The 57671-nt window shown below is 65.9% G+C and carries 52 protein-coding genes (2 of these 52 only partly in view); 24 read left to right on the top strand and 28 right to left on the bottom strand.

From position 1 onward, the window contains the following. The 10 genes from WFK98_RS06520 to WFK98_RS06475 form a co-directional block, all read right to left on the bottom strand. Positions 1–332, bottom strand: the 5' portion of a protein-coding gene (locus WFK98_RS06520) for a TfoX/Sxy family protein (protein WP_336799685.1). Its footprint begins 19 nt before the window's first position; the window shows 332 of its 351 coding nt (coding positions 1–332); it begins with the start codon at positions 330–332; its stop codon lies off the left edge, out of view. Positions 333–342: 10 nt separating this feature from the next. Next, on the bottom strand, positions 343–1008 hold the full coding sequence (gene tenA / locus WFK98_RS06515) for a thiaminase II (RefSeq protein WP_336799684.1): 666 nt from the start codon (positions 1006–1008) through the stop codon (positions 343–345). Positions 1009–1228: 220 nt separating this feature from the next. Next, complete coding sequence (gene sufA, locus WFK98_RS06510; protein WP_266339973.1) at positions 1229–1621, bottom strand: Fe-S cluster assembly scaffold SufA; 393 nt, start codon at positions 1619–1621, stop codon at positions 1229–1231. A 54-nt stretch (positions 1622–1675) separates the two neighbouring features. Continuing rightward, positions 1676–2134: a VOC family protein gene (locus WFK98_RS06505; RefSeq protein ID WP_336799683.1), complete on the bottom strand. Its 459-nt coding sequence runs from the start codon at positions 2132–2134 to the stop codon at positions 1676–1678. An 8-nt stretch (positions 2135–2142) separates the two neighbouring features. Continuing rightward, positions 2143–2538 carry an SUF system Fe-S cluster assembly protein gene (locus WFK98_RS06500; protein WP_336799682.1) on the bottom strand — a complete coding sequence of 132 codons (396 nt, stop codon included), beginning with the start codon at positions 2536–2538 and terminating at the stop codon, positions 2143–2145. 9 nt (positions 2539–2547) lie between these two features. Then, positions 2548–3777: a cysteine desulfurase gene (locus WFK98_RS06495; RefSeq protein ID WP_336799681.1), complete on the bottom strand. Its 1230-nt coding sequence runs from the start codon at positions 3775–3777 to the stop codon at positions 2548–2550. After that, positions 3774–5087, bottom strand: coding sequence for a Fe-S cluster assembly protein SufD (gene sufD / locus WFK98_RS06490; RefSeq protein WP_336799680.1), 1314 nt, complete (start codon positions 5085–5087; stop codon positions 3774–3776). Before sufD ends, WFK98_RS06495 begins: the two co-directional genes overlap by 4 nt. Positions 5088–5103: 16 nt before the next feature. Further along, the gene (sufC, locus tag WFK98_RS06485; protein ID WP_266339968.1) at positions 5104–5853 is read right to left on the bottom strand and encodes a Fe-S cluster assembly ATPase SufC; all 750 of its coding nucleotides are present in this window, start codon (positions 5851–5853) and stop codon (positions 5104–5106) included. A gap of 157 nt (positions 5854–6010) precedes the next feature. Further along, a complete protein-coding gene (sufB, locus tag WFK98_RS06480) occupies positions 6011–7489 on the bottom strand; it encodes a Fe-S cluster assembly protein SufB (RefSeq protein WP_336799679.1) in 1479 nt (492 codons plus the stop codon). A 49-nt stretch (positions 7490–7538) separates the two neighbouring features. After that, positions 7539–8699 (bottom strand): cysteine desulfurase family protein, encoded by a 1161-nt coding sequence (locus WFK98_RS06475; protein WP_336799678.1) that lies wholly within the window; start codon positions 8697–8699, stop codon positions 7539–7541. A 222-nt stretch (positions 8700–8921) separates the two neighbouring features. On the opposite strand from WFK98_RS06475, the gene WFK98_RS06470 reads away from it, so the two are divergent. Beyond that, positions 8922–9575: an alpha/beta hydrolase gene (locus tag WFK98_RS06470; RefSeq protein WP_266339965.1), complete on the top strand. Its 654-nt coding sequence runs from the start codon at positions 8922–8924 to the stop codon at positions 9573–9575. Positions 9576–9930: 355 nt separating this feature from the next. Here WFK98_RS06470 and WFK98_RS06465 read toward each other — a convergent pair whose 3' ends face one another. The 4 genes from WFK98_RS06465 to WFK98_RS06450 form a co-directional block, all read right to left on the bottom strand. Next, positions 9931–10665 carry an outer membrane protein gene (locus tag WFK98_RS06465; protein WP_336799677.1) on the bottom strand — a complete coding sequence of 245 codons (735 nt, stop codon included), beginning with the start codon at positions 10663–10665 and terminating at the stop codon, positions 9931–9933. Between the two features lie 516 nt (positions 10666–11181). Beyond that, entirely contained in the window at positions 11182–11907 is a 726-nt protein-coding gene (locus WFK98_RS06460) for an outer membrane protein (RefSeq protein ID WP_266339676.1), read from the bottom strand. A gap of 1325 nt (positions 11908–13232) precedes the next feature. After that, on the bottom strand, positions 13233–14030 hold the full coding sequence (locus WFK98_RS06455) for a hypothetical protein (protein ID WP_336799676.1): 798 nt from the start codon (positions 14028–14030) through the stop codon (positions 13233–13235). A 61-nt stretch (positions 14031–14091) separates the two neighbouring features. Then, positions 14092–15207 carry an anhydro-N-acetylmuramic acid kinase gene (locus tag WFK98_RS06450; RefSeq protein WP_336799675.1) on the bottom strand — a complete coding sequence of 372 codons (1116 nt, stop codon included), beginning with the start codon at positions 15205–15207 and terminating at the stop codon, positions 14092–14094. Positions 15208–15522: 315 nt separating this feature from the next. Between WFK98_RS06450 and WFK98_RS06445 the strand changes: the two genes are divergently transcribed. After that, positions 15523–16584 (top strand): 3-deoxy-7-phosphoheptulonate synthase, encoded by a 1062-nt coding sequence (locus WFK98_RS06445; protein ID WP_336800307.1) that lies wholly within the window; start codon positions 15523–15525, stop codon positions 16582–16584. 93 nt (positions 16585–16677) lie between these two features. After that, positions 16678–17931 carry a tyrosine--tRNA ligase gene (gene tyrS, locus WFK98_RS06440; protein WP_336799674.1) on the top strand — a complete coding sequence of 418 codons (1254 nt, stop codon included), beginning with the start codon at positions 16678–16680 and terminating at the stop codon, positions 17929–17931. A 248-nt stretch (positions 17932–18179) separates the two neighbouring features. Here tyrS and WFK98_RS06435 read toward each other — a convergent pair whose 3' ends face one another. Further along, positions 18180–20936, bottom strand: coding sequence for an autotransporter family protein (locus WFK98_RS06435; RefSeq protein WP_336799673.1), 2757 nt, complete (start codon positions 20934–20936; stop codon positions 18180–18182). 542 nt (positions 20937–21478) lie between these two features. Next, positions 21479–24811, bottom strand: a complete 3333-nt coding sequence (locus WFK98_RS06430) for a YhdP family protein (RefSeq protein WP_336799672.1) — start codon at positions 24809–24811, stop codon at positions 21479–21481. A 314-nt stretch (positions 24812–25125) separates the two neighbouring features. On the opposite strand from WFK98_RS06430, the gene bcp reads away from it, so the two are divergent. The 4 genes from bcp to WFK98_RS06410 all read left to right on the top strand — a co-directional run bounded on the left by bcp (position 25126) and on the right by WFK98_RS06410 (position 28605). Beyond that, a complete protein-coding gene (bcp, locus tag WFK98_RS06425; protein ID WP_266339669.1) occupies positions 25126–25593 on the top strand; it encodes a thioredoxin-dependent thiol peroxidase in 468 nt (155 codons plus the stop codon). A gap of 7 nt (positions 25594–25600) precedes the next feature. Continuing rightward, positions 25601–26428: a ferritin-like domain-containing protein gene (locus WFK98_RS06420; protein WP_336799671.1), complete on the top strand. Its 828-nt coding sequence runs from the start codon at positions 25601–25603 to the stop codon at positions 26426–26428. Between the two features lie 106 nt (positions 26429–26534). Continuing rightward, complete coding sequence (locus tag WFK98_RS06415) at positions 26535–27974, top strand: peptidoglycan DD-metalloendopeptidase family protein (protein ID WP_336799670.1); 1440 nt, start codon at positions 26535–26537, stop codon at positions 27972–27974. A gap of 25 nt (positions 27975–27999) precedes the next feature. Next, a complete protein-coding gene (locus WFK98_RS06410) occupies positions 28000–28605 on the top strand; it encodes a nucleotidyltransferase domain-containing protein (RefSeq protein ID WP_336799669.1) in 606 nt (201 codons plus the stop codon). Between the two features lie 11 nt (positions 28606–28616). Here the strand turns inward: WFK98_RS06410 and WFK98_RS06405 are convergent, their stop codons facing one another. Continuing rightward, positions 28617–29588 carry a GlxA family transcriptional regulator gene (locus WFK98_RS06405; protein ID WP_336799668.1) on the bottom strand — a complete coding sequence of 324 codons (972 nt, stop codon included), beginning with the start codon at positions 29586–29588 and terminating at the stop codon, positions 28617–28619. A gap of 102 nt (positions 29589–29690) precedes the next feature. Here WFK98_RS06405 and WFK98_RS06400 point away from each other — a divergent pair, with 102 nt between their 5' ends. From WFK98_RS06400 to WFK98_RS06390, 3 genes are all read left to right on the top strand, one after another. Then, a complete protein-coding gene (locus WFK98_RS06400) occupies positions 29691–30239 on the top strand; it encodes a cysteine hydrolase family protein (protein ID WP_336799667.1) in 549 nt (182 codons plus the stop codon). Between the two features lie 91 nt (positions 30240–30330). Continuing rightward, entirely contained in the window at positions 30331–30804 is a 474-nt protein-coding gene (locus tag WFK98_RS06395; protein ID WP_336799666.1) for a cupin domain-containing protein, read from the top strand. 120 nt (positions 30805–30924) lie between these two features. Further along, entirely contained in the window at positions 30925–31521 is a 597-nt protein-coding gene (locus WFK98_RS06390; RefSeq protein ID WP_336799665.1) for a class I SAM-dependent methyltransferase, read from the top strand. Between the two features lie 21 nt (positions 31522–31542). Here the strand turns inward: WFK98_RS06390 and WFK98_RS06385 are convergent, their stop codons facing one another. Further along, positions 31543–32103, bottom strand: a complete 561-nt coding sequence (locus tag WFK98_RS06385) for a sugar O-acetyltransferase (RefSeq protein ID WP_336799664.1) — start codon at positions 32101–32103, stop codon at positions 31543–31545. A gap of 97 nt (positions 32104–32200) precedes the next feature. Next, positions 32201–33329, bottom strand: a protein-coding gene (gene prfB, locus WFK98_RS06380) for a peptide chain release factor 2 (RefSeq protein WP_266339662.1) whose coding sequence is annotated in 2 segments (ribosomal slippage) — positions 32201–33259 and positions 33261–33329 — 1128 coding nt in all. Because the reading frame shifts where the segments join, the coding sequence is not laid out codon by codon here. A gap of 107 nt (positions 33330–33436) precedes the next feature. Between prfB and WFK98_RS06375 the strand changes: the two genes are divergently transcribed. After that, positions 33437–34045: a DUF4893 domain-containing protein gene (locus WFK98_RS06375; RefSeq protein WP_336799663.1), complete on the top strand. Its 609-nt coding sequence runs from the start codon at positions 33437–33439 to the stop codon at positions 34043–34045. 8 nt (positions 34046–34053) lie between these two features. Here WFK98_RS06375 and WFK98_RS06370 read toward each other — a convergent pair whose 3' ends face one another. Continuing rightward, positions 34054–34494 carry a MarR family winged helix-turn-helix transcriptional regulator gene (locus WFK98_RS06370; RefSeq protein WP_336799662.1) on the bottom strand — a complete coding sequence of 147 codons (441 nt, stop codon included), beginning with the start codon at positions 34492–34494 and terminating at the stop codon, positions 34054–34056. Positions 34495–34572: 78 nt separating this feature from the next. Here WFK98_RS06370 and WFK98_RS06365 point away from each other — a divergent pair, with 78 nt between their 5' ends. Then, complete coding sequence (locus WFK98_RS06365; protein WP_336799661.1) at positions 34573–35058, top strand: hypothetical protein; 486 nt, start codon at positions 34573–34575, stop codon at positions 35056–35058. Positions 35059–35064: 6 nt separating this feature from the next. On the opposite strand, the gene mgtE is transcribed toward WFK98_RS06365, so the two are convergent. The 5 genes from mgtE to WFK98_RS06340 all read right to left on the bottom strand — a co-directional run bounded on the left by mgtE (position 35065) and on the right by WFK98_RS06340 (position 41886). After that, on the bottom strand, positions 35065–36432 hold the full coding sequence (gene mgtE, locus WFK98_RS06360) for a magnesium transporter (RefSeq protein ID WP_266339660.1): 1368 nt from the start codon (positions 36430–36432) through the stop codon (positions 35065–35067). A 314-nt stretch (positions 36433–36746) separates the two neighbouring features. Beyond that, positions 36747–37184 (bottom strand): EamA family transporter, encoded by a 438-nt coding sequence (locus tag WFK98_RS06355; RefSeq protein WP_266339659.1) that lies wholly within the window; start codon positions 37182–37184, stop codon positions 36747–36749. Between the two features lie 190 nt (positions 37185–37374). Then, complete coding sequence (locus WFK98_RS06350; protein WP_266339658.1) at positions 37375–37890, bottom strand: GNAT family N-acetyltransferase; 516 nt, start codon at positions 37888–37890, stop codon at positions 37375–37377. A 61-nt stretch (positions 37891–37951) separates the two neighbouring features. Then, a complete protein-coding gene (locus WFK98_RS06345) occupies positions 37952–40387 on the bottom strand; it encodes a penicillin-binding protein 1A (protein ID WP_336799660.1) in 2436 nt (811 codons plus the stop codon). Between the two features lie 323 nt (positions 40388–40710). Beyond that, a complete protein-coding gene (locus tag WFK98_RS06340) occupies positions 40711–41886 on the bottom strand; it encodes an N-acetylmuramoyl-L-alanine amidase (protein ID WP_336799659.1) in 1176 nt (391 codons plus the stop codon). Between the two features lie 971 nt (positions 41887–42857). On the opposite strand from WFK98_RS06340, the gene WFK98_RS06335 reads away from it, so the two are divergent. Continuing rightward, positions 42858–45728 (top strand): Rne/Rng family ribonuclease, encoded by a 2871-nt coding sequence (locus WFK98_RS06335; protein WP_336799658.1) that lies wholly within the window; start codon positions 42858–42860, stop codon positions 45726–45728. An 88-nt stretch (positions 45729–45816) separates the two neighbouring features. Here the strand turns inward: WFK98_RS06335 and WFK98_RS06330 are convergent, their stop codons facing one another. Next, positions 45817–46245, bottom strand: a complete 429-nt coding sequence (locus WFK98_RS06330) for an organic hydroperoxide resistance protein (protein WP_336799657.1) — start codon at positions 46243–46245, stop codon at positions 45817–45819. Between the two features lie 182 nt (positions 46246–46427). Between WFK98_RS06330 and WFK98_RS06325 the strand changes: the two genes are divergently transcribed. The 7 genes from WFK98_RS06325 to WFK98_RS06300 all read left to right on the top strand — a co-directional run bounded on the left by WFK98_RS06325 (position 46428) and on the right by WFK98_RS06300 (position 54460). Beyond that, the gene (locus WFK98_RS06325; protein ID WP_266339653.1) at positions 46428–46907 is read left to right on the top strand and encodes a MarR family winged helix-turn-helix transcriptional regulator; all 480 of its coding nucleotides are present in this window, start codon (positions 46428–46430) and stop codon (positions 46905–46907) included. 105 nt (positions 46908–47012) lie between these two features. Continuing rightward, the gene (locus WFK98_RS06320) at positions 47013–47417 is read left to right on the top strand and encodes an NADH:ubiquinone oxidoreductase subunit NDUFA12 (RefSeq protein WP_266339652.1); all 405 of its coding nucleotides are present in this window, start codon (positions 47013–47015) and stop codon (positions 47415–47417) included. A gap of 822 nt (positions 47418–48239) precedes the next feature. Beyond that, entirely contained in the window at positions 48240–51938 is a 3699-nt protein-coding gene (locus WFK98_RS06315) for a vitamin B12-dependent ribonucleotide reductase (protein ID WP_336799656.1), read from the top strand. A 447-nt stretch (positions 51939–52385) separates the two neighbouring features. Beyond that, on the top strand, positions 52386–52562 hold the full coding sequence (locus WFK98_RS27335) for a DUF2188 domain-containing protein (RefSeq protein WP_442907376.1): 177 nt from the start codon (positions 52386–52388) through the stop codon (positions 52560–52562). Positions 52563–52608: 46 nt separating this feature from the next. Further along, a complete protein-coding gene (locus WFK98_RS06310; protein WP_336799655.1) occupies positions 52609–53439 on the top strand; it encodes an HAD family hydrolase in 831 nt (276 codons plus the stop codon). 105 nt (positions 53440–53544) lie between these two features. Beyond that, the gene (gene parS, locus WFK98_RS06305; RefSeq protein WP_336799654.1) at positions 53545–53973 is read left to right on the top strand and encodes a type II RES/Xre toxin-antitoxin system antitoxin; all 429 of its coding nucleotides are present in this window, start codon (positions 53545–53547) and stop codon (positions 53971–53973) included. A gap of 49 nt (positions 53974–54022) precedes the next feature. Further along, entirely contained in the window at positions 54023–54460 is a 438-nt protein-coding gene (locus WFK98_RS06300) for an RES family NAD+ phosphorylase (protein WP_336799653.1), read from the top strand. 15 nt (positions 54461–54475) lie between these two features. On the opposite strand, the gene WFK98_RS06295 is transcribed toward WFK98_RS06300, so the two are convergent. Further along, complete coding sequence (locus WFK98_RS06295) at positions 54476–54883, bottom strand: VOC family protein (protein WP_336799652.1); 408 nt, start codon at positions 54881–54883, stop codon at positions 54476–54478. A gap of 145 nt (positions 54884–55028) precedes the next feature. Between WFK98_RS06295 and WFK98_RS06290 the strand changes: the two genes are divergently transcribed. The 3 genes from WFK98_RS06290 to WFK98_RS06280 all read left to right on the top strand — a co-directional run bounded on the left by WFK98_RS06290 (position 55029) and on the right by WFK98_RS06280 (position 56673). Continuing rightward, positions 55029–55634: a TetR/AcrR family transcriptional regulator gene (locus WFK98_RS06290; RefSeq protein ID WP_336799651.1), complete on the top strand. Its 606-nt coding sequence runs from the start codon at positions 55029–55031 to the stop codon at positions 55632–55634. Positions 55635–55703: 69 nt separating this feature from the next. Next, positions 55704–56402, top strand: coding sequence for a pentapeptide repeat-containing protein (locus tag WFK98_RS06285; protein WP_336799650.1), 699 nt, complete (start codon positions 55704–55706; stop codon positions 56400–56402). A 100-nt stretch (positions 56403–56502) separates the two neighbouring features. Next, on the top strand, positions 56503–56673 hold the full coding sequence (locus tag WFK98_RS06280) for a hypothetical protein (RefSeq protein ID WP_266339644.1): 171 nt from the start codon (positions 56503–56505) through the stop codon (positions 56671–56673). Positions 56674–56938: 265 nt separating this feature from the next. On the opposite strand, the gene WFK98_RS06275 is transcribed toward WFK98_RS06280, so the two are convergent. Beyond that, complete coding sequence (locus WFK98_RS06275; RefSeq protein WP_336799649.1) at positions 56939–57151, bottom strand: hypothetical protein; 213 nt, start codon at positions 57149–57151, stop codon at positions 56939–56941. A 140-nt stretch (positions 57152–57291) separates the two neighbouring features. On the opposite strand from WFK98_RS06275, the gene WFK98_RS06270 reads away from it, so the two are divergent. Next, positions 57292–57671, top strand: the start of a protein-coding gene (locus WFK98_RS06270) for a hypothetical protein (RefSeq protein ID WP_266339642.1). 763 nt of this gene lie beyond the right edge of the window; only the first 380 of its 1143 coding nucleotides appear in the window; it begins with the start codon at positions 57292–57294; the stop codon falls past the right edge of the window.

Raw genomic sequence — 57671 nt, 5'->3', positions numbered from 1 at the left:
GGCTTCCTGGCGTTGGCCCGGATGGCGACGTCGATCGCCTTCAGCGCCCAGTCCCGCAATTCGTCGGTATCGTCGAGCAGCCGCTCCGGCATGCGGAAATAGCTGAGCGACGTCTCGCGGCCGTTCTTCGAGCCATAGACGAACGGGCCGCAGCCCTCGGCCTCGAAGGCCGGGCGGGTGGCGTCGTCCGCCTTCAGGTAGATCGTGTCGTCCTGCCAGATGCCGAACATCAGCCCGTCGCGGAAGAAGCCGAGCCCGCCGAACAAGCGGCGGATGCGGACGCCGCCGACCGGCTCGAACAGTTCCGCGAGATAGTCGAGATCGGCCGTCATGCTGCGATCCTCAGTCCGCGAGATCGAGGCCCATCTGCCAGAAATCGGCCTCGAGGCGCACGGCCTGGCGGAAGATTTCGAGCAGGCGCGGATAGCGCGCCTCGGTCAGATAGAGTGCCGCAAGCCGGTCGATCTGGGCAAGGCTGGCTTCAGCCACGCCCTGATAGCCCTCGCCGGCATATTCGCGGATCCAGGCCGCATAGGGATTGGCGCCATCGAGGCCGGTGCCTGCAGCGGCGAGATCGGTGCCGATCTCGGCATAGCCGACGACGCAGGGCGACAGCGCCACCACGAGATCGAGCATGTCGCCGCGCAGACCGGCTTCCTGGACAAAGCGAGTGTAGGCGATCGTCGCGCGGGCTTCGGCCGTGCTCTCGACCGCTTCCTGCGACAGGCCCCACTCGGCGCAGAGCTTCAGGTGCAGGCTGGTCTCGTCGAGGATGGCGTGCATGCCGGCCGAGGCCTTGCGCATCTCCAGCGCGTTCGGCGCCTTGTAGACGCCGATGGCGTAGGCGCGGGCGAACTCGATCAGGAACAGATAGTCCTGCACGAGATAGTGCTGGAAGGACGGCCTGGACAGCGTGCCGTCGCCGAGGCCGAGCACGAAGGGGTGGCGGACATAGGCGTCCCAATCGGCGGCGGCATCGGACTTCAGGCGCTCGAACAGGCTGGTCAAGCCACTCTCCATGGATGGAACGGGATGGATCTGAAATACGGAACACCGTCTTCAACATCCTGAGGAGGCTTTCGAGGAAAGCCGTCGCGGAGGACGCGCAGCCGGCCTGTCGCCGGGATTGCGCACCCGCTCTACGTGCCTCGAGACGGCCCTTCGGGCCTCCCCGGCATGTCGAGGACGGGTAGCTGAAGTCTGGGAGGGAGCCCCTTTGCCGAAGAAACTACCGGTCGGCCGTCGCCGCGGCGGGTTCGGACAGGTCGGCCGGCTTCAGCATGACGGATTCGCCGCAGCCGCAGGCCGAAACCTCGTTCGGGTTCTTGAAGACGAAGCCGGAGCGCAGCTTGGTCGTCTCGAAATCCATGACGGTGCCGAGCAGGTAGAGCACGGCGGCCGGATCGACGAAAACCGTCGCGCCATGACCCTCGATGCGCTCGTCCTTCGGATCGGCCTCGCCGACCGCCTTCATGGTGTATTCCATGCCGGCGCAACCGCCCTTCTTGACGCCGATGCGCAGGCCGAGCACGGGCTCGTCGGAATCCTCGACGATCTCGCGGATCCGCTCGGCGGCGGCTTCGGTCAGGGACATCACGGCGAAGCGTGAACGGACGCCCATGGCAATTCTCCAATTCGCGGCGCACAGCGCCCTTGTCGATCCAAAGATCGGCGATCAGATCCCGTTCTGCAAGGCAGCGACGGGCAGATCGGTATCATTCGACCATATGCCCGGCGTCGCCAGTTCGACGACATGGCCGTCCGGGTCATTGAAATAGAGGCTCTCGCCTCCCTGCGGCCAAGCCATCTCGGCCGTGATCCGCACACCGCGGGCGACGAGATGATCCCGCCACGCCGAAATCGCCTCCGCCGGGATGCGGAGCGCGAAATGATACGGGCCGCTGCCGTCATGCGCGGGAATGGTGCCGCCCGGCAGGACGACGTCCTTCAGGGTCGCGCCGCGCAGGAAGATCAGCAGCACGCTGGACGGACCGGCATCGAACGCCACCAGCCGCGCATCCTCCAGCAAGGGACGAAGGCCGAGAATGTCGCGATAGAATCCCGCCGCCCGGCCGATGTCGTCGACGTAGATCGCCGTCTCCAGAACACCGGTGATCGGCGGCGCCGTGCCCACGGACGGCCTCAGTACCAGTCGAGCGCGACGCGGGCCTCGTCCGACATCCGGTCCTGCGACCAGGGCGGATCGAAGGTCATCGTCACGTCGACGCGGCCGACGCCGGCAACGGCGCCGACGGCGTTCTCGACCCAGCCGGGCATCTCGCCCGCCACCGGGCAACCGGGCGCCGTCAGCGTCATCTCGATCGCGACATTGCGGTCGTCGTCGATGTCGATCTTGTAGATCAGGCCGAGCTCGTAGATGTCGGCCGGGATCTCGGGGTCATAGACCGTCTTCAGCGCGGCGACGATGTCGCCCGACAGACGTTCCAGTTCCTCGGCCGGAATGGCGGAGCCGGGCGCTTCGACCGTCGTCGTCGCCGTCTCGTCCTTCGCTTCGCCGATCACCGCGATATCGTCCATTTCAGATCCTCATGCGAAGAAAGCATGCGCCTTGACCAGCGCATCGGCAAGGCGGTCGACCTCTTCGAACGTATTGTAGAGACCGAACGACGCCCGACATGTGGAGGTAACGCCGAACCGGTGCAAGAGCGGCTGGGCGCAATGGGTTCCGGCGCGGACGGCAACGCCCTCGCGATCGATGATCGTCGAGACGTCATGCGCGTGCGCGCCCGCCATCTCGAACGAAACGATCGCGCCCTTGTCGCGCGTGGTGCCGAAGATCCTCAGGCTGTTGATGGCGGAGAGCCGCTCGGTCGCGTAATCGCGCAGCGCCATCTCATGCGCGAGGATCCGGTCGCGGCCGATCTTCTCCATGTATTCCAGCGACGCGCCAAGGCCGATCGCCTGCACGATCGGCGGCGTGCCCGCCTCGAAGCGATGCGGCGGCTCGCCATAGGTGACGTTGTCTTCGGTCACGTCGCGGATCATCTCGCCGCCGCCGAGGAAGGGCGGCATCACCTCGAGCAGGGCCTTCTTGCCATAGAGCACGCCGATGCCGGTCGGGCCGTAGAGCTTGTGGCCGGTGACGCAATAGAAGTCGGCGTCGAGATCCTGCACGTCGACCGGCAGGTGAACGGCGCCCTGGCTGCCATCCACCAGCACCTTGATGCCATGGGCATGGGCGATGCGGATGACGTCCTTGATCGGGACGATCGTGCCGGTGACGTTCGACATGTGCGTCATCGCCACGATCTTGGTGCGCGGCGTGATCAGCTTCTCGAATTCGTCGAGCAGGAAGGTGCCGTCATCGGCGATCGGCGCCCACTTGATCACCGCGCCCTTGCGCTCGCGCAGGAAGTGCCAGGGCACGATGTTGGAGTGATGCTCGAGGATCGAGACGATGATCTCGTCGCCCTCGCCGATATCGGCGCCCAGCGAAGCAGCGACCAGGTTGATCGCCTCCGTCGAGGAACGGGTGAAGATGATCTCGTCGACCGAGCGCGCGTTCAGGAAGCGCCGCACCGTTTCGCGCGACCGCTCATAGGCGTCGGTCGCGACATTGGAGAGGTAGTGCAGGCCGCGATGGACGTTGGCGTATTCTTCCGTATACGCCTTCGTCACCGCGTCCAGCATCGCCTGCGGCTTCTGCGCGGAGGCGCCATTGTCGAGATAGACGAGCGGCTTGCCGTAAACCGTCCTCGACAGGATCGGAAAATCCCGCCTTATCGCCTGAACGTCATAGGCGCCCTGGTCGCTCATGCTGCCTCTTGCCCGCGCGTCGCGAGCCAGTTGCGGGAGATCTCCTCGAACGCGTCGCCGATGGCCTCGTCGCCGAGGCCTTCGATCGCTTCGGCGAGGAACGCCGTCACCAGCAGGGTCTCCGCCTCGGCGCGGGGAATGCCGCGCGACAGCAGGTAGAACAGGATGTCCTCGTCGATCTCGCCGCTGGTCGCGCCATGCGCGCACTGGACGTCATCGGCGAAGATCTCCAGCTCCGGCTTGACGAAGAAGGACGCGTCCTCGGAGAGGAGCAGGCCCTGCGTCATCATCCGGCCATCGGTCTTCTGGGCGTCGGGACGCACGATGATGCGGCCCTGGAACACGCCCTCGGAACGTCCGTCCATCACCGCCTTGAACAGTTCGCGGCTGGCGCCGTTCGGCACGGCGTGGTCGACGCTGAGCGCGATGTCGGCGTGCTGCTTGCCGCGCACCATCGTCGCGCCGAAAAGGCCGGCGCGGGCGTTCTCGCCCGAATAGGTGACGAAGGTCTGCGAGCGCGAGATGGAAGCGCCGATCATCAGGGTCAGGTGATCGAACTCGGTCTCCGTGCCGATGGTGACGGCGAGCGTGCCGAGATGGACGCTGGCGTCGCCTTCCGACTGCAGCTTGGCCCAGACGACCTTGGCGCGGTCGCCGGCAGTCGCCTCGGTGACGATGTTGGCCTGGTAGGCGCTGCCGGCCGGGCCGAGATGCGTCTCCAGCAGGCGAACGGAAGCATCCGCGCCGACCGTGACGAGGTTGCGCACATGCGAGGCGACGGCGGAGGTCGTCACATGGGCGATCTCGATGGCGCGCTCGATGCGCGCGCCGGCCGGAACCTCAATGGCGACGCCGCCGACCATCAGGGCCGAATTCAGCGAGACGACCGCGTCGTTGATGGAGGCGATCTGCTGGCCGACGCGGTTGTCGCCATCGCGCAGCAGGTCGACCAACGGACGGATGGTGACGCCGTCGAGGCCGGAAAGATCCGACAGCTCCGGACGGAAGATGCCGTCGACCACGACCAGGCGGGCGCGGTCGAGACCGGGCAGCAGGTCGGCGACGACGACATCATCGCCGCTCGCGCCGATCGCCAGCGGCGGCACCGTGCGCAGCAGCGCGCGCAGATCGGTATAGCGCCAGGGCTCGGTCCGGCGATGCGGCAGACCCAGCTTCTGGAAAGCGGCGAAGGCGGCCTCGCGCGCCGCGGCGATCGCGGGCGAACCCGGCAATTGCGTGCGGGCGGCGGCGAATTCCAGCGCCAGCGTCTCTTCGGCCTGTGTGCGCAGGATGCGCGGCTCGGCGTTCATCGATGCCACTCCCCGCTCAGGCCGGCTCGCCGGCGTAGTCGGCATAGCCCTTGGCTTCGAGCTCAAGCGCCAGTTCCGGACCGCCGGTGCGAACGATGCGGCCAGCCGACATCACATGCACCTTGTCGGGCACGATGTGGTCGAGCAGGCGCTGATAATGGGTGATGACGAGCATCGAGCGATCCGGCGAACGGAGCGCGTTGACGCCCTCCGAAACGATGCGCAGCGCGTCGATGTCGAGGCCGGAATCGGTCTCGTCGAGGATCGCCAGCTTCGGCTCCAGAAGCGCCATCTGCAGGATCTCGTTTCGCTTCTTCTCGCCGCCGGAGAAACCGACATTGAGCGGACGGCGGAGCATTTCCTGAGTCACGTTCAGCTTTTCCGCTGCGGTCTTCACGCGGCGCATGAAGTCCGGCGTGGAGAGCTCGTCCTCGCCGCGCGCCTTGCGCTGGGCGTTCAGCGCCGCCTTCAGGAAGGTCATGGTGGCGACGCCGGGGATCTCCAGCGGATACTGGAACGCAAGGAAGACGCCGGCGGCGGCGCGCTCTTCCGGCGCGTTCTCGACGATGTTCTCGCCGTCGAAGATGATCTCGCCCTCGGTGACTTCATAGTCCTCGCGGCCGGAGAGCACGTAGGACAGCGTCGACTTGCCGGAGCCGTTCGGCCCCATGATCGCGTGGACTTCGCCGGTCGGCACGACCAGGTCGACGCCGCGCAGGATCTCCTTGCCATCAATGGAGGCGTGGAGGTTCTTGATCTCGAGCATTTCGTTGTTCCGTTCAAAGCTTGTGGCTGAACCTCCGGGGGGAGGCCGAAACGCCGTGGCGGCCGGGGTCAGGGTTCAAGCGGAAAACCGCGCCCCTTCCCGACGCCTCAGGCAGTCCGGCCCTTCCCGCCTTGGGGAAGGGCTCAACGCGTGGGGACTAGCCGACCGACCCTTCGAGGCTGATCGAGATCAGCTTCTGGGCCTCGACCGCGAATTCCATCGGCAGCTGCTGGATGACATCCTTGACGAAGCCGTTGACGATCAGCGCCACGGCCTCCTCGGACGAAAGCCCGCGCTGGAGGCAATAGAACAACTGGTCGTCGGCGATCTTCGACGTCGTCGCCTCATGCTCGAAGACGGCGCTCGAATTCTTCGATTCGATGTAGGGCACCGTGTGCGCGCCGCACTTGTCGCCGATCAGGAGGCTGTCGCAATTGGTGAAATTGCGCGCGCCCGTCGCCTTGCGATGCGCCGAGACGAGACCGCGATAGGTGTTGTCCGAGCGGCCGGCGGCGATGCCCTTCGAGATGATCCGGCTCTTCGTGTTCTTGCCGAGATGGAGCATCTTGGTGCCGCTGTCGACCTGCTGGTAGCCGTTCGACACCGCGATCGAATAGAACTCGCCCTGGCTGTCGTCGCCGCGCAGGATGCAGGACGGGTACTTCCAGGTGATGGCCGAACCGGTCTCGACCTGCGTCCACGAGATCTTCGAGCGGTCGCCACGGCAATCGCCGCGCTTGGTCACGAAGTTGTAGATGCCGCCCTTGCCGTCCTTGTCGCCCGGATACCAGTTCTGGACCGTCGAGTACTTGATCTCGGCATCATCCAGCGCCACCAGCTCGACGACCGCCGCATGCAGCTGGTTCTCGTCGCGCATCGGCGCCGTGCAGCCCTCGAGATAGGAGACGTAGGCACCCTTCTCCGCGATGATCAGCGTGCGCTCGAACTGGCCGGTATTGCGCTCGTTGATGCGGAAATAGGTCGACAGCTCCATCGGGCAGCGGACGCCCTCGGGGATGTAGACGAAGGAACCATCCGAAAAGACAGCCGAATTCAGCGTCGCGTAGAAGTTGTCGGTAACCGGAACGACCGAGCCGAGATACTTCTTCACGATCTCCGGGTATTCGCGGATCGCCTCGGAGATCGAACAGAAGATGACGCCAGCCTTCTTCAGCTCGTCCTTGAAGGTGGTGACGACCGAGACGGAATCGAACACGGCATCGACCGCGACCTTACGATCGGACGCGCCCTCGACGCCGGCCAGTATCTCGCGCTCGCGCAGCGGGATGCCCAGCTTCTCGTACATGGCGAGCAGTTCGGGATCGACCTCGTCGAGCGACTTCGGACCCGAGGTGCTCTTCGGCGCCGAATAATAATAGAGATCCTCGAAATCGATCTTCGGATACTGGACGCGCGACCAGGTGGGCTCGGTCATGGTCAGCCAGCGCCGATAGGCGTCGAGGCGCCACTCGAGCATCCACTCGGGCTCGTTCTTCTTGGCCGAAATGAAGCGGACGATATCCTCCGAGAGGCCCTTGGGGGCGCGCTCGGATTCGATATCGGTCACGAAACCATATTTGTACTGATCGACGTCGATCTGGCGAACCTGATCGACCGTCTCCTGAATTGCAGGCATTGCCTACTCCATCCACAGCGGTTTCAAGGACCGCGGGTTGAGTGCGTTGTCATGCGGCGCGTGTCACGCCCGGCGCGAGCCGTCTCATGACACGTCCCCAGACCTCCGTAAATCTACGTATGTCGGATTCGGTGGTTTCCCATCCGAAACTGACGCGGATCGCGGATTTCGCATGCGCATCGGGCACGTTCATGGCCTTCATCACATGCGAAACACCGACTTTCCCCGAAGAACACGCCGATCCGGCCGAAACCGCGATCCCTTCGAGATCGAGCGCGATCACCAGCGTTTCCGCCGAGAGACCTTCGACGCCGAGAGACAGCGTCTGCGGGAGCCGCTCGGCGCCCCCGCTCAAGAGAATGGCCGGCAGGGCCGCCGTCGCGAGCTGATCGCGCCAGAGGCTCCATTCGGCAAGGCGTTCCAGATCGTCGCGGGCGGATTCCGCCGCGACGCCGAAGCCGACGATACCAGCCACATTCTGCGTGCCAGCGCGGCTGTATTTCTCCTGGCCGCCTCCGACGAGCAGCGGCGCCGGCGAGACGAGGTCGCCGCCCAGCACGATCGCGCCGGCGCCCTGCGGACCGCCGAGCTTGTGCGCCGACAGCGTCAGGAAATCGACGCCGAGCGCCGCGATGTCGATCGCGACCCGGCCGGCGGCCTGGATCGCGTCCGTGTGCACCAGCGCGCCGAATTCGTGAGCGATCGCGGCGATCTCAGCAACCGGCTGGATCGTGCCGGTCTCGTTGTTCGCCAGCATCACCGAAACCAGCGCGCGCTTGCCCTCTGCCTTCACGGCAACGAGCGCCGCGCGCAGGGCATCGAGATCGAGCCGCCCCTCGCCGTCGACGGCGATCACGTCTGTGTTCCCGGCGCCGAAGCGCCCGCCGGCCAGCACCGACGGATGTTCCGTCGCCCCGACCAGCAGCCGGTCGACCACGACCTCGGCGGCGCCGACCCGCATGCGCGGGCTCAGCACGGTGACGTTCGCCTCGGTGCCGCCCGAGGTAAAAATGACCCGGGCCGGATCGGCGCCGACAAGCGCGGCGACGCGGCGGCGCGCCGTCTCGACCCTGGCGCGGGCGGCGCGGCCCTCGCCATGCACGGAGGACGCGTTGCCGGTCGCATCCAGCGCCTCGATCATCGCCGCGCGCACTTCGGGTCGAAGCGGCGCGCCGGCGTTGTAATCGAGATAAATACGCGGCGCGGCCACGGCTTGCAGTCTCCAGTCGCGGGGCGGATGTCGCATTATGCTTGAAATCCGGACCCCGCCTCATGCTACAAGGCCCGCTACAAGGCAGGATCGACATCCAAAGCCGATTTCGAATAATTCTAAAGTGTTCTAGAAACCCTGACGCTCAGAGTCAAGTTAGGATTTGACACTGATATAGGTCGACCGGGGCGTTCTGAACAGATCGAAAGGTCCGAGGCTAAAATGCCCGAGGTTATTTTCACCGGCCCCGCCGGCCGCATCGAGGGACGATTCCAGCCGTCCAAGGAAAAGAACGGCCCGATCGCCATCATCCTTCATCCGCATCCGCAGTTTGGCGGCACGATGAACAACGCGATCACCTACCAGCTGTTCTACATGTTCGCGAAGCGCGGTTTCGCCGTGCTGCGCTTCAATTTCCGTGGCGTTGGCCGCAGCCAGGGCGAGTTCGACCATGGCGAGGGCGAGCTTTCCGACGCCGCCTCGGCGCTCGACTGGGCGCAGACCATCCATCCCGACGCGCGCGCCTGCTGGGTCGCCGGCTTCTCGTTCGGCTCGTGGATCGGCATGCAGCTTCTGATGCGCCGGCCGGAGATCGAGGGCTTCATCTCGATCGCGCCGCAGGCGAACCTCTACGACTTCTCGTTCCTGGCGCCCTGCCCCTCCTCCGGCCTGATCGTCCATGGCGACCAGGACAAGGTCGCGCCGCCGAAGGACGTACAGACGCTGGTCGACAAGCTGAAGACCCAGAAGGGCATCGTCGTCGAACAGCAGATCATGCCGGGCGCCAACCACTTCTTCGAGGGCCAGGTCGAGCCGCTGATCGATATCTGCGGCAACTATGTCGACAAGCGCCTCGCCATGCTGAGCGCCGCCTGAGGCTGCTTTTCCTCAGGAAGCCTCGTGGCTCCCGACATCTTCGACGGCCCGCAGCGACCTCGCCGCGGGCCATTTTGTTTTTTGCGCGATCGTCCGAGCCCGCGACAGATGCCCGCTGCACCCGCGAGGGATCCTGACGTGGTTTCAACAGCTTGCGAGGATCGATTGAGGAGTTGATTCCGGCTCGGGGCTAGTGGCAGCCCTGAGCCCTGAGCCCTGAGCCCTGAGCCCTGAGCCCTGAGCCCTGAGCCCTGAGCCCTGAGCCCTGAGCAAGGTGCGCCGGCACCTGAAAAACGACAAGCGCCAAAAGGCCCCGCCGAAGCGGAGCCTTTCAGAATGCGCCCGGTCCGTTCGATCAGAACTTGTAGCTGAGGCCGACCGTGACCGCCGTCTGCGTCCAGCTCGCGTCCACCGGGCCTTCGAGCAACTCGTAGGTCTTGCTGCCGAAGTCGGTGTAGCGGAGCTCGGCGCGGCCGATCCAGTTGGGCGTGAAGGCATATTCCGCGCCGGCGCCGATCGTCCAGCCGACATGGGTGTTGCTGTCGGACGAGCTGAAGTTGGCGTCGGCATTGTAGGCGTAGCCGTTCGACGAGAGCTTGCCGTCGGCAAAGGCGATACCGCCGGTGGCATAGATCAGGAAATTGTCGACGGCATAGCCGGCGCGCAGGCGGGCGGACGCCTGCCACTCGCTTTTGAGCTGGAGCGTGCCTTCGACATAGTCATTGCGGAAGTCCGGCACGTAGCCGGCATAGCCCTCGCTGCCCTTGATGTTGGTGTAGTCGACATCGCCCTCGACGCCGAAGACGAACTGGTTCGCCTGCCAGTTGTAACCGGCATGGACGCCGCCGACGAAGCCGTCCATGTCGAAGCTGTCGGCCGGGGTCGGCTCAGGACCAAACAGGTTGCTCTGATTGTCGTCCTCACTGCCCCAGGCATAGCCGGCATGAACGCCCGCGTAGAAGCCGGCCCAGGTAAAGGGAGGCGGCGGCGCCGGCGGCGGCTCATAGGTCAGGTCGGCCGCGAGCGCCCCGCCGACGCCCATGGCAAGAACGGATGCGGCTGCGGCGGCAGCCAGGAGCGAGTGTTTCATGCGTGCCCTCTTCAAGCTCAATGTTCACGAAGAATGCGATGAAAGTGCCACCCAGAGACTAGATGCTAGCACCGCATTGGCAAACAAACCATTGCCAGGCGATCACAGTGACCTCGGAATCTACGTCTGCACCGATCTTTTCTTGGCGGCCGGGCCTTATTCAAAGACAAGTTGAATCGAAAAGTCCCCGAAGACCTCCGGTCGACCTGATCTCGTGCGGTTAGCTAAGAAGAATGGCGCAAGCCATGCTGGCCAATTCGCCGCGCGCGGCCAGGCACCCCGCCGCCGTAGACGCTGGAACAGGCCTACGCAGAACCGGGAGGCCGGGGCGACGACGACCGGCGGATGGAGGAGGCCCGAGGTAGAACGCCGCGCCCCGCGGAACCGGGAGCGTCCGGCGCCGGCGCGCCGAGCCCTGCCTGAAGGGCGGCTGGCTGCAACGGATCGGTCGCATCGCCGCAAACGAAAGGGCCCCGCAATGCGGGGCCCTCGCTATCTGCCGGAGACTGCAGCCGATCAGAACTTGTAGTTCAGGCCGACCTTGAGCGTGTGGAAGGCGACGTCCGTGTCGAACCGGCCATCGAGGTCTTCGAGGGCATTGTAGCCATCCTGATGTATGCTGCCGAGGTCGACATACAGGTATTCGGTCTTGAGCGTGATGTTCTTGGTGATGCCGTATTCGATGCCGGCGCCGATCGTCCAGCCCCAGCGCGTATCCGAGAAGGACGTGCCGTCCGAGAAGCCGGGCTCGGAATAGTTGGTCTTCACCTCGACATCGCCATAAGCGGCGCCGCCCGTGCCGTAGAACAGCACGTTGTCCCACGCATAGCCGATGCGGCCGCGCAGCGTGCCGAACCAGTCGACGTCGGTCTTCAGATTGTAGCTGGAGTCGTTCACATAGCTCCAGGTCGAGTCGGCGTTGATACCGGAATAGGCAATATCGGCCTCGACGCCCGCGACCCAGTTGGTCGCGAACTGCCAGTTGTAGCCGATCTGGGCACCGCCAAAGGCGCCGAAGGCGTTGTTGCTGTAGTCGCTATAGGGGAAACCATCGACCGAGAACGCCGTGTCGATGTCCCCGCCGCCAATGCCGCCATGGACGCCAACGTAGAAGCCGGTCCAGTTGAAGACGACCGGAGCAGCGACAGGGGCCGGCTCGTAGGTGAGATCAGCAGCATGCGCGCCGACGACGCCGAGCGCCAGAACCGATGCCATTGTTGCACTGCGCAGAATGAACTTCATCGTGAGCCCCTTTGCTCGCAAACGTGGATCCAGACAACCTTGCTTCACGGGGGGAGGCTATCCAGGTTGCATCAAGCTAGCGCAACTCCATCCGTTTGACTGTTGCGGAAGAGCATCACCAAACCCGCAAGTGACGTAGCGTCGGCCTCACTTTTTCTCCATGATCAACTGATTGCCTTAGGTTTTGACGCCCAAGCATCTGATCGGACAGACATTTTGTAAGGCAACACGAAACACTCGACGGTGCGAAGCATCGTCGAGAAAAATAGCAGCCAGGCCTTTGAGAGGCTTCAGAAGGACGAAATGGCACCCAATTCAGGGTCCGGAGGGCGTTCGGCACGCCCCATTGGCCGGACTCAGGCCAACCTTCGCCGGATCCCGGCGGAGGCAGCCAGCGGCCAGGGCCCACACAGGTCCTCGCCGATTCCGCGGGGGATCGAGGTCGAAAGTCTCCCGTCCAGATGCTGCACCGCCGAAAGACCCCCGCTCGCGCGATGCACTTCCCAGATGCTCCTGATAGCCCGAGGCCGAGACGTCGTTCTGGCCGAAGGCGCCGCCATGGACATAGAAGCCGGTCCAACTGAATACTTATGGCGCGACGACCACCGGCTCCTGCGTCAGGTCCGAAGCCTGGGCGCCCGCAACGCCCAGCGCGAGCACCGACACCATCGTCATTCCACGCAAAACCGTCTTCTTGCCCAACCCCAGCTCAAGCCGTTAAGCTTTCCCCCGGACGGCTCCCAGCAAGGACACCCGCCCTGATATCTCAGGCTAGCGATTTCAGGCGTGATCCGCTGTGGCGGAATTGCACCAGATTCAACCAATTGACGTAGCGAATTGCTGGACTGGGGAGCCGATCCGCCGCCGGGAATCGGGGCATCCGCCCACAACCTATTGATGCGATTACGCTTCGCTCCGGCGATCGTTCTAAAATCGAACTATTTTCGTATGACTCAAAAAGCGCGGGTCACATCACCTTTATTTGGGTCACAGGATCGCCGCTCGCACGATTTCAACGCGCCCAGGATGCGACCACCCGGCGGCTGTAACCTGCACGGGAAATTTCCAGAATCCCCTGTCGAAGCAAAACACCCGGAAAGCGGCGCAACAAGGGATGCCAGCGCGGTCCGGGCGGCGCCCCCCCCAGCTGCAGCGGCGGCATTTTCCGGCCAGATCGAGGACCGGCGGCCCATCCGTGCCCGATTCAGGCACGATAGCGCGGCCAACGAAAAAGGGCTCCGCCACGACGGAGCCCCTCCCATTCATTCGGTCCATGCCGACCCGACCCGGTAACCCCTACGGGACGGGGCCCCAGACAGCATTCCCTACATCGTGCCGGTCTTGGGCTGCGCCTTCGGCTGCAGCTTGGGCTGCTTCGGCCTCGCACCGGTCAGGCGGACGATCTCCGCCACCACCTGCTGGTGCAGAACGCGGTTCTTGTCGATGTCGAAATGCGACAGCTGTGCCTTGATGTCGGTGCGCTTGCGCACGTCGGAATTAACGACGCGCTTGCCGGCGCCGGCCGGAACGTCGAGCGCCGAGCTCCAGCCATTGTTGGACTGGTAGAGGTTCAGGTAGCGGCGCACGCCGGGCGTGATCGGGCCGCTCGTCGTCGGATCGAAGGTGACGACCAGATCGACGGGAACGCCGTTGCGCACCAGTTGCTGGCTCATGACCAGCACCGCATTCGCGCCGAGCGAGTGGCCGATCAGGATGATCGGGCGGGTTCCCTTCGGATCGGCCTTGTACTTGGCGGTGATCTCGGCAGCGATGCGCGGCCAGTTGGCGTGGTTCAACACCTCGTTCTGCACGCCCTGGGCGCGCAGCTCCTTCGACATGTCGTCCATGCCGAGCGAGAAGACGTTGGCGAGGCCGCGGAAGAGATAGACCTGGGGATCGCGATTGACCTTCGGAGCCGACTTGGCGCGCCGAACGACCGGCTTCTGTTCCGGCCCCGCCACAGCGGCGGCACCGGCCGCGGGCGCAGTTGCCGCGGCAGGCGTCGCGGGCGCCTCGGCCGCCATCGCCTGCACCGTGGCGGCCTCGGCGGATGCCGCCAGCGGCAAGGCCAGCGCCGCGCCGACCATCGACAACAAGCCAAATTTCAGCAGGCGATTGAGCATCCGGATCACTCCCCAGGAAAACGTTGCAACGATGGTGGCCGACACGGGCGCGATTCGTCCATCACGGCGCCGGCGGTCGCGGCTCGGCGAGGACGCCGCCCGGCATCGGATAGGGCACGCCCGTGGTCTCGGGCAGGCTGAGCGGCAGTCCCGCGACGCTGCGGGCGGCGAGATAGGCGAAGGCCTGCGCCTCCATGAAATCGCCCGACCAGCCGAGCGCGTCGGCCGTGGTGACGGTCGCGCCGCTGGCTTCGGCCAGCAGGCGCAGGATGGCCGGATTATGCGCGCCGCCACCGCAGACGATGATCTCGCCGGCGCCGCCGGCGAGCGCCACGCCGCGCGCGATCGTCTCTGCCGTGAAGGCGGCGAGCGTCGCCGCGGCGTCGGCCGTCGACAGTCGCGCCACCGGCGCGCGCGAAAACGCGTCGCGATCGAGCGATTTCGGCGGCGGCAGGTCGAACCAGGGATCGTCCATCAATTCTGCCAGCGATTGCAGTTGCACCGTGCCGGAGGCGGACAGGACGCCACCGACATCCATGCTGGCGCCAGTCCGCTCGCGCACAAGGTCGTCGATCAGCGCATTGCCGGGCCCGGTGTCGAAGGCGACGATCGAACCGTCGGCGCCGATGCGCGTGACGTTTGCGACGCCGCCGATATTCACCACGGCGACATCGCCGGAAAGGCCGGCAGCGCGCACAAGCGCCGCATGGAAGACAGGCACCAGCGGTGCCCCCTGCCCGCCCGCCGCGACATCGGCGGCGCGGAAATCATAGACCACCGGAATTCCGAGCCGATGCGACAGCGCTGCTCCGTCGCCGATCTGGATCGTCAGCCGGCGGTCCGGCGCGTGGAAGACGGTCTGGCCGTGGAAGCCGACGAGGGTGACGCGGGGGGCGTCGACATCCTGCCGCGCCAGCAGCGCCTCGACGGCCTCGGCATGCGCCTCGGTGACGATCCGCTCCGCCTCGCTCAGGATGCCCGGCCGGGCGTCACGGCTGTCGAGATCGACGGCAGCCGTCAGCGCGGCGCGAAGCACCGCGCGCTCATCAGGCTCATAGGGCCGGAAATGGGTCGGGCCGAAGGCCTCGACTTCTTCGCCGTCGGTCGCGATCAGAGCCGCGTCGACGCCATCCATCGACGTTCCGCTCATGAGTCCGACAACGACAGTCCTGTGCATTGGTTCCCCCGGAAACGTTCTAATCCGGGATAGCGGCAACGGCCGCGTCGGCAAAGAGCAGATCGGCAACAGTCTCGCCGTTTCGTCGAAAGCCGCATTCTCCCCCGTGACAAACCCCGGCGGCTGATCTATATGCGCTTCCATGACTTTCGCCGCCACCACCTATGCTTGGTACTTTAGCTATCCGCTCGCAATGGCGGAGGTAGGGGTGCGCGCGGTCTAAAAACCGCAAAATGTCCCGAAGCCGCCAGACACCTGGCGGCTTTTTTTGTGCCGCCGGGTGGGTCAAAATCACAAGGAACCCACACCGTGCTGATCACCGACGACCTCCGCATCCGCCAGCTGAAAGAACTCTCGACACCGGAACAGGTGATCCGCGAGTTCCCGCGCACCGAGACCGCGACCGACACCGTCACCGCCGCGCGCCGTTCGATCCATGACATCCTGCACGGCACCGACGACCGCCTTACCGTGGTGATTGGTCCCTGCTCGATCCATGATCCCGTCGCCGCCATGGACTACGCCCGCCGCCTCTCCGAAATCCGCCCCTACCTCGCCGACCGGCTCGAGATCATCATGCGGGTGTACTTCGAGAAGCCGCGCACGACGGTCGGCTGGAAGGGCCTGATCAACGATCCCGGCCTCGACGGCAGCTTCGAGATCGACAAGGGCCTGCGAATCGCCCGCAACCTGCTCGTCGACATCAACGATCTCGGCGTGCCGGCCGGCTCGGAATTCCTCGACATGACGACGCCGCAATATTTCGCCGACCTGGTCAGCTGGGGCGCGATCGGTGCGCGCACGACCGAGAGCCAGGTGCATCGTGAACTGGCCTCCGGCCTTTCCTGCGCCGTCGGCTTCAAGAACGGCACGGACGGCAATGTGAAGATCGCGCTCGACGCGGTGCTCTCGGCCTCGCAGTCGCATCATTTCCTGGCCGTGACCAAGACCGGTCGCGCCGCGATCGCCGAGACGGCCGGCAACGACGACTGCCACATCATCCTGCGCGGCGGCAAGTCGACCAACTACGACGCCGCCAGCGTCGAGGAAGCGGCCAAGGCTTCGGAAAAGGCCGGCATCGCGCCGCGCATCATGATCGATGCCAGCCATGCCAACTCGTCGAAGAAGCCGGAGAACCAGCCGATCGTCGTCGAGGACATCGCCCGCCAGATCGAGGCCGGCGACGACCGCATCATGGGCGTGATGGTCGAGAGCAACCTGGTCGCCGGCCGGCAGGACCTCGTCGAAGGCCAGCCGCTGGTCTACGGCCAGAGCATCACCGATGGCTGCATCGACTGGGATACCTCGGTCGACGTTCTCGAGCGGCTCGCCGCCGCCGTCGAGGCCCGCCGCGCCAAGGCCCGCCGCGCCGCCTGATCCACGATCCGGGAAATTTCGCCCTTCAAGGTGAAATTTCCCGTTCCGGCTGCTAGAAAGCCGGCCAATCCCAACATTCTCCAAAGGTCCGTCATGAGCGCCTTCAAGTCCGAGTTGATGCAGATCCTGACCGAGCGTGGATTCGTCCACCAGTGCTCGGATGGCGAGGGGCTCGATCGCCGCTTCGCGACGGAGACGGTCACCGGCTATATCGGTTTCGACGCCACGGCGAAGAGCCTTCATGTCGGCTCGCTCATGCAGATCATGATGCTGCGCTGGATGCAGAAGACCGGCCACCGCCCGCTCGCGCTGATGGGCGGCGGCACCACGCGCATCGGCGACCCGTCCTTCAAGGACGAGGCGCGCAAGCTCCTGACCGACGAGATGATCGACGAGAACCTCGCCGGCATCCGCAAGGTGTTCGCCAACTACCTCGATTTCGACCGCGCCGAGCGCCCGGCGATCATGGCCAACAATGCCGAATGGCTGAACGGCCTGCAGTACATCGACTTCCTGCGCGATGTCGGCCGCCACTTCTCGGTCAACCGCATGCTGTCCTTCGACTCGGTCAAGCTGCGCCTCGACCGCGAGCAGTCGCTGTCCTTCCTCGAATTCAACTACATGATCCTGCAGGCCTACGACTTCGTCGAGCTGAACCAGCGCTACAACGTCACGCTGCAGATGGGCGGCTCCGACCAGTGGGGCAACATCGTCAACGGCATCGAGCTCGGCCACCGCATGCTCGACAAGCAGTTCTATGCGCTGACGACGCCGCTGCTCACCACCTCTTCCGGCGCCAAGATGGGCAAGACGGCGAACGGCGCCGTCTGGCTCAACGCCGACATGCTCGGCTCCTACGAGTTCTGGCAGTTCTGGCGCAACACCGAGGATGGCGACGTCGAGCGCTTTCTCAAGCTCTACACCGAGCTGCCTATGGGCGAGATAGCCCGCCTCGCGGCGTTGGGCGGTTCCGAGATCAACGACGCGAAGAAGATCCTCGCCACCGAGGTGACCGCGCTGGCGCATGGCCGCGCCGCCGCCGACGAGGCGGCAGAGACGGCCCGCCGCACCTTCGAGGAAGGCGCGCTGGCGGAAAACCTGCCGACCATCGAGGTAGCGGCTTCGGAATTCGCCAACGGCCTCGGCGTGCTATCGCTTTTCGTTCAGGCCGGCCTCGTCGCCTCGAACGGCGAAGCGCGCCGCCAGATCAAGGGCGGCGGCCTGCGGGTGAACGACCAGGCGGTCACCGACGAGAAGGTTCTGGTCGGCCCCGACGCGCTGACGTCGGAAGGCGTCGTCAAGCTGTCGCTCGGCCGCAAGAAGCATATCCTCGTCCGCCCGCTCTAAAGCTTCGGGCCGGACGAATTTCAGGGCGGCGCAGGTGACTGCGCCGCCCTTTTTCATCTGTGATGCGGCGCTGCCCAATGTATGCGGGCCGCCGGCCTCAACTTTCTGCAGAGGCCGCGGGGCCGTCACGAAGCACGCAATTTGGCCGTGCGATCCAGCCTCGCTCGCAGGCTGCGACATTCAAGCCGCCAACGAAAAAGGGCGGCGCAGTGACCTGCGCCGCCCATTTCCGTGTCCGGAGAGAAACCTCAGAAGGCGACGCTCAGGCGGCCCTGGATCGAATTGTCGGCGGCGTCGCTCGCGAGCTGGCCGGCATAGAACAGGCCGAGCTTGGCGCCCGCCGTCACGTCGACGTCGAAGCCGGCCTTGAGCAGCGCCGCGTCCTTGGCGATCGGCGCGCCAGTGACCTGGAAGGCGTCGCCGCCGGAGAACGCGAGCGTGCTGACCGAGGTCACATCGCCCCAGGCATGCTGCCAGGCGGCCGAGCCCTGCAGCGTCACGCCGACATTGCCGACCACGATCTTGTGCTCGGCGCGCAGGCCCAGCGTGCCATAGGTGACGCCCTGGTTGGCGCCGTCGACGGCGAGCGCGGCCGAACCGCCGGTCTCGTTGTAGCCATCCGTCGACAGATGGACATAGGCGAGGCCGGCGAAGGGCTCGATGGTGGTCGCGGCGCTGACGGCGACGTCGTAGCCGAGTTCGCCGAACACCTGCGCGGTGCCCGCGGAATAGTCCGCCTTTTCGGTTTCGAAGAAACCGGGGATCGAGACGTGCCGCGTCGTATCGACCTCGTTCCAGCTATAGCTGGCGCCGAGGCGGACATTGACGTCCGAGACCTTGCCGCCGGCATAGGCGAGCAGGTGGTAGTTGTTGCTGTCGCCGGACGAGGCGCGGTCGTCGAGGCTGAAGCTGGTGCGGCTGTAGCCTGCCGCGGCGCCGATCAGCCAGTCCTGGCCGAAGGTGTGATCGTAGCCCACCAGAACGCCGCCGGTCGAGCGGTTGAGCTTGGCGACATTGGCGTCGCCATCGCTGTGGCCCCAGGAGCCATAGGCCTGAGTCCAGAAGGTGTTGGGCTCGGCGGCAGGCGCGGCGGCCGTGCCCGGGAAGGGAGCGGCGCTGCGCTTGTCGGCCTCGGCATAGCCGGAGGCAAGGCTCGCGGCCGGCGCCGTCGCGCCCTTCGACGGATATTGCAGCCGGCCGAGCACCGCATCGCGCAGGAAATAGCTCTCGTTCAGGAGCGCACTGGCGGAAGCGGCATGGATCTCGCCGGAGATGGCGTTAAGCGCCGCAGGGGCGTCGGCCGTCGAAACGACCTCCATGGCCTCATACAGGGACCCGGAACCGACGGAATCGAGGCCGTTCGCGGCCGCCTTCTGGTTCGCGGTCTGCGCGGCGGAAGCAAACGCGCTCTCGCGGACGAGGCGCAGATAGAGCTCGGTGCCGCCGTTGCCATAGAGCAGTTCGGGCGACACGAAGGCGAAGTCGTGCGGCGCGATCTGGAACGTGTCGTCCGCGTTGCCCGACTGGTTGAACGAGGTAGCGGTGACGATCGTGTAGTTGTAGTTCGCCTTGTAGCCCGAGCTGGAGTCGATCTGCAGCGTCGCACCGTCCAGATCGGCGGCGCCTGACACCTCGATGCGACCGGCCTGACCGTTGGAATCGATGCCGACGACGAAGGTGTCCTCGTCGCCGAGCGAAAAGTCGCCATTGACCTTGAGGCGCGTCCCCACCGCCAGATCGAGCGTGGTCGAGGCGAGGGAACTCTTGAACTGAGCGCTCGATCCGAGCGCGACCGAGCCCTCGGCAATCTGGAGACCGCTGATCTCGCTGGAGAGGCTGCCAATCTTGAGTTCGCTAGCGCCGAGCTTCACCAGCCCGCCTTGGCCGAGCAAGTCGCCCCGCCAGTCGGCGCCGAAGGTAGAGGTGTCGAAGGTCGACGTCGTGCCGTCGACGAGTGTGGCATCGACGTCGGCAGCCGTCACCAGCTGCGAGCCGATCACCCGGATCGTGCCGCCGCCGAGGTTGAAGGCATAGGAGCCCTGGCCGTTGACGCGGTGGGCCCGCAGGCTCGACCCGCCGATCTCCAGCGCGCCGCCATTGAGGTCGTAGGTGCCGGCGCCCGTGCCCGCGAGGAACAGCGAAGACGTGCCGTCTACGCGCAGGACGCCACCGGTCTGGTTGATCGCGCCGGTCGCGTCGGCGGCCCCGTTGTTGGTCTCGCGGCCGAAGCCGATGGCGAGATAGCCGCTGTTCTGGATGGAGACCGTGCCGCCCTCGATGTTGAGGGTGCCGCTGGTGCCCGTCGTCTGGGTGGTGTTGCGGCCGATGGTCATGCGGGCCGCGTCGACAACGAGCTCGCCGCCGCTGATCGTGTAGGTGCCCTGGCCGCCCTGGTTGCCGATGTGGAGCGCGGCGCAGCGAGCCTCGTCGCCACAGGTCGGCGAAACCGTCACCGTGCCGCCGGTCTGATCGACCGTGCCCACGCCGCCATAATAGCCGACCGAGAGGCCGACGCCGAAGGAGACGCTCGCGCCGCTGCCGATGGTCATCGCGCCCAGATTGGAGCCACCCGAACCCACGGCCAGATAGTCGATCGTGCTGCTGCCAGTGAAATTGACCGTGCCGCCGGCGACATAGGCCTCGCCGCCCAGGATCGAGGCGCCGTTCAGCGTCAGGGTGCCCGCCCCCATCTTGGTGAAGGTGCCATAGGGATTCGCCCAGGCAACGCCATCCAGCAGGATCTGGTCGGAGAAGGTTACGGCGCCAGTATTGTTGAGGATGAGCTGATCGGTCGCCGCGACCTCGATCGTGCCGGGCGCGCTCGGCGCCGCGCCGACCAAGCCGTTCAGCTCGGATTCGGTTTCGACGACGATCTGAGCGGCCGATGCCGGAATGGCCAGGACGGCGGTCAGCGCAACCAGAGATGCACCCGCGGCCCAGCGCGTGCGTGCGAGAGAATGCGGCAGAGCGGATCGATCCGCGCTGCCTCGTTTGAACGATGCCATGATGCCCCCAAATGCCCTTGCTCGAAACCGGAACGCCGTGGAGAGCCACGCTCCAACCACGGCTCCTGTCTTCGAGCCCCCCCCGGAATTGACGGACCAAGGCTATCAACCCGTCCGCCTCACTTCAATACTGATTCATAAGTAATTCAAAATCGGCATGATTCAGAAATATGCGTATATGCGCAGCAAAATGACGATCTTCGGACTCCAAAAGGAATCCATTGTCCGGAAAAATCGAAAGTAATATTGTAGTTAATCTACTTATACTTAAGTGTATTGATAAATTTATCGGAATTATCTGGACCGCAACGCATAGTCAAACTAGCCCCAGACGGCCCAAATTGCCGCCTGCGGCTTAATGCATCGCGATCCTTATCAATTAGGATTGCTTGCAATACGAATGAATCAACCTCGCGTTGCTTCGCGGCGAGGTTGATTTCCGACTGCCTTGACCGGTACGCGCGCACAACCGAGCACAACACGGCGCGTGCAATACCGGCGACAGCCGCCCGCGGATCGCGACGCTAGGCCGCGATGCAGCGTCAGTTCACCGGGAATTCGAAGATCTTGCGGAAGATGCCGGGCGTGATCACCGAGAGCGGGTTGATCATGAGGCTCGGAGCGCTCAGCTTGCCGTCGACCTTGAAGGTCACGCCGATCAGGCCGCCCTTGCTGCCGCCGCCGAGCGCCAGGCCAATGATCGGGAGCCGGCCGAACAGGTTGTTGAAGGCATAGGCGGGCAGATAGGTGCCGGCCAGCGACACGGTCTGCTTGGCAAGATCGAGCGTGCCGTTGAAGGTAGCGCCGACCGAGGCACCGCGCAGCGTCGCGTCGTCGATCACGACGACCGAGCCGCGCTTGGTATAGTCGAGGCGCATGCGGTCGAACGGCACGTTGGCCGGATCGAGGCCGGTGCGGGTCGCTTCCGGCCCGTTGCCATTGGTCGCCGACACAAGCCGCCCCATCGACGGCTCGTCGACGATGCGGAAATTCAGGATGTCGAACACGCCGGAGAACGGGCCGGAGGGACCAGCGCGCTGGCCGGTCAGAGTCATGCGGCCGCCGTAGATGCGGCTGTAGATGTCGATGAAGCGGAACACGCTGCCGGCATCGCCGGAATTCAGCCGCAGTTCGGCCTGGTCGCCGCTGTCGACGAAGTTCATCGAGATGCCGCCCTTGTCGAGCATGCCCTCCAGCGACGCCTTCTGGACGACGCCGCCGCGCGCCTGCACGATGATCGCCGCGTCCGACAGGGTCGCCTGGTTGAAGCCGATCAGCGTCGCCACCTTGGCGTCGACCGAGATGTCGGCGGCGGCCTCGTTCGGCCCGGTCGCAGAGGCCTTGTACTGGGCGATCAGGCCGCGCACGTCGAAGGAGGAGCCACGGGCGACGATCGAATAGCCATTGCCCTTGCGGCTCAGATTGACCGAGATCTGGTCACCCTTGCGCAGCGCCAGCTTGTCGAGCTCGGCCGAGACGAGGCCGTATTTGGCGTCGAGCACCGCCTTGCCGCGAAAGCCGAAGCCGTCGCCGGTGGCGACCATGTTGTCGACGACGAAGCCGTTGCCGGTCGGGCGCAGGTCGAAGCTCAGCTTGGCCGGGACGCCGATCCCCTTCGACCAGCCGACCGCCTGCAGCACCAGGCGGGCCTGCTTCAGATCGAGCTCGTAGTGCTGGCCCTTGCCGTCGCCGAGGTCGGAGACGATGGCGCCGACGGTGCCGCCGAGCACGTTGTCCAGGCCGATTCCGAGCGCCTTGCGCGCCTTTTCGTCGAGGCTCAGCGTCACCTTGCGGCGCCCCGCCTCGGCCTGGCCGTCGCCATCGGTGTCGCCGAGTGGCTGGGAGACGTCGATCGCCGCGGGTACGCCGTTGATCGTCGCCTTGCCGTGGATGGCCACCTCTGCCGGCGTCGCGGTCATGGCGAGCGCGCCGTTCTGGATCAGCTTGCCCTCGATCGGCGCGCTGCTGGCAAAGCCCGTGGTCGTCAGCGCGACCCGCCAGTCGACCTCGGCCGGCGTCACGCCCGGCCGAAGCGGCAGCTTGATCGAGACGTTCGCGCGCGCCTTGCCGGAAAGCGTCGCCGGGTCGATCGACCGGCGCTCCATGGCGCGGATCGGCTCACTGTCGGCGATCTCGGCCAGCGCGCCGACGCTACCCTCCAGTTGCATCTCGATCTGGCCATCGGGGAAACGCTGCGCGGTGTTGGAGACGGCAAAGGCGCCGGCCGTCACATCGACCGTGCCACCGAGCGGCGTGACGACCTTCCCCTTCTCGACGTCGATGCCGAAGGTCGAGCCGGCCAGCACGGCATTGCCGGTCGCTCCGGTCACCGCCGGCACATTGCCGATGGTGGTGAAGGAGACGTCATCGAGGCGCATGTCGAGGCGCATGTATTCTTCTGGCAGGATCACCCGCTCGCCGGTCCAGAGCACGCCGGACGGCACGGACGCCTCGAACCGGCCCGCCTCGAGCGTGCCGCCCTTGATATGCTCATAGGCCCATTTACGCGCCGCACCGGCCAGGAAGGGCGGCCACATCTGCTTCAGCGTCGAGAGTGCCATCGGCGTGAAGGAGGCGGCCATCGCCAGAGAGGGCGTGGGCCCGTCGAGGCCGAGCGAACCGGCGGCGGCGACCGATCCGCCCTGGGTGGTTATCGAGGCGTCGGTGAAATCGATCCGCTTGGCCAGAACGTCGGCCGTGCCGACAAAGGCGATGCGGTCGGCGACGATCGGCGGCGCATTGGCGTCGTCCGCGAAGAGGACCGCATTGCGGCTTTCGAGCGTGAATCCGTACTGGCCGTCGGACTTGTCCGAGAGCGGCTTGACCTGGCCGACAACCACGGCGCGGGTATCGCCGAAGAAGAGCGAGGAAGGCTCGATGACGATGGCCCGCCCGGGGACATCCCAGCGCATGCGCACGGTCGCCTCGTCGAGCAGTACCGTATCCTTGCCAAGCCCGGAAACGATGTTGCCGGCGCCGAGATCGAGCCGGGCTGTCGCGGCCTGGATCTCGCCCTTGTCGTTCAGGCGAACGGTGAAACGCCCGAACATCGGCACGTCGGATTGCAGCAGGCTGTCGGGCTTGCCGAAGGCGGGGTTGATGTCGGCGAGCGAGAGCTGCGAGACGATCAGCGAGAGGTTGCGATCGTGGTTGTCGGCATCGACCAGGCGCTCGGCCTGCACGCCCCAGCGGCCGGCATAGCCCGACGTCTCGAAATTGGCTTTCACGGCGCCGCTGCCACCATCCACCGTCAGCGCGATGTCGGTATGACCGAAGGTGCGCAGCTGCATCTGGGACGCATCCCAGAGCTGGATGGTCGAGGCATCGACCGAGAGCCGCTCGAAACCGCGCGCGATGGCGAAATCCACGGCCGGATCGAGCGCGCCATTGACCGTGCGGAGCGCCCGGAGCAACTCCGGAAAGCCGCCATCGGCCAGCGCGGGGCTGTCCGGCGCGGCCGGCGCCACGCTGATGGCGGAAGGCGCCGGAATGTCCTGGCGGACGGTGTCGGCCGTGCCGAGATAGATCGCGCCCGAGGCGGAGCGCACCAGCGACACGTCGGCGTCGGAGATCTCGACCGTGCGGATATCGAGACGCAGTCGCAGCAGCGACAGCGGATCGATCGCCAGCCGCGCGGCGGGAACGGCGCCGACCACAGCATTGCCACGATCGCGTATCGAAATGTCGTCGATCTGCACCACGAGGCCGAGCACGGGATCGACGTCGATCATCGCCCGGCCGACCTTGACCGCATAATCGGGGCCGAGGCGCGAGGCGATGGAAACGCGGACGCGATCGCGCACGGCGCCAAGCTCGACAGGGCCGGCCGCGACGATCGCCGCGAGCGTGCCGAAAAGAACGACGACAAACAGCAACAACGCCCCGAGCAGGCGCGCCAGCAAGCGAGACCAGCCACGCCTTCTGGGCGGCGGACGCTCATAGAGAGGCCGATGAGCGCGCGCCGATGGATACTCGTCGAGGCGCATTGTCAGGCGTCAACACCCCTTGCCGGCCGTTCCCGTCCCGGGAGCAGCATGAAACCCATCGGTGACGTCGACCGATCCCGTGGAGCAGACCGACTGACTGATTCCGATCTCAACCGGAATCGCGGGACGATCCAAGCCCCACTTGCAAATTCCCCGTCAATTCTGCTTCTCACGCCAGACAAGTGCGACGAAAGGAAGGCAGCATGTCCACCCTGGCCCAAGGTTCCCTCGCTCCCGATTTCGACCTCCCGGCCGAAGGCGGCAGCAGAATCAAGCTGTCGGACCTCAGGGGACGCAAGGTTGTTCTCTATTTCTATCCGAAGGACAACACGTCCGGCTGCACTCTGGAAGCGATCGATTTCTCGGCCCGCAAGGCCGACTTCGAAGCCGTCGAAACGATTGTCGTCGGCGTGTCGCCCGACAGCGTGAAATCGCACGATTCCTTTCGCAGGAAGCACGATCTTTCGATCCGGCTCGCCTCCGACGAAAACCACGCCATGCTGGAGAGCTATGGCGTCTGGGCCGAGAAATCGATGTTCGGTCACAAATATATGGGCGTGGTGCGCACGACCTACCTGATCGACCGCGACGGCCGCATCGTCCAGGTTTGGGACAAGGTGAAGGTCAAGGGCCATGTCGACGAGGTTCTCGCCGCGGCGCGGAGCGCCTGAAGCCGACATGCAGTCCACCGATCTCCGCAGCCTCGCCGCCGCCTCCGCTCGCATCGTCGCCACCGCCGACCTCGACGAGAAGGTCGAGCTCGCCTTCGCCACCGCCAAGGCGTGGTTCGGCCGCCGCCTGTCGCTCTCCGCCGGCGCGCTCGACGGCGCCATGCCGGCCCGGCCCGGCCGCCCCGCCAACCTCGTGCTGGTGCCGCCGCGCGAATTGCCGAAGCGGTCGGTCCATTCCGAGCATGGCCGGATCTCGATGATCCACTCGCTCGCCCATATCGAGCTGAATGCCGTCGACCTGACCTGGGACCTGGTCGGCCGATTCGTCCGCGTGCCCCTGCCCCGCTCCTTCTTCGACAACTGGGTGCAGGTCGGCCTGGAGGAAGCCAAGCACTATTCGCTGCTCGCCGACCGGCTGAAGGATCTCGGCGCCGCCTATGGCGACCTGCCGGCGCATGATGGGCTTTGGCAAGCGACGCAGGAGACCGGACACGACCTGACCGCGCGGCTGGCCATCCTGCCCCTCGTGCTGGAGGCGCGCGGGCTCGACGTGACGCCGCCGCTGATCGACAAGATGATCGAGGTCGGCGACACAAAGAGCGCCGACATCATGTCGATCATCTACCGCGACGAAAAGCGCCATGTCGCCTTCGGCGCCAAGTGGTTCCGCTTCATGTGCGACCGCCAGCGCCTGGCGCCGGAACCGACCTTCCGGCAGCTCGTGATCAAGCATTTCCGCGGTCCGCTGAAGCCGCCGTTCAACGAGGCGGCGCGCTCCGAGGCAGGTATGACGCCCGGCTTCTACCGCCCGCTGGCGCCCTCGCGCGACCGCTGAAGCAAAGGCCATCAACCAAGCTTTAACCTTAACCGCCTCTAATCGTTGCGATCGGTCGTTCTCCTCGGCCAAAGGTCCGAGTACCGACGTCACGGTTGGAACGCAGATGCCGAGTCACTATCCAGAATATCATCCCGCCCCCCGCCAGAGCCTGGTCTCCCACCTCCCCGCGCCGCCCTTGCCGGAACCCGAGCCGCAGGCGGAAGCGCGCGGCGGCAAGGGCAAGACCAAGCTCGTCGTCTCGCATGGCGAGGGCGTGCGCGCGATCCATATCCGCCCTCGGACCGTGGCGATCGGCGGCGTCTGCCTGCTTCTGCTCTCCTCGCTCTATTTCGGCGCCACCGCCTATCTGTTCTTCCGTGACGGCCTGCTGAACGCGGCTGCCGAGAGACAGAACGCGATCATCGCCTCGCAGAATGTGCGCGAGGCGCGCGAGGTCGAGGCCGCGGCCATCCACGAGGGCCAGATCTCGGCCTATGAGGGCCAGGTGGCCGCGCTGCGCGACAAGGTCGGCAAGCTCAATTCCGAAATCGAGAACCTGAACAAGACGCGTTCGAAAGAGAACGCCGGCGTCGACGAGAAAGTGCGCAGCCTGCTCGACCGCCAGAAGGAACTCGAGGCCCGCCAGAAGGCGCTGGCCAAGGTCGCCGAAGCGGCGAAGCGCGCCGGACTCGACGTCACCATTCCACCGCCTTCCGCCGCGCCTGCCAAGCCGAAACCCGCCAAAGGCCGCAAGGCCGCGCTCGATCCGGAAGTGACCGGCTCGATCTCGCCGGCCGTCGCCAAGCCGAGCGTGCAATTTGCCGACATGGGCCTGCGCTCGCCGCAGCCGATGCCACCGGTCGTGGCCCCGCGCCTCGATCCGCTCGAGGACAAGATCGCCTCGATGGCCGCCGACCAGGACGCGCTCGTCGGGGCCCTCATGGCGGGCGTCAGCCAGCGCAACCAGAAGATCGACAGCGCGTTGCGCAAGCTCGGCCGCCGCGTTCCTCCCGCCCCTTCGGGCATCGGCGGACCGTTCGTGCCGGCACCGAAGGGCGCCGTCTCCACGCCTGCCGAATTCAAGGCCGACGTCGCGACGCTTTCCAACCAGTTCGACCGCCTCGCCAAGCTCCGCCAGATCGCACTCGCCCTGCCGCTGAAGCGGCCTCTCGAGGACGCCGACATCAGTTCGGGCTTCGGCACCCGCCGCGACCCGTTCCTCGGCCGCCTCGCGACCCATACCGGCATCGACTTCCGCGCCCTCTCCGGCCTGCCGGCCCGCACCGTCAACGCCGGCACCGTCATCGCCGCCGCCTATAATGGCGGCTATGGCAATTGCGTCGATGTCGACCATGGCAATGGCGTCGTGACGCGCTACGGCCACCTGCGCAGCATCAGCGTCAAGGTCGGCGAACGCGTCGTCGCCGGCCAGAAGATCGGCACCGTCGGATCGACCGGCCGCTCGACCGGCCCGCACCTCCACTACGAGATCCGCGTTGACGGCGAGGCGATCGACCCGATGATCTATCTGCGCGCCGGCCAGGAAATCAATCGCCTGCTCTAGCCCTGAACCGGCAGGGCAAGGCGCGATGTCCGAAACCGAAATTCCCGACGACGACGCCTGGAGCGCCTGGGGCCCGGAGGAACTTGGCCGCCGCCTGCATGGCGTCCCGAGTCCCTGGTGCATCGTCGGCGGCTGGGCGCTCGACCTCTGGCACGGGCGGAAGACCCGGGCGCACGAAGATCTCGAATTCACCGTGCTTCGCGAAGACGTCGCCGCTTTCCGCGCTGCGCTCGGCGGCATGGCGTTTTTCACCGCCGGCGACGGCATCGTCGCGCCGCTCGTCGACGGACGGGATCCAGCCGCCGGGATCTTCCAGATCTGGGCGCTCGACCGCGCGACGCGGCGCTGGCGTGTCGACATGATGATCGAGCCGGGAACGCCCACCGAGTGGGTCTGCAAGCGCGACAGCCGCATCCGGCAGCCTCGTGCGGAAATGGTGGCGGTCACGGCCGACGGACTGCCCTATCTGAAGCCGGCCGCGATCCTGCTGTTCAAGGCCAAGCACCGGCGCACCAAGGACGAGGCCGAATTCGCCCGCGCCTTGCCGAAGCTTCCGGCCGACGAGCGCGTCTGGCTGCGCGACAGCCTGTGCCTGCTCCACCCCGGCCATGACTGGATCGCCGCGCTCTAGGAACTGGCGGCTCACGCGTGAAAGCGGCGGCGGTACTCGACCGGCGACAGGCCGACGATGCGCGCAAACACCTTCCGGAACGCACCGGGATCGCCATAACCGACCTCCCAGGCGATCTGGTCGACCGACAGGGCGCTGAACTGCAGCGATTCGCGCGCGCGGTTCACCTTGAGCTGCTGCAGGTATTCCGTCGTCGTCAGTCCGGTCGCCTTGCGGAAGCGGCGCAGGAAGGTCCGCTGCTCCAGCCCCGCCCGCGCCGCGAGATCCTCCAGCGATGCATCCCTGGCGCCGAGGCCGTGCAGCCAGTGCTGCGCCTGCAGGACCGCGCGGTCGCCATGCTCCAGCGGCGGCACGAAGGTGCTGTAATAACGCTGCTCGCGGCCGGGCGGATCGACCAGCAGGGTCCGCGCCGTGTCCAGCATCACCTCCGAGCCCAGATAGCGGTCGACCAGCTTGAGGCCAAGGTCGGTCCAGGCCATCAGCCCGCCAGCGGTGATGATGTCGCCCTCGTCGATGATCAGGCGATCGAGATCGAGGCGGGCGTCGGGAAAGCGCTGGCGGAAGCGCTCGCCGAGAACCCAATGTGTGGTTACAGCGCGGCCCGACAGCAGGCCCGTCTCGCCGAGCAGGAAGATGCCGGCGCAAACCGAAACCAGCGTGCCGCCAGCCGCGTGAAACCCCCGCATCCACGCCGCATAGGGCGCCGCCACGGCCGCCTCGATGGGACCGAGCAGGCTCGGGACGACGATGAGGGCGGCCGGCTCCCCGGTCGCTCCTTCCGGCGCCGAATCGAAGACACGGACGACCGGGCCGCCGGGCCCGTCCTGTCGCCAGTGCGACACACGGATCGGCTCTGCGTCGACCTTGCCGAGGCGCAGCGCCGCCCGGTTCGCCACGGCGAACAGGTCACCAAGGCCGAGCACCGCCGCCATCTGCGCGTCGGGATAGAGCACCAGCCCGATTTCAGTCGAACGCGTCGCCATTTGTCGGAATCGCCCCGAAGATTGTCGATTTCGCCAGTTTAGCGCGAGGCCGCCTGCCTGCATATTCTCCTCGTCTTTCAACAATGCGTCAGGAAATCCGCCATGAGCCAGCGCGCCCTCATCATCGTCGACCTCCAGAACGACTACTTCCCGGATGGCAACTTCCCCCTCGACGGCATCGACGCCGCCGCCGCCAATGCGGCGAAGGTGCTGGAGGCGGCGCGGCGAAGCGGCGACACGGTAATCCATGTCCAGCACCACTCGCAGGCGCCGAACGCACCCTTCTTCGTGCCCGGCACGCGCGGCGTCGAGATCCATGCCGCCGTTCGCCCAGCCGAAGGAGAGGCGGTGGTGACGAAGAATTACCCCAACTCGTTCCGCGCCACGACGCTGAAGGAGCTGCTCGACCGGAACGGAGTCGAGGACGTCGTCATCGTCGGCGCCATGAGCCACATGTGCATCGCCGCGACGGGCCGGGCCGCCGCCGATTTCGGCTATCGCACCACCGTCATCCATGACGCCTGCGCCACCCGGGCGCTGGAGTTCAACGGGACCGTCATCCCGTCGGCGCAGGTCCACGCGGCCAACATGGCCGCGCTCGCCTTCGGCTATGCCAAGGTGATCCCGGCCGCCGAGCACCTCGCCGGCTGACCGACGACCAGGGCCGCGGAATTGATGCGGCGACATTCCGAACCTCCTGTAGATTGATGACGCAGCGTCATGCATCGCATGGAGGTTCGGAATGCCAGCCTTCGACAAGCCGCTCGCCTCGTTGCCGGGCCGGGAGCGCATCGTCCGCAATTCGCATGGCGGACAGGTCTTCATCCACGCGACCGCCGCCGAGACGGCCGGCGCGCTCGGCATGTGGGAGACCTTCTCCGCGCCCGGCACGGGGCCGCACTGGCACACGCACACGCGAGAGACCGAGGTCTTCCGCGTCATCAGCGGCCGCTACCGCTTCTGGTGCGGCGACACCGTGGTGGAAGCGGAGCCCGGCGCGACGATCACGCTGCCGCCCTATGTGCCGCATTGCTGGCGCAACATCAGCGACGTGCCCGGGCGCATGCTGGCGATCGTCACGCCGGGCGGCTTCGAGCAATTGTTCATCGAGCTGGAACGAAGGGGCGCGACATCGGACGCCGACGTATTGGCGATCGAGACCGCGCTCGGGATCGTCGACAGCGGCCTGCAGGGCGCCGTTCGCCCGGATCCCTGACGGACGGCACCGCGATGCCTGTCGCGCGCCCATCTCGCTGTCATGGAGATCTGGCAGGAGCAGCGGCAGGACCGCGCGACGCCGACATCCGGCTTCGCGCCCGAGATCGAAAGACGACAGATGGCTGCCCAGGACGACAGGACGCTCAATTTCTACACACGCGAGGCGGCCGCCTATACCACGCGGGTCCAGGGGGCGAGCGAGCGCCGGCTGCAGCACTTCCTCGCCGGCCTGCCGGCCGGCGGCGTCGTGCTCGAACTTGGCTGCGGTGCCGGGCAGGACAGCGAGTTCATGATCGCCCGCGGCTTTGCCGTCCGCCCCACGGACGGCACGCCAGAGATCGCGCGGGCGGCGGAGCGGCGGCTCGGCATCCCGGTCGCCACCCTGCTCTTCGACGAACTCGACGAAAGTGAAACCTGCGACGGCATCTGGGCCAATGCCTGCCTGCTGCATGTGCCCCGGGCCGACCTGGCCGCCATCCTCAAGCGGATCCATGCCGCGCTGAAGCCGGGCGGCGTGTTCCATGCGAGCTTCAAGGCCGGCCGGGCGGAAGGCCGCGACCAGTTCGACCGCTACTACAATTACCCATCCGAAGCCTGGCTGCGCGAGCTCTATGGCGCCTTCGACTGGGAGATCGCGATCGAGGCCGGCTTCGGCAGCGGCTTCGACAACAAGCCGACCGACTGGCTCTACGTAACCGCCATCAGGGCCGGCTGACGCCGGCGCGATCGGCGGCCCTCAGCCCTCGTCAATCGAACGAATGACCCGCGCCGGATTGCCTCCGACAAGCGTATTCGCGGGAACGCCCTTCGTGACAACGGACCCCGCCGCGACGACCGCGTTCTCGCCTATCGTCACGCCGCCGATGATCGTGACGCCTGCGGCGATCCAGACGTTTCGCTCGATGACGATCGGCTTTGCGATGACTCCATCGCGTCGGTCGGAAGCGGCGATCGGATGGCCGGAGGTGAGGATGCTCACATTCGGCCCGATCATCACGTCATCCGCGATATACAGGCCGCCGAGGCCGTAGAACGTGCAGTTCTGATTCACGAAGACATTGCGCCCCACTTGGATCCCGTCGCCGTCGGCGGAATAGAACGGCGGGATCAAAACAAAGCTGTCGTCTACCTTCCTGCCGATGAGGTCGCTGAACAGCGCCCGGACTTCCCCGGCATCGTCATAGGTCAGGCGATTGATGCTGGCGGTGATCGCCATCGCCCTCCTGACATTCGCTGCCATCGCCGCCGATTCCGGCGTTCCCCGGTGTATCCGCTTGATGTCGCCCTCATTCGCCATGCGCGGTGACCTTCGATTAGGGGGGCGGCTTACACGAAGGGCGGAGCCATGGCCCCGCCCTTCGTTCAATCCGTGAAATCGTCGACCGTGACGACCGTCAGTCGATGTCCTGCACGTCGGCGGCGGGGCCGCCGAGGCGCTGGGCGAGCGCCGCTTCCATGAAGTCGGTCAGGTCGCCGTTCAGCACGTCCTGCGGGCTGGTCGATTCCACGCCGGTGCGCAGATCCTTGACCAGCTGGTACGGCTGCATGACGTAGGACCGGATCTGGTGACCCCAGCCGATGTCCTTCTTGCTCGACTCGGTCGCCATGGCGGCCGCCTCGCGGCGCTCCAGCTCGGCCTCGTAGAGGCGCGATCGCAGCATGTCCCAGGCAGCGGCCCGGTTCTTGTGCTGCGAGCGCTCGCTCTGGCACTGCACGACGATGCCGGACGGCATGTGCGTGATGCGCACGGCCGAGTCGGTCGTGTTGATGTGCTGGCCACCGGCGCCCTGCGCGCGATAGGTGTCGATGCGGCAGTCGCTTTCGTTGATCTCGATCTCGATCGAATCGTCGACGACCGGATAGACCCAGATCGAGGCGAACGAGGTGTGGCGGCGCGCGGCGCTGTCATAGGGCGAGATGCGGACCAGGCGGTGAACGCCCGACTCGGTCTTCAGCCAGCCATAGGACTGCTCGCCCTTGACGAGGATCGTGGCCGACTTGATGCCCGCCTCTTCGCCGTCATGGACTTCCAGCAGTTCGACCTTGCGGCCGCTCTTCTCCGCCCAGCGCGTGTACATGCGCAGCAGGATATTGGCCCAGTCCTGGCTCTCGGTGCCGCCGGCGCCGGCATGGACTTCGAGATAGGTGTCGTTGCCGTCGGCCTCGCCGGACAGCATCGAATTGACCTGGCGCTTGCGGATGTCGCCCTTCAACGCGACGATCGCGGCCTCGGCGTCGGCGATGATCGAGGCGTCGCCTTCGGCCTCGCCCATCTCGATCAGCTCGATATTGTCGGCAAGCTCGCGCTCGCTGGTCAGGACGGCGTTGATGCCATCCTCGAGGCCCTGGCGCTCGCGCATCAGCTTCTGCGCCTTCTGGGGATCATCCCAGAAATTCTGCGTCTCGGAGAGGGCGTTCAGTTCGAGCAGGCGTCTCTGGGCACGATCCCAGTCAAAGATGCCTCCTCAGCAGGGTTATGCCCTGCTTGATTTCGTCGATGATCGATTCGATCTCGGCTCGCATTGGATGGACGTCCATTTCTCGTTCGGGCAGGTTCTCCCCGCCGGGTGGGGCAACATAGTGAGCCCCCCTCTCCATGTAAACCAAGCGGATCGACCCGGGAGACTTTCATGACGCTGCTTCCCAAGGCATTGAACACCCGCCGCCGCCTGCTGGCGGGCCTGGCCCTGCTGCTCTTTCCGGGCATCGCGTTCGCCGATGGCACGATGGCGGCGCGGACCCTGACCAAGACCGACAAGGAGCGGATCGCCCGCTATGAGGCGGCGCAGAAATCCGCCATCGCCGAGGCGCGGAAAGGCGGCGACAGCGCCGAGGTGGCGACGCTCGACGCACTGCTGGCGTTGAAGCCGCAGCCGATCCTCGGCGGCGACATCCGCGGCGATTATCGCTGCCGCACGATCAAGCTCGGCGGCAGCCTTCCCCTCACCGTCTATGGCTGGTTCAACTGCCGGATCGACGAGGACGACCTCGGCTACCGGCTGACCAAGACGAGCGGCTCGCAGCGCCTGACCGGCCACTTCATCGACGATTCCGCCAATCGCCTGCTCTATTACGGCGTCTCGTACATCGCCGGCGACAAGCCGGGCCGCTACGGCGCCAAGGCCGACGACGACCAGGTCGGCTACTTCCTGAAGACGGGCCCGTCGAGCTACCGCCTCGACCTGCCGCTGCCGACATTCGAATCGAAGTTCGACATCATCGAGCTGAAGAAGCGGTAGACAACCCGCTAGTTCCCCTCGGCTCCATCCAGAGCGGCGATGATCTTCGCCAGCATGTCGAGATAGGCCGCCTGCTCTGCCGGCGCGAGCGCCGACAGAGCGGTCGCATTGACGCCGTCGATCGCCTCGCGCACGGCCCGCGCCTTCTCCATGGCTGCCGGCGTCAGGGAAACCAGCGTGCTGCGCCGATCGTCCGGATCGGGCCTCTTCTCGACAAGGCCGTCACGCTCCATGCGCGCCAGCGTCGCCGCCATGGTCGGCTGCTCGATCGCCGCCACCTCCGTCAGCGCCCTCTGCGACAACGCCGCACCGCCCCCCAGCGCAAAGAAGACCGGAAGCTGCCCGGACGAGATGCCGAGCGGCTTCAGGCGTCGATCGATGGCGCGCGCGAACAGGCGGGCCGCCCAATTGGTCATGTAGCCGGCCGAGCGGCTGCGCTGAAGCGTCATTTAAATAGCTTGCTATCTAATTGCATCGTATGCTATACATCTCCCAATGACCTCTCTTCGGCAAGCGAGAGTGACACCATGAACCGCAGAATTCTCCTCCGCACCCTGCATGCGACCGCCGGATCGATCGCCCTCCTCGCCATCCTGTCGTTCCAGACGGCCACGCTGACGACCGAGATCCTCGGCGACCCCGCGCGCATCGCGGCCGTGAAATCGTTGATCGTCATGGGATTGCTGATCCTGATCCCGGCGCTCGCGGCGACGGGCGGCAGCGGCTTCGCCCTCTCCGGCCCGCGTCCCAAGGGGCTGGCGGCGCGGAAACTCAAGCGCATGAAGATCGTCGCCGCCAATGGCCTGCTGATCCTCGTCCCCGCGGCGCTCTTCCTCAACTGGAAGGCCGGCCAGGGAGCCTTCGATCTCGCGTTCTGGTCCGTGCAGGTGGCCGAGATCGCGGCAGGTCTCGCCAACCTCGTCCTGCTCGGGCTCAACATGCGGGACGGCCTGCGGATGACCGGGCGCATCGGCCGCGACGGTTTGCGCCGCCGCCTCACGCGCCCGGTCTAAGGTGCTCTACAGCAGCGTGCCGCTCAGGATGACGAGCGCCACCGAGAAGTAGATGACGAGGCCGGTGACGTCGACGAGCGTCGCGACGAAGGGCGCCGAGGCGCTGGCCGGGTCGAAGCCGAGCCGCTGCAGGATGAAGGGCAGCATGGAGCCCGTCATCGAACCGAAGGTGACGATGCCGAGAAGACCGGTGCCGACGGTTGCCGCCACCAGGATCCAGTGCTCGCCATAGTCATAGAGGCCCAGCATCTGCCAGACGGTGATGCGGATGATGCCGAGCGTGCCGAGGATGGCGCCGAGCGTCAGGCCGCTCGGCAGCTCGCGCAGCGCGACGCGCCACCAGTCCCTGAGCTTGACCTCTCCGAGCGCCAGCGCGCGGATGATCAGCGACGTCGCCTGCGAACCGGAATTGCCGCCCGAGCTCATGATGAGCGGGATGAACAGCGTCAGGACGATCGCCTTCTCCAGCTCCGTCTCGAAATGCTGCATCGCCGTCGCCGTCAGCATCTCGCCGATGAACAGCGCACAGAGCCAGCCGGCCCGCTTCCGCATCATCATCAGGAAGCTGATGTCCATGTAGGGCTCGTCGAGCGCCTCCATGCCACCGAACTTCTGCACGTCCTCCGTGCTCTCCTCGAAGATGGTGTCGATGATGTCGTCGACGGTGACGATGCCGACGACATGGAAGCGTTCGTCCACGACCGGCACGGCGATCTGATCGTATTTCGAGAACAGGCGCGCCACTTCCTCGCGGTCTGTGCGGGGGGTGACGGTGATCGGACGGCGGTGCCGGGCTGCGGACAGGACAGGCGCATTCGGTTCGGCCGCGATCAGGCGGCGCAGCGTCACCGTCTGGACCAGGGCCTGCGTTACCGGATCGAGCACGCAGATCGTGTAGATCGTCTCGCGGCTCTTCTCGACCACGCGGATGTGCTGCAGCGTCTGGCCGACGGTCCAGTTGGCCGGCACGCTGACCACCTCCGTCGTCATGATCGAGCCGGCGCTGCCCTCGGGATAGGCGGCCAGCCGGGCGACGGCGTTGCGCGTCTCGGGGTCGAGCTTGGCGATCAGCTGCGACCGGCGCGGCTCCTCGATTTCGGCAAGAAGGTCAGTGGCCCGATCCGCCGACATGCCGGCGAGAACGCGCACGGCGCGCCCGATCGGCAGGCTCGAGATCAGTTCGACCGAGGCCTCGAACTCCGGCTGGTCGAGAACCTCGATCAGCCGATCTTCGGAAAGGCCGGCCAGGATGGCCGGAGCCTCCTCGGGCTCGTGTTCGTTGAGATGTTCGACGAGGTCGGCGACGTGCTCGCCTTCGAGGTCCAGTGCGCGCGAACGCAGGGTCGCCTCGTCTTCGCGGACGATATCTTCCATGACTCACTCCGATCGGCCACCCAGCCGGTCGCGTGAGCCGATCGAGCGATCAGGTCACGGCGGCCGTGGGCGGCGCCTGTATTCGACAGCTACTGTCGCTCGACATGAAACGGGGGTTCCGATGGGGGTCGGCGGCCCGGAGGCAAACCGACTTGACTGTGGTGAGGTGCGCCAGTACGGGCGCGGCGTCAAGGCCTTTCGCGCAGCTCCCTGCAACGAAATCCAAAATGACGCAGAATTGCGGCATGATGGCACCCTGAGGCGGCTACGGAACACGCAGAGCCCGATCCTGGCAAATCCCCCAGGGACCCGGCTCAGCTGCGCATGGCCACCAGAATCGCCCCGGACGCGATCAGGAGCACGCCCAGCCAATTCTTCGCCGAGAGCTTCTCGCTCAGGAAGACGACTCCGAATACCGCCACCAGGACGACGCTCAGCTTGTCGATCGGCGCGACGCGGGCGGCGTCGCCGAGCTTCAGGGCGCGGAAGTAGCAGAGCCAGGACGCGCCCGTCGCGAAGCCGGATAGCACCAGGAAGGCATAGCTCTTCGGCGACACCGTGCCGAAGGGCTGCCACTGACCGGTCGCCGTCAGGATGAAGGCGATGGTGACGAGGATGACGATGGTGCGAATGAAGGTGGCGAAGTCGGAATTGACATTGCTGATGCCGACCTTGGCGAAGATGGCGGTCAGAGCGGCAAAACCGGCTGAGAGCAGCGCCCAGAAGATCCACGACGCAAGCATGTCCCGCATTTCTGTTCTCCTCGGCGAGGCCGGAAGCGTCGCAGAAGGCAGTTCGGCGCGCAACGCGGGAAAGCCCCTCACCCCAGCCCTCTCCCGCGCGCGGGAGAGGGAGCACGACGGCACTCCTCACGAGGACAGGGCCGCGCACCTGCTGGCCCTCACCCGCTTGTGGGAGAGGGTTGGGTGAGGGTCTTGCTGCCTAGCCGAGCGGCCGCACCATAAAGCGGGCGTCGTCGTCGTAGCTGCGGAGCTTCGTCTCCAGCGTCGGGTCCGACACCGTCTCGAAGCCATGTCGGCCCCAGAACCCGGCCGATTCGTTGACCGCGACCAGAGAGACGTCCGGGCAGCCCGCCCTTGCCGCGCCCTCGAGCAGGATGCGGACGATGGCGGAGCCGGCGCCCTGCCCGCGCGTCTCCGGCAGCAAGGCGAGGTCATGGATGTAGTAGGTGGTCGGCCGCTCCGGCAAGGCGCCGAGCAGCGTGTTCAGCGACGGCGGCGCGAAGGCGAGCGCCGGATGGCTCAGCACATAGGCGATGAGCGCGCCGTCCTTCTCATAGACCCAGCATCCCTCGGGCCACAGGCGCAGCCGCTCGGCAAAGATCTCGGGATCCTCGGGATAGGCCTCATGCACGCGATCGGCGATCGCGGCCACGGCCGGGAGGTCGGCCGGCCGCATCGGCCGCCATCCGCCCGTCGTCATCGGAAATTCGGTCATGGTCTCGTTCGGGAATACGGCGCAAACGAAGAGGCCGCGGGGGAGCCCGCGGCCTCTTGGATCAATACAATCCGCCGGTGCCGGATATGACAGCCCGGTCGGCCTCCGGCGCCACGGTCAGCGGCTGACCATTCGCATCGGTCTGGCCGATGATCGAGTAGGTATCCGGCGGACCCGTGCCCGGCTTGAACGCCTCGAGGATCGTGCCCGGATTGCCGGCGGCGGAGCGCATACCGGTCTTGCGGTCGATCGGGATCAGCGTCAGGCCCTCGGGCACGCGGAAGGGAATGCCCGGCTTGTCCGCAAGCGCCAGCTTGAAGAAGTCGCCGGCGATCGGCGCTGCGACCTCGCCGCCCGTCATGCCGCGACCCATCGGCTTCGGATTGTCGTAGCCGATGAAAACGCCGACCACGAGATCGGGCGAGTAGCCGATGAACCAGGCGTCCTTGTAGTCGTTCGAGGTGCCGGTCTTGCCCGCGAGCGGCTTGCCGACGCTCTTAAGCACCGTCGCCGTACCCCGCTGCACCACGCCTTCGAGCATGGAAGTGACCTGGTAGGCCGTCATCGGGTCGAGCACCTGCTCGCGATTGTCCTCGATGAGCGGCTCGTCCTGATGCGTCCACTGCTCGGCGTCGCACTGCTCGCAGACCCGCTCCTCATGCTTGAAGATGGTCTTGCCGAAGCGGTCCTGGATGCGGTCGATCAACGTCGGCTTCACCTGGCGGCCGCCATTCGCGAACACCGAATAACCGGAGACCATGCGCAGCACCGTCGTCTCCGACGCGCCAAGCGCGTTCGGAAGGAACGGCCCGAGCTTGTCGTAGACGCCGAAACGCTTGGCGTATTCGGCCACGAGCGGCATGCCCATGTCCTGCGCCAGACGCACCGTCATCACGTTACGCGACTGCTCGATGCCGGTCCGGAGCGTCGACGGCCCGTAGAACTTCTGGGCGTAGTTTTCCGGACGCCAGATCGGCTGGCCATAGCCTGGGTCGATTTCGATCGGCGCGTCCATCACGACGGAGGACGGCGTGTAGCCATTGTCGAGCGCGGCGGCGTAGACGAATGGCTTGAAGGACGAACCGGGCTGGCGCATCGCCTGCGTCGCACGGTTGAACTGGCTCTCCGAATAGGAGAAGCCGCCATCCATCGCCAGCACGCGGCCGGTATGCGGATCCATCACCACCATGGCGCCGCCAATGTTCGGCACCTGGCGCAGGCGGTAGGAGTCGGGCTTGCCGTCGGCCGGCTCGACATAGACGACGTCGCCGACCTTCAGCACGTTCTCGACGGTCCGCTTGCCGCCGAGCGTCCATTTCATCTCGGAGGCCGGGATCGTGCCCGTTTCGCGCGCGGCCAGCAGCTTGCCGGTTTCGTCGCGGCCGGGCTGCAAGCCGATCTGGGCCTCGTCCTTGCTGGTCGCGGTCACGATGGCCAGGCGCCATTCGATGACGTCGGTGAGCGCAGGCACGCTGCCGACGGCAACGCCCCAGTCGCCCTCGATCGGCACGTTCTTGACCGGGCCGCGCCAGCCATGCTGCTCGTCAAACTGCACCAGGCCGTTCATCAGCGCCTGACGCGCCATCACCTGCATGCCCGGGTCGAGCGAGGTGCGGACCGAGAGGCCGCCGTCATAGAGCGCCTTCTCGCCATACATCTGCATCAGCTGACGGCGCACTTCCTCGACGTAATAGTCGGCGGCGAAGATGTGCGGGCTGGCGACGCGCGTCTTGACGCCGAGCGGCTGGGCCTTGGCGGCCTCGCCCTCATCGGCGGTCGCGTAGCCATTCTCGACCATGCGGTCGATGACCCAGTTGCGGCGCTCGATGGCGCGGTCGGCGTAGCGGAAGGGATTGTAGTTGTTCGGGCCCTTCGGCAGGGCGGCGAGATACGCGGCCTCAGAGAGCGTCAGCTCATGCACCGACTTGTCGAAATAGGACAGCGACGCCGCGGCGACGCCATAGGAGCCGAGGCCGAGGAAGATTTCGTTCAGATAGAGCTCGAGGATCTTGTCCTTCGAGTTCGCCTGCTCGATGCGCAGCGACAGGATCGCTTCCTTGATCTTGCGATCGAGCGAGCGCTCGTTGGTGAGCAGGAAGTTCTTGGCGACCTGCTGGGTGATCGTCGAGGCGCCGATCATGCGCTTGTCGGACGAGAGCGCGGCGACGTTCTGCAGCGCGGCGCGGGCGATGCCGTAATAGTCGAGGCCGGCGTGCTGGTAGAAATTCTTGTCTTCGGCCGAGATGAAGGCTGCCTTGACCCGATCCGGGATCGCCTGGATCGGCAGGTAGAGACGCCGCTCGCGGGCATATTCGCCGACCAGCTGGCCGTCCGACGCATGGATGCGCGTCATCACCGGCGGCTCGTATTTCGCCAGCACCTCGACGGAGGGCAGACCGCCCGTCAAGCCGGAGACATACCAAGCCACACCTGCAGCAACTGCCAAGAAAAACACGGCGCCAATCCCGAATAAATAGCCGATTAGTCGCAGAAACATATCGCTCGCGTTCCCCGCTGGATCGCCTTGCCGGCGACGAGCTCAGGCCGACGAGACGAACCCCGGTTCGAAATTGGATGAACGGCCTGGCACGGGTTGCCACACCGGTTCCGATAAAAGAACGACACCGCCCGCGCTCTCCGCGCGACCAACGCCACAAGGCTTCAGGCTCAACCGCCCGTTGACTGAAGGCGAACTGCAGGTTCGTTTGGCCTCGATAGACCCAACGGGTCCGTTCTTCCAGTCGATTTGTGGAGAAACTTGGGCGCAGAGGCCACCAAGGGAAGCGCTGGCGGCTGCGTGATTTTCAGGCAACAGCGGATTCATGGCGCGCCGACCGCGGAATTCGGGGCTTCCGAGGCCGCCATGTTCGCCACCCGGTTGCGGAAATATCCGTCGATCGCCCGCGAGATCGCCACCGCCGTCTTGTCCCGCCATTCGGAGGAAGTCAGCAGCTTTTCATCATCCGGATTGGACAGATAGCCGAGTTCGACCAGCGCCGACGGCACGTCCGGCGCCTTCAGCACCATGAAACCCGCCTGCTGGTGCGCGCGCTTGAACAGCCGCACGCCGGGCTTCAGTTCCTTGATCACGTTGCGGGCGAAGACGACGGCGAAATTCTTCGTCTCGCGGCGCGCGAGGTCGATCAGGATGTCGGAGACCTCGTTGGTATCCTCGGGCACCTCGACGCCGGCGAGGATGTCGGACTTGTTTTCCGATTCCGCGATCGATGCCGCCATCTGGTCCGAGGCGCGCTCCGACAGGGTGTAGACGGTCGCGCCGCGGATATCGCTGCCCGAGAACGAATCGGCGTGGATCGAGATGAACAGGTCCGCGTGCTTGGCGCGCGCATACTGGACGCGGCCGCGCAGGGGGATGAACGTGTCGTCCGAGCGCGTCATCAGCACTTCGTAGCGGCTGTTCGCCTCCAGCTTCTCGCGCAGCGTCTGGGCGAAGGCGAGGACGATGGTCTTCTCCATCATACCGGACTTCGCGATGGCGCCGGAATCGATTCCGCCATGGCCGGGATCGAGCACGATGCGCAGCTTGCCGTCGTTGGGTGCCGGGCCCGGCGTCGCGTCGAGCTCGTGCTGGGCGGCGGCGCGGTCGCGATCACGCGAGATCCGCAGCGTATCGAGAAAGGCGGTGCGGGTGCTCTTGACCAGGTCGACCACGAGACGGGCGGGCTGGTCGTTCTCGGCCGGCAGCACGAAGGCCTTGTCGACCGCGACCGGCCCGGTCGCATCGAGCACGATGCGCGACTTGCCGGCGGAGATCAGACCGTAGCGGAAGGCGGAGATCAGCCCCTTGCCGGTCTTGCCGGCGTCAGCGGCGAGGTCGAAATGCATTTCCGGCAGGTCGACGACGACGCGATAGGGCTCGTCGAGCGTAAAGACCGACACGGCCGAAGGGCCGGTCAGGTCCATGACGAAACGGGTGCGCGCCGCATCCCCGACGACGCGGGCCTCGCGCGCGACGACCGGTGCCGTCTCGGCCACGGCCGGGACGACCGCCGACGGATCATCGCCGGCCGAAGGGCTCGCGACCCGCGAGGGAAGCTGCGAAACGGGCGACGCGTCGCCGGGCCGCGATCCGGCCGGCGCAATCGCGGAGGTGATGCTGTTGTCGATCGGGGATTCCGCCGCCGAAGCCAGCGCGGAAACCAGTATGAAGCACCCGGCGCCCAGCCATCGCCCGAGCCCGTGGCGGACCCGTCGCCAACTCCGTGGATTGCCGCTGATGCCTTGTCGTTCTCGCATGCCTGTCGTATCGCCCGGTTCAGCCTGGCCCCCGCCCCGATCACGGCTGTTTAGACGAATAGGATCGAATGGTTAAGAGCTCCTGACCAGACGAGACCGGCGCAGTGTAGCACAACTGAAAAATCTGAGCCGGATCAGTGCCGGTAGCGCCCTCTCGATCGCCGGTCCGCCCCACCCAATATCCTTGCCAAGAATCGTCGCCTTCCATAAAAGGAGACTACGGAATTCATCCTCCGACCGGTTTGCTGCCTAACGTGGCGTGATCGGCATGATGCGGTGGGGCGCTGAGAGACATCCGGCCGGAGCTAACGGCCCAAAGTCCCAGGAGCGCTCCGCGGTCACTTCGGTGCATGGTGGGAGGATGGGACAGGTATCCTTGTCGTGCACGCTCGACTTTTCCGAGCGCTCGACGAGCGGACCTGCGATCCGGCGGCTGCGTGACGCGGAAGCGTCCACGGTCGGATTTCCGGCTGAGGCAACTTGGCCGGCGTGTTCTTCAAGAGGCTCAAAGCGCGTACCGATGTTCTTGCCGACCCCCTATCGTCCCGCCAACCTTGAACCGGCCATTGCCGGTCGGGTGGCATCGACGGTGCTGGCGCAGGCACGCGCACGTTCACTTTTCCCCCATTTCGGCTTCTTCGCGATCAACACGGCATCGGCGCTTCGCGCCGGCCGGAGACTTGCGCGTCGAGCCATGGAGAATTTCCAATATGGCAAACAAGATGCTCATCGATGCCACCCACCCGGAGGAGACCCGGGTCGTGGTGGTGCGCGGCAATCGGGTCGAGGAATTCGACTTTGAATCTGCCAGCCGCAAGCAGCTTCGCGGCAATATCTATCTAGCCAAGGTCACGCGCGTCGAACCCTCGCTGCAGGCGGCCTTCGTTGAATATGGCGGCAACCGCCACGGCTTCCTCGCTTTCTCGGAAATCCACCCCGACTACTACCAGATCCCCGTCGCCGACCGTCAGGCGCTGATCGAGGCGGAAGAGCAGGAAGAGCGCGAGGCCGAGGAGCGCGCCGCCGCCAAGGCCAAGAATGCGCGCCGGCGCAGCGGCCGTTCGGCTGCCGCCAAGGCCGCCGACGAAGCCCGCTCGGAAGCCGTCGGCGCCGAGGAAGGCGCATCGGCCGAAGCAGCCCAGGCTGACGAGGCAAACGCCGAGGCCGGCGCCCATGACGAGGCGCATGCCCACGACGCGCATGCCGGCGAGCAACACGACGATCATTCCCATGATGACGAGGCTCATGGCGAGCGCCGGGCCTCGGCCGAGAGTGACGACCATGCCGACGAGAACGGCGCGGAGGACGATTCCTCGTCGCATCTCGACGCCCCCGCCTCCGACCATAGCGTCGAGGAGATCGGCGGCGACGAGGAGCATGAGGAAGACGCCGTCGAGCTGGTCGGCGCCGAGGACGCGCTCGAGGAACTGCCCGAGCGCCGCCGTGGCCGTGGCCGCCAGTACAAGATCCAGGAAGTGATCAAGCGCCGCCAGGTGCTGCTCGTCCAGGTCGTCAAGGAAGAGCGCGGCAACAAGGGCGCGGCTCTCACCACCTATCTGTCGCTCGCCGGCCGCTATTCGGTGCTGATGCCGAACACGGCGCGCGGCGGCGGCATCTCCCGCAAGATCACCAACACCGCCGATCGCAAGCGCCTCAAGGAAGTCGCCGCCGATCTGGAGGTGCCGGAGGGTATGGGCGTCATCCTGCGCACGGCAGGCGCCTCGCGCACCAAGGCCGAGGTCAAGCGCGACTTCGAATATCTGCTGCGCCTCTGGGAGAACGTCCGCGAGCTGACGCTGCGCTCGGCCGCCCCTACCCTCGTCTATGAGGAAGGCAGCCTGATCAAGCGCTCGATCCGCGATCTCTACAACAAGGACATCGACGAGGTTCTCGTCGCCGGCGATGACGGCTATCGCGAGGCGAAGGACTTCATGCGCATGCTCATGCCGAGCCATGCGAAGAACGTGCAGCCCTATCGCGAGAGCCAGCCGATCTTCGCCCGCACCGGCATCGAGGCGCAGCTCGACGCGATGTTCTCGCCGCAGGTGACGCTGAAGTCCGGCGGCTACATCGTCATCAACCAGACCGAAGCGCTCGTCGCCATCGACGTGAACTCGGGCCGGTCGACGCGCGAGCACAACATCGAGGACACCGCGCACCAGACGAACCTGGAAGCGGCCGAGGAAGTGGCGCGCCAGCTCCGCCTGCGCGATCTCGCAGGCCTGATCGTCGTCGACTTCATCGACATGGAGGAGAAGCGCAACAACCGTTCGGTCGAGCGCAAGCTCAAGGATGCGCTGAAGAACGACCGCGCCCGCATCCAGGTCGGCCGCATCTCGCATTTCGGCCTGCTCGAAATGTCGCGCCAGCGTCTGCGCACCGGCGTCGTCGAGAGCTCGGTCGAGACCTGCCCGCATTGCCATGGCACCGGCTATGTCCGCGCGCCGGCGTCGGTGGCGCTGCATGTTCTGCGCTCGCTCGAGGACAACCTCCTCAAGGGCGCAACCCACAACCTGACCATCCGCACCAAGACGGTCGTCGCGCTCTACATTCTCAACCAGAAGCGCAACCACCTGGCCGAGATCGAGGCGCGCTTCGGCATCGCTATCACCGTTCTCGCCGACGAAAGCGTCAACTCCGCCCAGCACTACATGCTGGAGCGCGGCGAAGCGGTCGCTCCGCGTGACGTCCCGCAGGTCGCGGCCCCGTCTCACATCGTTCATCCCGACACGATCCAGCCGGTCGACGAGGAGATCGAGGACGAGACGGAGGCCGATGGCGCCGAGGCAGAGGCGGAAGCCGCTAGCGAAGGCTCGGCCGATGGCGCCCGTGCCGATGAAGGCGGACGCCGCAAGCGCCGTCGCCGTCGTCGGCGTCGTGGCGGCGAGGCTGCCGGCGAGGCCGGACAGGAAGCCGGAGCCGCCGATGCTGGTGACGAGGACGAGGACGGCGAGGCCGGTGAAGGCGCCGCTGCCGAGGCCTCGACGGGCGAAGCCTCCGAGGCGGGCCAGGACGCCGAAGGCGACGAGACCGAGCACGACGAGAATGGCGAGCCGCGCCGTCGGCGCCGCCGTGGCCGTCGCGGCGGCCGCCGTGGTCGCCGTGGTGCCGAGGGCGAAGGCTCCGACGAGAACCGGACGCTCGAGCTCGACGAAACCGGCGAAGTCATCTCCGAAGGCTATGTCGAGGTCGAGGATGAAGGCATTCGCGACGTCGAGCCGGAAGATGCCGGCGAGCGCCTGATCGCCTCGGACATCCCGGTCGCCGACATCGCCGACATGTCCGAGCCGTTCCTGGACGAGATCCGCGACGAGCCGGAACTCGACATGCCGGAAACCGGCGACAACGAGGATGACGCGCCGGCGGAGGAACGCCCGAGCTTCAGCGTGATCACCGAGGACACGATCGAGGCCGAGGAACAGGCCGAGGCGGTCGAGCGTGAGCTCGATCAGGCAGCCGCGGCGTCGGAAGCGCCGGCCCCTCAGGCCGAGCCCGCCGCCGAAGAGGCCACGCCCCCGGCAGAGCCCGAGGAAGACCGCCCGAAGCGCGGCGGCTGGTGGCAGCGCCGCTCCTTCTTCTAGGCGCAGCGAAAAGCATCTGGCGAAAGCCCTATGAATCGAAAAGGCCCGGCATCCGCCGGGCCTTTTCCTTTACGAGCTTCGCCGCGTCTCAGACGGCGACGGCGAGGCGGACGTCGAGATTGGAGCGGGTCGCTTCCGAATAGGGGCAGACGACATGCGCCTTGGCGACGAGATCCTCGGCGGTTGCCTTGTCGAAGCCGGGGATGGCCACCTGGATCGCCGCGTCGAGGCCGAAGCCGGCGCCGTCGGCGCGCGGACCGATGCCGACTTCCGCCGTCACGGTGGTGTTGTCCGGCAGCTTGACCTTCTCCTTGCCGGCGACGAAGCGGAGTGCGCCCATGAAGCAGGCCGAATAGCCCGCCGCGAAGAGCTGTTCCGGATTGGTGCCGGGGCCGTCATTGCCGCCCAGCGACTTCGGGATGCTCAGCTGAAGATCGAGGCGACCATCGGAGCTGGTGCTGCGGCCGTCGCGGCCACCACCCGAGGACGTTGCGGCGGCGGTGTAAAGTATCGTCATGATTGGCTCCTGCATGCTCGGCGCCGAGGCGCCCATCGGTCCGGCTGTCGTCCGGCGACGAATTAGATCGCACACGATTTAATCGATGACGATATACATGATCGCATGGCTGCGCTGCGATTCAGGCGCTTCCGCTTCAATCGCACGCGACCTAATATGCGCGGTCAAACCGGAGATGCCCCATGGCGCCGACAGATGCCCCCGTGCTCGACCTCGATCGGATGCTCTGCTTCGCGATCTATTCCGCCAATGGCGCCTTCAACCGCGCCTATCGGCCGATGCTCGACCAGCTTGGCCTCACCTACCCGCAATATCTGGTGCTGATGGCGCTCGGCGATGCCGACGGCCTGACCGTCGGCGAGATCGGGGCGCGCGTCTTTCTCGAATCGAACACGCTGACGCCGCTCTTGAAGCGGCTGGAGGCCGCCGGCCACGTCGCCCGCCGCCGCGATGCCGCCGACGAGCGGCAGGTGCGCGTCTCGCTCACCGATCAGGGGCGGTCGCTGCTGCAGGATGCCTGCGCCGTGACCGGGTCGCTCGCCGGCAGGCTCGCCATCACCGAGACGCAGGCGATGGCGCTGCGCGACAGCATCGCCGCGCTGCGCGACATCCTGCAGGATGCCGGCGCCACCGCGCCGGCCGCCGCGGACCGCGACGGATGAGCGCAAGCGGGTCCGTATTCCTCCGGATTGCGCGCGACGGCCTTTGACTTGGCCGCGTCGCGGCGGCATAAGCAGGGGAAATACCTGTCGAGAGAAGGGTCGAAAATGGGCTGGTTCCTGACCGAATTGTTCACCTGGTGGAACGGCCAGACCATGGGCACGCGCCTCTATACCCGGCGCAAGGGCGAAAAGGTCGGCACGGACGAATTCGGCAACACCTATTACCGTACCCCGGACAAGGACCGCACCGCTGGCGGTTTCCCGGAGCGCCGCTGGGTCGTCTACAACGGCTACGCCGAAAGCTCGACGATCCCGACCGGCTGGCATGGCTGGATCCATCACCGCCTCGAGACGCCGCCGTCGCAGCTCGCCTATACGCCGCGCGACTGGCAGAAGCCGCACCAGCCGAACGGCACCGGTACCGCCGCCGCCTATCGCCCCAAGGGCTCGATCGTCGGCGCCGACCAGCGTCCGCGGGCAACCGGCGACTACGAGGCCTGGACGCCCTAGTCCCGCTTCCCCTTTGCCGACCCCGGCCGGCTTGCGAGCCCTCCCCTGCGGAGGGCTCTTTTGTTTCGGGCCCGCCTTGCCCGATCGCGAATGCCAGCCTCCGGCCCGCTGGCCGTTCCCGCCCACGCGCCTGCCGATTCGCCGGGCGGTGCGCAGTCGACGAACACCATGGCGAGCGCGCTCCCTGCAAGGCTGGCGGCTTTCCGCCATTTCCAATTTCGCAAGGTCGCCGCGGCCACACTCGCCGGGATCCTCGCCTCCTGTGGAGATTGAGGAAAAGGCGGGCACACCACCCTCCCCGCGGGACCCGTCATGCGGGTGGCATCGCTTCGTGCCTCGGGTCGCAAGGCTTTGTTAACCTTGAAACTCCTGTCGATCCAATCGGCTGTGCCGTTGCGCTACGCAACCGCCTCCGGAAAATGCAATGACAAATCCACATCTAGCCGGCTCAGAATTCACCACCACTATTCCTTGACGCTTTCGCCGGACTCGTCATAGCTTCCGGACAGAGAGTTGGAATGCGCTCTGGGCCGCTCGGCCCAGATTTTCCAGGACATCGCTGGCAGATTCGGCATACGCGGACGGGCAGACTCCCGCCCCCGTCTGATCGCCTTTTTGTGTCCTCGGCGTGAGTTCTCAGCCGTGACTTTTGGATGTGTAAATACTATATTTAGAGCTTCAGCGTAGCTTGAGCACAAGATGATGGATGGCTAAAACCCATCCGCGCGTAATGCGTTGGGCAAGGGACAGAGCGGGCGCCATGGCGCGCCTGCCAATGGCGGGTCCGGGACGGGACCGCCAGAAAGCAAGGGGCTTGAGACGATGCGGATCGAACGGCGCTACACTACAGCAGGCCAGTCAGCCTATGCCGGTATCGAGTTCCGAACGACCAAGAGCGAGATCCGCAATCCCGACGGATCGGTCGTCTTCCGGCTGGAAGGCATTGCCGTCCCCGCCACCTGGAGCCAGGTCGCGAGCGACATCATCGCCCAGAAGTATTTCCGCAAGGCAGGCGTCCCGGCGCGCCTGAAGCGCGTCGAGGAGAACGACATTCCGTCCTTCCTCTGGCGCTCGGTCGCCGACGAGAAGGCGCTGGCTGCCCTGCCCGAGAAGGAGCGCTACAGCGGCGAGACCGATTCGCGCCAGGTGTTCGACCGTCTCGCCGGCACCTGGACCTACTGGGGCTGGAAGGGCGGCTATTTCGACACCGAGGAGGACGCCCAGGCCTTCTTCGACGAGCACCGCTACATGCTCGCCACCCAGCGCGTCGCCCCCAACTCGCCGCAGTGGTTCAACACCGGCCTGCACTGGGCCTATGGCATCGACGGCCCGAGCCAGGGCCATTTCTACGTCGATTACAAGACCGGCAAGCTGGTCAAGTCGAAGACCGCCTATGAGCACCCGCAGCAGCATGCCTGCTTCATCCAGTCCGTCTCCGACGACCTGGTGAACGAAGGCGGCATCATGGACCTCTGGGTCCGCGAGGCGCGCCTGTTCAAGTACGGCTCCGGCACCGGCTCCAATTTCTCGGCGCTGCGCGGCGAAGGAGAGCGCCTGTCCGGCGGCGGCAAGTCGTCCGGCCTGATGAGCTTCCTGAAGATCGGCGACCGCGCGGCCGGCGCCATCAAGTCGGGCGGCACGACGCGCCGCGCCGCCAAGATGGTCGTCGTCAACGCCGACCACCCGGATATCGAGAAGTACATCAACTGGAAGGTGCACGAGGAGCAGAAGGTCGCCGCCCTCGTCACCGGCTCGAAGATCAACGCGCAGCACCTCAAGGCCATCATGAAGGCCTGCGTGAACTGCGAGGGCTCGGGCGACGATTGCTTCGACCCGGCCAAGAACCCGGCCCTGAAGCGCGAGATCCGCGCCGCCAAAAAGGCGCTGGTGCCGCAGAACTACGTCCTGCGCGTCATCCAGTTCGCCAAGCAGGGCTACACCGACATCGAATTCCCGACCTACAACACCGACTGGGATTCGGAAGCCTACCTCACGGTCTCGGGCCAGAACTCGAACAACTCCGTCTCGATCACCGACGACTTCCTGCGCGCGGTGGAAACGGATGGCGACTGGAACCTGATCCGCCGCACCGACGGCAAGATCGCCAAGACGCTGAAGGCGCGCGACCTCTGGGAGCAGATCGGCCACGCCGCCTGGGCCTCCGCCGATCCGGGCCTGCACTTCAACACGACGATGAACGAGTGGCACACCAGCCCGGCATCCGGCCGCATCAACGCGTCCAATCCGTGCTCGGAGTACATGTTCCTCGACGACACGGCCTGCAACCTCGCCTCGCTGAACCTTCTGCAGTTCCGCAACGAGGACAAGTCGTTCGACGTCGAGCGCTACGAGCATGCCTGCCGGCTCTGGACCGTCGTGCTCGAGATCTCCGTGCTGATGGCGCAGTTCCCGTCGAAGGAAATCGCCGAGCTCTCCTACGAGTTCCGCACGCTCGGCCTCGGCTACGCCAATATCGGCGGCCTGCTGATGACCGCCGGCATCCCCTATGACTCGGCCGAAGGCCGCGCCATCTGCGGCGCGCTGACCGCGATCATGACCGGCACCGCCTATGCGACCTCGGCCGAGATGGCCAAGGAACTCGGCCCCTTCCCCGGCTTCGCCAAGAATCGCGAGCCCATGCTCCGCGTCATCCGCAACCATCGCCGCGCGGCGCATGCGGAAGCGACGGGCTATGAGGGCCTGTCGGTACTGCCGGTGCCGCTCGACCATGCCTCGCTTAGGGATGCCCGCCTCGGCGAGCGCGCCAAGGCGGCCTGGGACAGGGCGCTCTCGCTCGGCGAGCAGCACGGCTACCGCAACGCCCAGGCCACCGTGATCGCGCCGACCGGCACGATCGGCCTGGTCATGGATTGCGACACCACCGGCATCGAGCCCGACTTCGCGCTGGTGAAGTTCAAGAAGCTCGCCGGCGGCGGCTACTTCAAGATCATCAACCGCGCCGTGCCGGAGGCGCTCGCCTCGCTCGGCTATGCCGAGCACCAGATCGCCGAGATCGAGGCCTACGCCGTCGGCCACGCCTCGCTGCGCCAGGCGCCGGGCATCAACCACACGACGCTGAAGGCCAAGGGCTTCACCGACGAGGTGCTGGAGAAGCTGGAAGGCTCGCTCGCCTCCGCCTTCGATATCAAGTTCGTCTTCAACAAGTGGGCGCTCGGCGAGGACTTCCTGAAGTCGATCGGCTTCACCGAGGCGCAGCTGAACGACCCGGCCTTCGAGATCCTGCCGGCGCTCGGCTTCTCCAAGAAGGACATCGAGGCCGCCAACATCCATGTCTGCGGCGCGATGACCCTCGAGGGCGCCCCGCACCTGAAGACCGAGCACTACGCCGTGTTCGATTGCGCCAATCCCTGCGGCAAGCTCGGCAAGCGCTATCTCTCGGTCGAGAGCCACATCCGCATGATGGCGGCGGCGCAGCCCTTCATCTCTGGCGCCATCTCCAAGACCATCAACATGCCGAACGACGCGACCGTGGAGGACGCGAAGAGCGCCTACATGCTGTCGTGGAAGCTGGCGCTCAAGGCGAACGCGCTCTATCGCGACGGCTCGAAGCTGTCGCAGCCGCTGAACTCGCAGCTTCTCGCCGATGACGAGGACGATGCCGAGGACGCGGTCGAGGCGCTGGTCGCCAAGCCCGCCGCCGCGCGCGCCGAGCAGATCGCCGAGCGCATCGTCGAACGGATCATCGAGCGCGAAGTCCGCAAGCGCGAGAAGATGCCGGACCGCCGCACGGGCTACACCCAGAAGGCGAATGTCGGCGGCCACAAAGTCTATATCCACACCGGCGAATACCGCGACGGCCGCCTCGGCGAGATCTTCATCGACATGCACAAGGAAGGCGCCGCCTTCCGCGCGATGATGAACAACTTCGCCATCGCCATCTCGCTCGGCCTGCAATACGGCGTGCCGCTGGAAGAATATGTCGAGGCCTTCGTGTTCACCCGCTTCGAGCCGGCCGGCATGGTCACCGGCAACGAGGCGATCAAGAACGCCACCTCGATCCTCGACTACGTCTTCCGCGAGCTGGCCGTTTCCTATCTCGGCCGCAACGACCTGGCGCATGTCGTCCCCGAGGACAACAACGCGACGACGCTCGGCGGCGGCGACCAGCCGACGGTCAAGCCCGCCCCGGTCAGCCACGGCCTCGTCCGCGGCAAGACCGAGCGCTTCAAGCTGGTCGATCGCGCCGGTGAATCGAAGGGCGCCGCAGCGGCTCCGGCCACGACCGCCTCGACCGTGACGGCGCTGCGCACGACGGGCACCGGCGGCGCGGCCGCCACCGCCTTCAAGCGCGACGTCGCCAGCGAGACGGAACTCGTCGTCGGCCAAGCCGAGCCGGCCGCGGCCAGCCAGCCGAAGCCGAAGGCGGCCGAGCAGGTCGCGATCGCGCGGATGAAGGGCTACGAGGGCGAGAGCTGCACCGAATGCGGCAACTTCACCATGGTGCGCAACGGCACCTGCCTGAAGTGCGACACGTGCGGCAACACGAGCGGCTGCTCGTAAGGGAAGAGTTTAGGCCTACAAATCGCGTCTCGGCGACAGCTTTTGTCGAGACGGCCGCTATCGAAACAGTTCAGATGCAGACAACCTGTCGATCCAAGCGGACTAAGACTAGGAGGTTGGAAATGGCAAAGAACACCGGTGACGGATTTCGGCACGGGGCGGTCAGAGGCAGGACGCAATTTCAGCGTCCCGATGGCCATTGGCAGAAGCGAGACGAGGGCAACGGCCAATTGATGGCCGTCAAACAATCTGAGGGCCCTTACAAGGGTGTCGCCAAAGAGCCTGACGGCCGAGACACGCCTAGGTCGCCTGAGGATTGGGATAAGTAGAGTCTGATAGCGCGGCGCGCCGGCATGCGCCCTGAGTGCAGCACTCAAATGAGAGTATGGATCGCCGCTTTGTCGCTATGGTAGCGTCGTGTTGTCGACTCAGGGAGGGAGACAACACATGTCATACAACTATTGGGCTACAAAGCGGTCTATTGGGTGGGCAGTGGAAAAGGAGGGAGCGTCAATGGCTACCTCCGTCCATGAAACACGAGAGACTGCGTGGTTGGAAGCCGGAGACTTGCTCGTGGATCAGGGGGCGAAGCGTTGCTCCAAGATCGGAACGGAAGGATCCTGACCCGCAATTCGTATGGCCGTTTCTACTTGGCGACGGAGTAGCATCCTTGGCCAAGAAGAAGATCCCACTTGCCATTTGCTATGACTTTGATGGCACGCTTGCATCCGGAAATATGCAAGAGCGTGATTTCATCCCTTCAATTGGTATGACTACCGAGTCATTTTGGGATGAGGTTCGTACTAGGTGTGAGAAACACGAAGCTGATAACATACTGATTTATATGGGCCTTATGCTTGAAAAGGCTCGGGCAGCTCATGTTAAGGTTCAGAAAGACGCCTTCTCAGACTACGGCGCTAAACTTGATCTGTTTAACGGCGTAGAGAATTGGTTCGACCGCATCAACGCGTTCGGCAAAGAAGCAGGTATTTCCGTCTCACACCACATCATATCATCCGGCATCAGGGAAATGATAGACGGAACAATTATAGCAAAGTATTTTAGCAATATTTATGCATCGTCGTTCTGCTATGACCACCACGGCGTCGCCGAATGGCCTGCGCTAGCACTGAATTACACCACGAAAACGCAATATCTATTTCGAATAAACAAAAACGTGAAACACGTTTACGATCATGGAAAAATCAACGACTATATCCCACCATCTGAACGACCTGTACCGTTCACGAACATGATTTTTATAGGGGACGGCGAGACCGATATTCCTTGCTTTCGCCTAGTAAAAGACAAGGGTGGCCACTCGGTTGCGGTCTATCAACCCAAAAAGAAGGGCGCCAAAGAGCGCCCCCAGAAGCTGCTAAAGGACGGGCGCGTGAACTTCATGGCGCCGGCTGATTACTCTGAAGGACAAGATGTCGATCGGATTGTGAAGGCCATTATGGAAAAAGTGGCGGCCGACAGCTACCTGCGTACTTTCTAGAGTCGGCGCGTTTCCACAGCATAGCGAGCCTGCCGGGGACGCTTGTCATTTTTGGCATATGCCCCTACTTTTGGTGCATATCGCCATCAGCGGCGGAGGCCTCCCATGTCCCACACCCACGCACTCGACATCGTCGGCGGCGAGAGCGCGCTCGGGATTTCGATCCGCAGCGGGCGCGACCTGATCGCGGCGGTCCGGCACGGCTTGCCGGTCAAGGCGGTCGAGCATGTGCTCGACACCGGCCGGATGACGCTGGCCGAGCTCGATCTGGTCGTGCTGCCGCGCAAGACCCTGTCGCATCGCCGCAAGATCGGCACGCTGACGGCCGACCAGTCCGACCGGCTGATGCGTGCCGCGCGGGTCATCGCCGCCGCCGAGGACACGTTCGGCTCGAAGGAGAAGGCGGCGACCTGGCTGCGCCGGCCGACCACGGCGCTCGGCAACGAGACGCCGCTGTCGCTGCTCGACACCTCGGAAGGCGCGCTGCAGGTGGAAACCCTGCTCGGCCGCATCTCGCACGGCATCGCCGCCTGATGAAGGCGCATGACCTTGCCCGCCGGCGTCCGTCGCCGGTGAAGGCGCCTTGATCGCCTGGCGCATCAGCCGCGCCCCGTTCGCCGATCTCTCGGGAACCGGCGCGCGGCTCTATGGCGGGCGCTGGAATTCGCCGGGCCGCGCGCTGATCTACGCGGCCGAGACGGCGGCGCTCGCCGTGCTCGAGGTCCGCTGCTATCTCGACCTGACGCCCGACCTGCTGCCGGACGATTATGTGCTGACCGGCATCGAGATCGGCGCCGCCGCGATCGAGACCGTCGACGGATTGCCGGAGGCGCCGCAGAAAGTGGGCGACGCCTGGCTCGCCGCCGCGCGCACCCCGGCGCTGCGGGTGCCCTCCTTCATCGTGCCGGAGAGCTTCAACCTGCTGCTGAACCCCGCCCATCCGGCGGCCGGCGATCTCAAGGTGGCGAGCCAGCGGCCCTTCCGCTTCGATGCGCGCCTCTGGCAAGCCGGCGGCTTCTGAGCCGCCGGCGCGGCCTCACAATTGCGACGACAGAAGCCCCTCGCGCAGGGGCGCGCGGATGAACTTCTCCACCAGTTCCGGCGTCCACTCGACATATTCGACGAGGAGGCCATCGGCATGGCGGGCATAGAGAAAGCGCCCGGTCGGCGAGGCGGCCGCCGGCTGGGTGATGGTGGCGCCCGCGCGCAGCAGACGGCGCTCCGCCTCGTCCAGATCCTCGACGATCCACGGGCCGTGACTGTCGCGGATCGGCGCCAGCGCCGCGTCGGTGCCGCCGACGATGAAGGTGTCGCCGATACCGATCAGGTCCCATTCGCCGAAACGCAGGCGAAGATGCGGCTCGCGGCCGTGCAGGGCCTGGAACGTCGCCAGCGCTTGATCGGCGTCATTGGTGAAAACGCGGGCGTAGGTCTTTAGGATCATGGGCTTTTCCTGGGTTTCGGATGTCTCCGTGCCTTCGGATTGGCAGCGCGTCGAACGAGCGACCTGTCCGCGAGAGCACGATTCCTAGCGATCCCTAAACAACCCGAGCTTGACGCCATCGGTCAAGGGATATTTAGTGATCGCTATGGAACCAGAAACCCCATCGCGCGGCGGGCGTCCGCGCAGCTTCGATCGCGACGGCGCGCTCGACATCGCCATGCGGCTATTCTGGCGGCATGGCTATGAGGGCGTCTCGATCGGCGAGTTGACGCGCGCGCTCGACATCGCCCCGCCCAGCCTCTACGCCGCCTTCGGCAGCAAGGCCGCGCTCTATGAGGCGGCGCTGCGGCGCTACGAGACCCTTGCCCCGGTCGAACTGCCGCGGCCCGGCGACGCGGCGACGCTCGAGGACGCGGTCCGGGAGATGCTGGAGGCGAGCGTGCGCGCCGTCACCGATCCCGCCGGCGAGCTCGGCTGCATGATCTCGACCGGCATGATCTCGTCCCACGCCGAGCATGAGCGCCTTGGCCGCGCCGTCGCCGAACGGCGCGACCGCTATCGCGAGGCCATGGCGCATACGCTGGCGCGCTGGACCGGCGCGGCGGAGGCCGCCGCCCTCGCCCGCTATCTGACCGCCGTCATGCAGGGTCTTTCCGTGCAGGCGCGCGACGGCGCCGGCGCCGACGCGCTTTCTCTCATCGTCGACGAGGTGCTGGCGGGCCTGCGGGCGCGACGACAAAGGGCCGGATAGGTCTGGTCGCCATTGGAGCCCCCGACGGGTTGGCGCTACAACGGGCCGACCAACGAGGCGCCCGATTCCATGACGAAGTCCCCTGCCCGCATTCTTGAAAACCTTTCGGCCGAGCGGGTGCGTCTCGCCACCCTGTTCGACGGCGAGACCGATCTTTCCGGCGCCCGCTTCGTCGATTGCCGGTTCGTCGAATGCGACATCAAGGGGCTGAACCTCGCCGAGGCGGAGTTCGAGCGCTGCGATCTCTCCGGCTCGGATCTGCGCGGCGTCGAGGCGACGGGCTCGCAATGGCGCGAGGTGCGGGCGCCGAAAGCGATCCTCGCCGGCGCCGAGCTTTCGGACACCGGCTTCCGGAACTGCAATCTGAGCAATTCCGACTTCGTGCGGGCGCGGCTGACCAATGCCCGCTTCGAGGATTGCAAGCTGACCGGCGGCGATTTCCAGGGCGCCGCGACGATCGGCATTTCCTTCCTGCGCAGCCGCCTCAACGGCGCGATGCTGCGCAACATCGTGTTTCGCAAGGAGCGGATCGACGGGGTCGACTTCGCCGACGCCGACATCGGCGGCGCGGATTTTCGCGATTGCGTGTTCACCGACTCGTCGCTGCGTTCGGCAAGCCTCAGGGCGGCGAAGTTCGAGGGCGCGGACCTGCGCGGCTGCGATCTCGGCGCGATCACGCTCTCCGATGCCGGCCTCTTCCGCAAGGCGATCATCTCGAAGGCCCAGGCGGCCGAACTGCTCAAGGGAATCGGGCTGATCGTGCTTTGAAATGGCGCTTGCGCGCGACCTTGGGTTGCGCGAACCTCCGGAAGCTCGACGGCGTCAGGTCACATTGCGGGCCGGGCGCGGGGCCAACCAGGGGAAGTCCATGCGTACGCTTCTTGCCGTCCTCGCCCTCAGCGCCGGCCTCGCCGGCCTTTCCAGCCTTTCCGCCTGCACGACCAATCCGAACTCGCCCGCGATCAAGGCGATGGACGATCCGGTCAATGCCTGCGGCCCCGGCGGCACCAGCGGCGACTGCTCGAGCGGCCGCCGCTGATCCACCCTCCCCGGCGGCGGGCGGGCTTTCCCACCTGCCGGTCGGGAGGGCTTCGGCATCCACAGATTTCGGAAACGGCCCGGCTCCCGCAGCGGGAAGGGTAGCCTCGGTTGCGCGCCCGCCTATATCGCCAGGAGATCTCCTCGAAGGCCCCGCCGGACCGGCAACGACGGGGTCCATCGCCGCCATCCGGCACATACGGGTGAAACAAGCACATGCGCTCTTTTCTTATGGTTCTCGCGGTCCTCTCGGCCACCGTTGGCCTTCAGGGCTGCACGACGGATCCGAACTCCCCGGCCATCAAGGCCATGGAGCCGGTCAATGCCTGCGGGTCGGGCGGCACCTCCGACATCAACGCCTGCTCGCGCAGCCGCTGATCGGCCCGGCGTCCATCCCGCCCCATACCGGCGGTTGCGGCGCTCAACCGGCGGAATTCCTGCGTGCCGCGAGCGAATCCGGCGGATTCCGTCGCGTGCAATCCCCCATTTTCGCACGGGTGACGTTCATCACAGGCAGGCCGGCCGTTCTTGCTCTCGCCACGAAGTCCGGCCAGAATGCCGGCCGGACCTTGCTTCGGCCCTTGCCGAGGCACTCTCGATTCGTTCCTTGGAGGACATGATGAACCTGACGGTTTCCGGCTTCGCGGTGCGCAGCCTCACGCTCGCATCGGCGCTGATGCTGTCGACCGCCGCCTTCGCGGCTCCCGACGCCCAGAAAATCGCAGACGCCTTCGTCGCCGCCGCCCAGGCCCGCGGCGAGGCCAAGGTCACGTTCGACTCCGCCAAGGCGGACGGCGACAACGTCACGCTCAGCAACGTGAAGATGGTTTCCAAGCACGGCGGCGACGTGAGCATTCCCGCCGTCGTCATCGAAAGCCCGCTGGAGCGCACCAGCGGCGGCTTCACGGCAGCCAGCATCGCCTTCGACGGCGGCAAGGTCGTCGACGACGAGACGACGATCACCTGGCAGAAGGGCATCTTCAAGGACGCCATCGTCCC

Source organism: Kaistia sp. MMO-174 (genome assembly GCF_037147815.1).
GTDB classification, from domain to species: domain Bacteria; phylum Pseudomonadota; class Alphaproteobacteria; order Rhizobiales; family Kaistiaceae; genus Kaistia; species Kaistia nematophila.
Note: the sequence above shows the minus strand (reverse complement) of the source record. Positions and strands in the feature narration are given on the sequence as shown.

Bases quoted from the DNA above. Each gene is read 5' to 3' on its own strand.
- sufA (WP_266339973.1), bottom strand. From the start codon at position 1,621: ATGGGCGTCCGTTCACGCTTCGCCGTGATGTCCCTGACCGAAGCCGCC.
- WFK98_RS06500 (WP_336799682.1), bottom strand. From the start codon at position 2,538: ATGGACGATATCGCGGTGATCGGCGAAGCGAAGGACGAGACGGCGACG.
- WFK98_RS06495 (WP_336799681.1), bottom strand. From the start codon at position 3,777: ATGAGCGACCAGGGCGCCTATGACGTTCAGGCGATAAGGCGGGATTTT.
- sufD (WP_336799680.1), bottom strand. From the start codon at position 5,087: ATGAACGCCGAGCCGCGCATCCTGCGCACACAGGCCGAAGAGACGCTG.
- sufC (WP_266339968.1), bottom strand. From the start codon at position 5,853: ATGCTCGAGATCAAGAACCTCCACGCCTCCATTGATGGCAAGGAGATC.
- sufB (WP_336799679.1), bottom strand. From the start codon at position 7,489: ATGCCTGCAATTCAGGAGACGGTCGATCAGGTTCGCCAGATCGACGTC.
- WFK98_RS06470 (WP_266339965.1), top strand. From the start codon at position 8,922: ATGCCCGAGGTTATTTTCACCGGCCCCGCCGGCCGCATCGAGGGACGA.
- WFK98_RS06465 (WP_336799677.1), bottom strand. From the start codon at position 10,665: ATGAAACACTCGCTCCTGGCTGCCGCCGCAGCCGCATCCGTTCTTGCC.
- WFK98_RS06460 (WP_266339676.1), bottom strand. From the start codon at position 11,907: ATGAAGTTCATTCTGCGCAGTGCAACAATGGCATCGGTTCTGGCGCTC.
- WFK98_RS06455 (WP_336799676.1), bottom strand. From the start codon at position 14,030: ATGCTCAATCGCCTGCTGAAATTTGGCTTGTTGTCGATGGTCGGCGCG.
- WFK98_RS06450 (WP_336799675.1), bottom strand. From the start codon at position 15,207: ATGCACAGGACTGTCGTTGTCGGACTCATGAGCGGAACGTCGATGGAT.
- tyrS (WP_336799674.1), top strand. From the start codon at position 16,678: ATGAGCGCCTTCAAGTCCGAGTTGATGCAGATCCTGACCGAGCGTGGA.
- WFK98_RS06435 (WP_336799673.1), bottom strand. From the start codon at position 20,936: ATGGCATCGTTCAAACGAGGCAGCGCGGATCGATCCGCTCTGCCGCAT.
- bcp (WP_266339669.1), top strand. From the start codon at position 25,126: ATGTCCACCCTGGCCCAAGGTTCCCTCGCTCCCGATTTCGACCTCCCG.
- WFK98_RS06420 (WP_336799671.1), top strand. From the start codon at position 25,601: ATGCAGTCCACCGATCTCCGCAGCCTCGCCGCCGCCTCCGCTCGCATC.
- WFK98_RS06415 (WP_336799670.1), top strand. From the start codon at position 26,535: ATGCCGAGTCACTATCCAGAATATCATCCCGCCCCCCGCCAGAGCCTG.
- WFK98_RS06410 (WP_336799669.1), top strand. From the start codon at position 28,000: ATGTCCGAAACCGAAATTCCCGACGACGACGCCTGGAGCGCCTGGGGC.
- WFK98_RS06405 (WP_336799668.1), bottom strand. From the start codon at position 29,588: ATGGCGACGCGTTCGACTGAAATCGGGCTGGTGCTCTATCCCGACGCG.
- WFK98_RS06400 (WP_336799667.1), top strand. From the start codon at position 29,691: ATGAGCCAGCGCGCCCTCATCATCGTCGACCTCCAGAACGACTACTTC.
- WFK98_RS06395 (WP_336799666.1), top strand. From the start codon at position 30,331: ATGCCAGCCTTCGACAAGCCGCTCGCCTCGTTGCCGGGCCGGGAGCGC.
- WFK98_RS06390 (WP_336799665.1), top strand. From the start codon at position 30,925: ATGGCTGCCCAGGACGACAGGACGCTCAATTTCTACACACGCGAGGCG.
- WFK98_RS06385 (WP_336799664.1), bottom strand. From the start codon at position 32,103: ATGGCGAATGAGGGCGACATCAAGCGGATACACCGGGGAACGCCGGAA.
- WFK98_RS06375 (WP_336799663.1), top strand. From the start codon at position 33,437: ATGACGCTGCTTCCCAAGGCATTGAACACCCGCCGCCGCCTGCTGGCG.
- WFK98_RS06370 (WP_336799662.1), bottom strand. From the start codon at position 34,494: ATGACGCTTCAGCGCAGCCGCTCGGCCGGCTACATGACCAATTGGGCG.
- WFK98_RS06365 (WP_336799661.1), top strand. From the start codon at position 34,573: ATGAACCGCAGAATTCTCCTCCGCACCCTGCATGCGACCGCCGGATCG.
- mgtE (WP_266339660.1), bottom strand. From the start codon at position 36,432: ATGGAAGATATCGTCCGCGAAGACGAGGCGACCCTGCGTTCGCGCGCA.
- WFK98_RS06355 (WP_266339659.1), bottom strand. From the start codon at position 37,184: ATGCGGGACATGCTTGCGTCGTGGATCTTCTGGGCGCTGCTCTCAGCC.
- WFK98_RS06350 (WP_266339658.1), bottom strand. From the start codon at position 37,890: ATGACCGAATTTCCGATGACGACGGGCGGATGGCGGCCGATGCGGCCG.
- WFK98_RS06345 (WP_336799660.1), bottom strand. From the start codon at position 40,387: ATGTTTCTGCGACTAATCGGCTATTTATTCGGGATTGGCGCCGTGTTT.
- WFK98_RS06335 (WP_336799658.1), top strand. From the start codon at position 42,858: ATGGCAAACAAGATGCTCATCGATGCCACCCACCCGGAGGAGACCCGG.
- WFK98_RS06330 (WP_336799657.1), bottom strand. From the start codon at position 46,245: ATGACGATACTTTACACCGCCGCCGCAACGTCCTCGGGTGGTGGCCGC.
- WFK98_RS06325 (WP_266339653.1), top strand. From the start codon at position 46,428: ATGGCGCCGACAGATGCCCCCGTGCTCGACCTCGATCGGATGCTCTGC.
- WFK98_RS06320 (WP_266339652.1), top strand. From the start codon at position 47,013: ATGGGCTGGTTCCTGACCGAATTGTTCACCTGGTGGAACGGCCAGACC.
- WFK98_RS06315 (WP_336799656.1), top strand. From the start codon at position 48,240: ATGCGGATCGAACGGCGCTACACTACAGCAGGCCAGTCAGCCTATGCC.
- WFK98_RS27335 (WP_442907376.1), top strand. From the start codon at position 52,386: ATGTCATACAACTATTGGGCTACAAAGCGGTCTATTGGGTGGGCAGTG.
- parS (WP_336799654.1), top strand. From the start codon at position 53,545: ATGTCCCACACCCACGCACTCGACATCGTCGGCGGCGAGAGCGCGCTC.
- WFK98_RS06295 (WP_336799652.1), bottom strand. From the start codon at position 54,883: ATGATCCTAAAGACCTACGCCCGCGTTTTCACCAATGACGCCGATCAA.
- WFK98_RS06290 (WP_336799651.1), top strand. From the start codon at position 55,029: ATGGAACCAGAAACCCCATCGCGCGGCGGGCGTCCGCGCAGCTTCGAT.
- WFK98_RS06285 (WP_336799650.1), top strand. From the start codon at position 55,704: ATGACGAAGTCCCCTGCCCGCATTCTTGAAAACCTTTCGGCCGAGCGG.
- WFK98_RS06280 (WP_266339644.1), top strand. From the start codon at position 56,503: ATGCGTACGCTTCTTGCCGTCCTCGCCCTCAGCGCCGGCCTCGCCGGC.